General features: G+C 72.6%; 49 protein-coding genes (2 of these 49 only partly in view). 25 read left to right on the plus strand and 24 right to left on the minus strand.

The genetic code is table 11. The features are described from left to right. Both ACIPPS_RS23300 and ACIPPS_RS23305 read right to left on the minus strand, forming a co-directional pair. On the minus strand, window positions 1-158 hold the beginning of the coding sequence (locus tag ACIPPS_RS23300; protein ID WP_401435235.1) for an arylamine N-acetyltransferase. It extends 640 nt beyond the left edge of the window; the window shows 158 of its 798 coding nt (coding positions 1-158); its start codon is at window positions 156-158; its stop codon lies off the left edge, out of view. After that, on the minus strand, window positions 158-640 hold the full coding sequence (locus tag ACIPPS_RS23305) for a cupin domain-containing protein (protein WP_401435237.1): 483 nt from the start codon (window positions 638-640) through the stop codon (window positions 158-160). Before ACIPPS_RS23305 ends, ACIPPS_RS23300 begins: the two co-directional genes overlap by 1 nt. 215 nt (window positions 641-855) lie before the next feature. Here ACIPPS_RS23305 and ACIPPS_RS23310 point away from each other — a divergent pair, with 215 nt between their 5' ends. After that, a complete protein-coding gene (locus ACIPPS_RS23310; RefSeq protein ID WP_401435815.1) occupies window positions 856-1617 on the plus strand; it encodes an SDR family NAD(P)-dependent oxidoreductase in 762 nt (253 codons plus the stop codon). An 89-nt stretch (window positions 1618-1706) separates the two neighbouring features. Here the strand turns inward: ACIPPS_RS23310 and ACIPPS_RS23315 are convergent, their stop codons facing one another. Beyond that, window positions 1707-2942, minus strand: a complete 1236-nt coding sequence (locus ACIPPS_RS23315; protein WP_401435239.1) for a Cmx/CmrA family chloramphenicol efflux MFS transporter — start codon at window positions 2940-2942, stop codon at window positions 1707-1709. Between the two features lie 141 nt (window positions 2943-3083). Further along, window positions 3084-4601 carry a helix-turn-helix domain-containing protein gene (locus ACIPPS_RS23320; RefSeq protein WP_401435242.1) on the minus strand — a complete coding sequence of 506 codons (1518 nt, stop codon included), beginning with the start codon at window positions 4599-4601 and terminating at the stop codon, window positions 3084-3086. Window positions 4602-4747: 146 nt separating this feature from the next. Between ACIPPS_RS23320 and ACIPPS_RS23325 the strand changes: the two genes are divergently transcribed. The 12 genes from ACIPPS_RS23325 to ACIPPS_RS23380 all read left to right on the plus strand — a co-directional run bounded on the left by ACIPPS_RS23325 (window position 4748) and on the right by ACIPPS_RS23380 (window position 16640). Next, window positions 4748-5719 carry an alpha/beta hydrolase gene (locus ACIPPS_RS23325; protein WP_401435245.1) on the plus strand — a complete coding sequence of 324 codons (972 nt, stop codon included), beginning with the start codon at window positions 4748-4750 and terminating at the stop codon, window positions 5717-5719. A gap of 67 nt (window positions 5720-5786) precedes the next feature. Beyond that, window positions 5787-6227, plus strand: coding sequence for a RidA family protein (locus ACIPPS_RS23330; RefSeq protein ID WP_401435248.1), 441 nt, complete (start codon window positions 5787-5789; stop codon window positions 6225-6227). A 59-nt stretch (window positions 6228-6286) separates the two neighbouring features. Further along, window positions 6287-6865 carry a TetR/AcrR family transcriptional regulator gene (locus tag ACIPPS_RS23335; RefSeq protein WP_401435251.1) on the plus strand — a complete coding sequence of 193 codons (579 nt, stop codon included), beginning with the start codon at window positions 6287-6289 and terminating at the stop codon, window positions 6863-6865. A gap of 99 nt (window positions 6866-6964) precedes the next feature. After that, complete coding sequence (locus ACIPPS_RS23340; RefSeq protein ID WP_401435254.1) at window positions 6965-7267, plus strand: response regulator transcription factor; 303 nt, start codon at window positions 6965-6967, stop codon at window positions 7265-7267. Window positions 7268-7528: 261 nt separating this feature from the next. After that, window positions 7529-8701 carry a 3-deoxy-7-phosphoheptulonate synthase gene (locus ACIPPS_RS23345; RefSeq protein WP_401435256.1) on the plus strand — a complete coding sequence of 391 codons (1173 nt, stop codon included), beginning with the start codon at window positions 7529-7531 and terminating at the stop codon, window positions 8699-8701. 53 nt (window positions 8702-8754) lie between these two features. Then, window positions 8755-9525 carry a 2,3-dihydro-2,3-dihydroxybenzoate dehydrogenase gene (locus tag ACIPPS_RS23350; protein WP_401435258.1) on the plus strand — a complete coding sequence of 257 codons (771 nt, stop codon included), beginning with the start codon at window positions 8755-8757 and terminating at the stop codon, window positions 9523-9525. Between the two features lie 22 nt (window positions 9526-9547). Continuing rightward, entirely contained in the window at window positions 9548-10204 is a 657-nt protein-coding gene (locus tag ACIPPS_RS23355) for an isochorismatase family protein (RefSeq protein ID WP_401435260.1), read from the plus strand. A gap of 28 nt (window positions 10205-10232) precedes the next feature. Next, window positions 10233-12125, plus strand: coding sequence for an anthranilate synthase family protein (locus ACIPPS_RS23360; protein WP_401435263.1), 1893 nt, complete (start codon window positions 10233-10235; stop codon window positions 12123-12125). Continuing rightward, window positions 12113-12445: a hypothetical protein gene (locus ACIPPS_RS23365; protein WP_401435266.1), complete on the plus strand. Its 333-nt coding sequence runs from the start codon at window positions 12113-12115 to the stop codon at window positions 12443-12445. Before ACIPPS_RS23360 ends, ACIPPS_RS23365 begins: the two co-directional genes overlap by 13 nt. Window positions 12446-12690: 245 nt before the next feature. Then, window positions 12691-13968, plus strand: coding sequence for a 3-phosphoshikimate 1-carboxyvinyltransferase (gene aroA, locus ACIPPS_RS23370; protein ID WP_401435269.1), 1278 nt, complete (start codon window positions 12691-12693; stop codon window positions 13966-13968). Window positions 13969-13976: 8 nt separating this feature from the next. Then, window positions 13977-15161, plus strand: a complete 1185-nt coding sequence (locus tag ACIPPS_RS23375; RefSeq protein WP_401435271.1) for a 3-hydroxybenzoate 6-monooxygenase — start codon at window positions 13977-13979, stop codon at window positions 15159-15161. Window positions 15162-15494: 333 nt separating this feature from the next. Further along, entirely contained in the window at window positions 15495-16640 is a 1146-nt protein-coding gene (locus ACIPPS_RS23380) for an IS701 family transposase (RefSeq protein WP_401435273.1), read from the plus strand. Here the strand turns inward: ACIPPS_RS23380 and ACIPPS_RS23385 are convergent. The 6 genes from ACIPPS_RS23385 to ACIPPS_RS23410 all read right to left on the minus strand — a co-directional run bounded on the left by ACIPPS_RS23385 (window position 16601) and on the right by ACIPPS_RS23410 (window position 22707). Beyond that, window positions 16601-18574: a helix-turn-helix domain-containing protein gene (locus ACIPPS_RS23385; RefSeq protein WP_401435276.1), complete on the minus strand. Its 1974-nt coding sequence runs from the start codon at window positions 18572-18574 to the stop codon at window positions 16601-16603. The genes ACIPPS_RS23380 and ACIPPS_RS23385 overlap by 40 nt on opposite strands. 77 nt (window positions 18575-18651) lie before the next feature. Then, window positions 18652-19443, minus strand: coding sequence for a BTAD domain-containing putative transcriptional regulator (locus ACIPPS_RS23390; RefSeq protein WP_401435279.1), 792 nt, complete (start codon window positions 19441-19443; stop codon window positions 18652-18654). A 131-nt stretch (window positions 19444-19574) separates the two neighbouring features. Further along, a complete protein-coding gene (crcB, locus tag ACIPPS_RS23395; protein WP_401435281.1) occupies window positions 19575-19928 on the minus strand; it encodes a fluoride efflux transporter CrcB in 354 nt (117 codons plus the stop codon). Beyond that, entirely contained in the window at window positions 19925-20356 is a 432-nt protein-coding gene (locus tag ACIPPS_RS23400; protein ID WP_401435284.1) for a CrcB family protein, read from the minus strand. Before ACIPPS_RS23400 ends, crcB begins: the two co-directional genes overlap by 4 nt. A 185-nt stretch (window positions 20357-20541) precedes the next feature. Continuing rightward, window positions 20542-21009, minus strand: coding sequence for a DUF1772 domain-containing protein (locus tag ACIPPS_RS23405; RefSeq protein WP_401435286.1), 468 nt, complete (start codon window positions 21007-21009; stop codon window positions 20542-20544). A gap of 87 nt (window positions 21010-21096) precedes the next feature. Further along, entirely contained in the window at window positions 21097-22707 is a 1611-nt protein-coding gene (locus ACIPPS_RS23410; protein ID WP_401435818.1) for a von Willebrand factor type A domain-containing protein, read from the minus strand. A gap of 276 nt (window positions 22708-22983) precedes the next feature. Here ACIPPS_RS23410 and ACIPPS_RS23415 point away from each other — a divergent pair, with 276 nt between their 5' ends. Then, window positions 22984-23670 (plus strand): DNA-binding response regulator, encoded by a 687-nt coding sequence (locus ACIPPS_RS23415; RefSeq protein ID WP_401435289.1) that lies wholly within the window; start codon window positions 22984-22986, stop codon window positions 23668-23670. Between the two features lie 63 nt (window positions 23671-23733). Here ACIPPS_RS23415 and ACIPPS_RS23420 read toward each other — a convergent pair whose 3' ends face one another. Next, window positions 23734-24615, minus strand: a complete 882-nt coding sequence (locus ACIPPS_RS23420; RefSeq protein WP_401435291.1) for an ABC transporter permease — start codon at window positions 24613-24615, stop codon at window positions 23734-23736. Beyond that, window positions 24612-27443, minus strand: a complete 2832-nt coding sequence (locus tag ACIPPS_RS23425; protein WP_401435293.1) for an alpha/beta fold hydrolase — start codon at window positions 27441-27443, stop codon at window positions 24612-24614. The genes ACIPPS_RS23420 and ACIPPS_RS23425 overlap by 4 nt, the downstream gene beginning before the upstream one ends. Before the next feature lie 132 nt (window positions 27444-27575). Between ACIPPS_RS23425 and ACIPPS_RS23430 the strand changes: the two genes are divergently transcribed. The 4 genes from ACIPPS_RS23430 to ACIPPS_RS23445 all read left to right on the plus strand — a co-directional run bounded on the left by ACIPPS_RS23430 (window position 27576) and on the right by ACIPPS_RS23445 (window position 30546). Then, on the plus strand, window positions 27576-28001 hold the full coding sequence (locus ACIPPS_RS23430; protein ID WP_401435296.1) for a GNAT family N-acetyltransferase: 426 nt from the start codon (window positions 27576-27578) through the stop codon (window positions 27999-28001). 109 nt (window positions 28002-28110) lie between these two features. Continuing rightward, window positions 28111-29307: a S8 family peptidase gene (locus ACIPPS_RS23435; protein WP_401435298.1), complete on the plus strand. Its 1197-nt coding sequence runs from the start codon at window positions 28111-28113 to the stop codon at window positions 29305-29307. Between the two features lie 94 nt (window positions 29308-29401). Beyond that, window positions 29402-30253, plus strand: a complete 852-nt coding sequence (locus ACIPPS_RS23440; protein WP_401435301.1) for a hypothetical protein — start codon at window positions 29402-29404, stop codon at window positions 30251-30253. Window positions 30254-30264: 11 nt separating this feature from the next. Then, window positions 30265-30546 carry a hypothetical protein gene (locus tag ACIPPS_RS23445; RefSeq protein WP_401435303.1) on the plus strand — a complete coding sequence of 94 codons (282 nt, stop codon included), beginning with the start codon at window positions 30265-30267 and terminating at the stop codon, window positions 30544-30546. A gap of 12 nt (window positions 30547-30558) precedes the next feature. Here ACIPPS_RS23445 and ACIPPS_RS23450 read toward each other — a convergent pair whose 3' ends face one another. Further along, window positions 30559-31158 (minus strand): DUF4291 domain-containing protein, encoded by a 600-nt coding sequence (locus tag ACIPPS_RS23450; protein ID WP_401435305.1) that lies wholly within the window; start codon window positions 31156-31158, stop codon window positions 30559-30561. A 75-nt stretch (window positions 31159-31233) separates the two neighbouring features. Beyond that, entirely contained in the window at window positions 31234-33999 is a 2766-nt protein-coding gene (locus ACIPPS_RS23455; RefSeq protein WP_401435308.1) for an ATP-binding protein, read from the minus strand. A 1098-nt stretch (window positions 34000-35097) separates the two neighbouring features. Here ACIPPS_RS23455 and ACIPPS_RS23460 point away from each other — a divergent pair. Together ACIPPS_RS23460 and ACIPPS_RS23465 are read left to right on the plus strand one after the other, a co-directional pair. Then, window positions 35098-36216 carry a M48 family metalloprotease gene (locus ACIPPS_RS23460; protein WP_401435310.1) on the plus strand — a complete coding sequence of 373 codons (1119 nt, stop codon included), beginning with the start codon at window positions 35098-35100 and terminating at the stop codon, window positions 36214-36216. Further along, window positions 36213-38153, plus strand: a complete 1941-nt coding sequence (locus ACIPPS_RS23465) for a hypothetical protein (RefSeq protein ID WP_401435313.1) — start codon at window positions 36213-36215, stop codon at window positions 38151-38153. Before ACIPPS_RS23460 ends, ACIPPS_RS23465 begins: the two co-directional genes overlap by 4 nt. A 90-nt stretch (window positions 38154-38243) precedes the next feature. On the opposite strand, the gene mmsA is transcribed toward ACIPPS_RS23465, so the two are convergent. The 5 genes from mmsA to iolC form a co-directional block, all read right to left on the minus strand. Continuing rightward, on the minus strand, window positions 38244-39746 hold the full coding sequence (gene mmsA, locus ACIPPS_RS23470; protein ID WP_401435316.1) for a CoA-acylating methylmalonate-semialdehyde dehydrogenase: 1503 nt from the start codon (window positions 39744-39746) through the stop codon (window positions 38244-38246). Between the two features lie 11 nt (window positions 39747-39757). Beyond that, a complete protein-coding gene (gene iolD / locus ACIPPS_RS23475) occupies window positions 39758-41623 on the minus strand; it encodes a 3D-(3,5/4)-trihydroxycyclohexane-1,2-dione acylhydrolase (decyclizing) (RefSeq protein ID WP_401435820.1) in 1866 nt (621 codons plus the stop codon). 13 nt (window positions 41624-41636) lie between these two features. Continuing rightward, the gene (gene iolB, locus ACIPPS_RS23480; RefSeq protein ID WP_401435318.1) at window positions 41637-42455 is read right to left on the minus strand and encodes a 5-deoxy-glucuronate isomerase; all 819 of its coding nucleotides are present in this window, start codon (window positions 42453-42455) and stop codon (window positions 41637-41639) included. Continuing rightward, window positions 42452-43342, minus strand: a complete 891-nt coding sequence (locus tag ACIPPS_RS23485) for a deoxyribose-phosphate aldolase (protein ID WP_401435321.1) — start codon at window positions 43340-43342, stop codon at window positions 42452-42454. Before ACIPPS_RS23485 ends, iolB begins: the two co-directional genes overlap by 4 nt. Before the next feature lie 305 nt (window positions 43343-43647). Beyond that, a complete protein-coding gene (gene iolC / locus ACIPPS_RS23490; RefSeq protein WP_401435324.1) occupies window positions 43648-44631 on the minus strand; it encodes a 5-dehydro-2-deoxygluconokinase in 984 nt (327 codons plus the stop codon). 128 nt (window positions 44632-44759) lie between these two features. Between iolC and ACIPPS_RS23495 the strand changes: the two genes are divergently transcribed. Beyond that, window positions 44760-45668 carry a sugar phosphate isomerase/epimerase family protein gene (locus tag ACIPPS_RS23495; protein WP_401435326.1) on the plus strand — a complete coding sequence of 303 codons (909 nt, stop codon included), beginning with the start codon at window positions 44760-44762 and terminating at the stop codon, window positions 45666-45668. 132 nt (window positions 45669-45800) lie between these two features. Here ACIPPS_RS23495 and ACIPPS_RS23500 read toward each other — a convergent pair whose 3' ends face one another. Continuing rightward, entirely contained in the window at window positions 45801-46205 is a 405-nt protein-coding gene (locus ACIPPS_RS23500) for a type II toxin-antitoxin system PemK/MazF family toxin (RefSeq protein WP_401435328.1), read from the minus strand. Window positions 46206-46616: 411 nt separating this feature from the next. Between ACIPPS_RS23500 and ACIPPS_RS23505 the strand changes: the two genes are divergently transcribed. Further along, window positions 46617-46814: a helix-turn-helix transcriptional regulator gene (locus ACIPPS_RS23505; RefSeq protein ID WP_401435331.1), complete on the plus strand. Its 198-nt coding sequence runs from the start codon at window positions 46617-46619 to the stop codon at window positions 46812-46814. A gap of 67 nt (window positions 46815-46881) precedes the next feature. Here ACIPPS_RS23505 and ACIPPS_RS23510 read toward each other — a convergent pair whose 3' ends face one another. Next, on the minus strand, window positions 46882-49194 hold the full coding sequence (locus ACIPPS_RS23510) for an MMPL family transporter (RefSeq protein ID WP_401435334.1): 2313 nt from the start codon (window positions 49192-49194) through the stop codon (window positions 46882-46884). Between the two features lie 162 nt (window positions 49195-49356). On the opposite strand from ACIPPS_RS23510, the gene ACIPPS_RS23515 reads away from it, so the two are divergent. Further along, window positions 49357-50037, plus strand: a complete 681-nt coding sequence (locus tag ACIPPS_RS23515; protein ID WP_401435336.1) for a TetR/AcrR family transcriptional regulator — start codon at window positions 49357-49359, stop codon at window positions 50035-50037. Between the two features lie 66 nt (window positions 50038-50103). On the opposite strand, the gene ACIPPS_RS23520 is transcribed toward ACIPPS_RS23515, so the two are convergent. Beyond that, window positions 50104-51318, minus strand: coding sequence for a cation:proton antiporter (locus ACIPPS_RS23520; RefSeq protein ID WP_401435339.1), 1215 nt, complete (start codon window positions 51316-51318; stop codon window positions 50104-50106). Between the two features lie 157 nt (window positions 51319-51475). On the opposite strand from ACIPPS_RS23520, the gene ACIPPS_RS23525 reads away from it, so the two are divergent. Together ACIPPS_RS23525 and ACIPPS_RS23530 are read left to right on the plus strand one after the other, a co-directional pair. Then, the gene (locus tag ACIPPS_RS23525) at window positions 51476-51709 is read left to right on the plus strand and encodes a heavy-metal-associated domain-containing protein (RefSeq protein ID WP_401435342.1); all 234 of its coding nucleotides are present in this window, start codon (window positions 51476-51478) and stop codon (window positions 51707-51709) included. A 190-nt stretch (window positions 51710-51899) separates the two neighbouring features. Then, on the plus strand, window positions 51900-54116 hold the full coding sequence (locus ACIPPS_RS23530) for a heavy metal translocating P-type ATPase (protein ID WP_401435345.1): 2217 nt from the start codon (window positions 51900-51902) through the stop codon (window positions 54114-54116). A 477-nt stretch (window positions 54117-54593) separates the two neighbouring features. Here ACIPPS_RS23530 and ACIPPS_RS23535 read toward each other — a convergent pair whose 3' ends face one another. After that, a complete protein-coding gene (locus ACIPPS_RS23535) occupies window positions 54594-55883 on the minus strand; it encodes a citrate synthase (protein WP_401435347.1) in 1290 nt (429 codons plus the stop codon). 179 nt (window positions 55884-56062) lie between these two features. Next, a protein-coding gene (locus tag ACIPPS_RS23540) for an ATP-dependent RecD-like DNA helicase (protein WP_401435349.1) crosses the window boundary here: on the minus strand, window positions 56063-57086 show its 3' end. Its footprint extends 1202 nt past the window's final position; 1024 of the gene's 2226 nt are visible here — the last part of the coding sequence; the start codon falls outside the window, past its right edge — the gene reads right to left on this strand; it ends in the stop codon at window positions 56063-56065.

The following is a 57086-nucleotide window of genomic DNA, read 5'->3' on the forward strand; positions in this document are numbered from 1 at the left end:
GGGAGGCTCGGGCGGCCGAAGGCGAAGTCGACGTTCTCGAACGGGACGCTGAGCACGTGCCGTTCGTGCAGATGGGCCAGGGCCTTGCCGTCGAGGCGTTCGGGCCGCTTCGCGCCGATCCGCCGGAGGTAGGCGTCCACGGTCGTCGGATCGAGCATCAGACGTACTCCGCGTGGTACTTGGCGACGATGCTCTGGGCCTTCTCGACGTCGGCCGCGTACTGCTCGGCCTCGGGGGCGGGCATGCCCTCCTCGGCGGCCACCCCGAGTTCGCTGAAGAAGTGCTCGAACCCCGCGGGGGTGAAGATGATGAGCATCTTGCAGGGCTTGTCGCTCACGTTCCTGAAGGCGTGGGTCTTGCCCTTGGGCACGAAGACGAACGCGCCCGCGCCGACGATCTCGCCGCGCTTCTCGTTGGAGATCTCCAGCTCGCCCTCGATGAGGTAGAACGCCTCGTCGCTGTCGTGGTGGATGTGCAGCGGCGGCCCTCCGCCCGGCGGCACCATGGCCTCGATCAGGCCGAGGGAGCCGTGCGTGTTCTCCTTGTCCGCCTTGAGCGTGTAGTGGTCACCGAAGACCCAGCGTGCCGGTCCAGCCTTCGGCGGGATGTAGACGATGCCCTCGGATTCCTCGAAGCTCAACGGCCTTCCCTTCTCTGCGGGTGTGCGCGTGCTCGCTCCACTCCACACGGCGGCTCGCGCCGCGGGCATCCCGTGTTCACGTGGTTTTCGCAGGTCACTCCCGTGAATACGTGATGGCCCGCGCGCCGGTTGTGGCCATCGTGGTGCGTGCGCGCCGCGCGTACGTGCGCGAGCGTGCACGGCTTGTGCGTAGTACCGACGATGGGATGAGAGACATGACTGGTCGCTTCACCGACAAGGTGGTGCTCGTCACCGGGGGCGGGTCCGGGATCGGCCGCGCCACCGCCGTGGCCTTCGGCCGCGAGGGCGCCACCGTGGTGGTCGCCGGGCGTACCCCCGAGAGCCTGGTCGAGACGGTCCGGCTGATCGAGAAGGACGGCGGCGCGGCCGGTCACGTGACGGCCGACATCGCCGTCGAGGCGGAGGTGGAGGCGCTCGTACGGACGGTCGTCGAGCGCCACGGCCGTCTGGACGTGGCGGTCAACAACGCGGGGTACCTGCCCGACCCGGCCGGCCTCGCCGACCTTGCGGAGGAGGACTTCACCCGCACCCTGGAGGTCAACCTGCTGGGCACCTGGCGGTCGTTGAAGTACGAGATCCGGCAGATGCGGGAGCAGGGCGGGGGCGCCATCGTCAACGTGGGTTCGGTGGTCGGCGCGCACCTGACGATTCCGGGGGCCGGCGCCTACGGGGCGAGCAAGGCGGCGATCGCCGCGCTCGGGCGCAGCGCGGCGCGGGAGTACGCGGCCGACGGCATCCGGGTGAACACGCTCAGCCCGTCCTCGATGGACACGCCGATGTCCCTGCTGGAGAACGAGACGCCGGAGGAGCGGGTGGAGCGCGCCCGGTCCATGTTCCCGCTGGGCCGGATCGGCACGGTGGAGGAGGGCGCGGCTGCGGTGCTGTACCTGGCGTCGGACGAGTCGGGCTTCGCGCTCGGCCACGACCTCGTGATCGACGGCGGCATCACGGCCTGAGCCAACAGACTCCGGGCAGTACCGTGCCCCGGTCCGCAGGGGGGAGGCAGCGGACCGGGGCACGGCGTTCGGGGGTGCCTGGGGTCAGGTCACACGCGGGTGGTGCCGCTCAGTTCCTCGTCCTTGCGCAGGGCGCCTCCGCCGGTCGCGACCGGGCCGGCCGGGGCGGCGGCCCGGCCGCGGTACTGGAGGTGGCCCGCCCACAGGGTGCCGAGCAGACCGGCGGAGGCGAGCGCGGCGCCGACCCAGGCCACCGACTCGAAGCCGAGTCCGGCGCTGATGGTCATGCCGCCGAGGGCCGGGGCGAGGGTGTTGCCGACGTTGAAGGCGGAGGTGTTGGTGGCGCCCACCAGGGTCGGCGCGCCGGGCGCCACGACGAACACCCGGGACTGAAGGATCGGGTTGGTGACGTAGCCGGCGAGGCCGAGGACGAAGATCAGGGCGACGGTGACGACCGTGTTCTCGGCGAGGACGGCGAGCAGCGCGGAGGCGACGGCGAGGACGCCGGTGCCGAGTGCGAGCGTACGGATCGGGTACGCCTCGGCGGTCTTGCCTCCGATCACCATGCCCAGCAGTCCGCCGACTCCGAAGAGCGCCAGGAGGGCGGGGACCCAGCCCTCGGCGAGGCCGGTCACATCGGTGAGCAGCGAGGCGAGGTAGCTGAAGGTGACGATGACCGCGCCGAAGGAGAAGGCGGTCACGGCGTACGAGAGCCACAGCTGCGGCCGTGCCATGGCGCGCAGTTCGGCGCGGACGGTACGGGTCTCCTCGCCGGTGCCCTTGCCGCCGGGGATGGCGAGGAGCGAGCAGGCGAGGCTGACGAGGGTGAGCACGGCCACGCCCCAGAACGCGGCGCGCCAGCCGGCGAACTGACTCAGCACCGTGCCGGCGGGCACGCCCACGATGGTGGCGAGGGTCAGTCCGCTGGCGACCACCGCGACGGCCTTGCCCTTGGCGTTGGCGGGGACGAGCGCGACGGCGGTGGCGACGGCGACGCCCCAGAAGCCGGCGTAGGCGAGGGCGCTGACGACCCGGGTGGCGAACAGGACGCCGTACCCGGGGGCCAGGGCGCCGACGATGTGCGCGGCGATGAAGACGGCCTGGAGCGCGACCAGGGCGGTGCGGCGGGGCCACTTCAGGGTGGCGACGGCGAGCAGCGGCGCGCCGACGACCATGCCGATGGCGAAGGCGGAGATCAGCAGTCCGGCGTCGGGGATGGAGACACCCAGGTCGTCGGCCAGGTTGGGGAGCAGCCCGGAGAGCATGAACTCCGATGTGCCTTGGGTGAAGATTCCCAAGCCGAGGATGTAGACGGCGAGGGGCATGGAGTGCCTCCAAATGCAGGGGTGTGGTGCGGTGTTGGGCTCCGGCCGCGAGCGGGACGGCCGGTCACGAGGGCGACGCTAGCACATTTTGGAGCACCCGCTCCAAAACAAGGCACGGCGTGCCCGCGCCGAATCCGCGGCTCAGTTCCGCCAGTTGTCGGGAGCGTTCAGCCGCCACAGGAGTACCGCCGTGTGGGCCCGCTGCCGCTCCGAGGGGTCGCTCAGCGACATCGCGAGGGCCCGCTCGGCGCGGGCGACCCGGTGGGCGACCGAACTGTGGTGCAGGGAGAGGAGTTTGGCCGCCTCGCGGAGCGAGCGGGTACGGCAGACGGCCTCCAGGGTCGCCAGCATCTGCGGCCCGTCCGGCTCGGCCTCCAGGCGGGCGACCGCGGCCACGTCCGGATGGGCGAGCGCCGCGTCCTCGGGGATGTCCGCGAGGAGGACCTGCGCGCCCAGTTCGGCGGCGTCCACGAGCCGGGGCCAGGTGGGCCCCAGGCCCGCGAACCGGACCGCGCGGCGGGCCTGGGCCCAGGACTCCGCCAGCCGCTCCGGCGCGACCGCGGGGCCGAGGCCGACGGCGACGCCCCGGCCCACCGCGAGGGGCCCGCGCGCGGGGACGGCGCCCCGCCCGGGTCGCGCACCGCTCGTGCCGGGCCCCGGAAGGAGGAGCGCGCCGACCCGGGGCCACAGGGCGGCGTACGGCGCCGTACCGCCCGTACGCGTGGACGGCGGCCCGTACAGCTCCGCCGCGCACACCCGCAACGCCCCCTGGAGGGAGCCCGGTTCGGCGACGACGACGGCCGCCGCCCGCATCGGACCGGCGGGCGGAAGACCGAGCAGGTGCAGCGCGCGGGAGCGCTGCGTCTCGGGCATCGACGGGGACAGGACCGCCTGCACCAGCGCCGGGTCCCCGAGCCCGGCGGGCCACCAGACCCGCTGCTGCCCGGAGGAGGGGACCGGGTCCGGCGGCGCGAGGCCGTCCGACGCCACCGCGTACGGATCCGAGGGCGAGCGCCCGCCCGAGGCCGCGAGGCGGTCCGGCGCCGCCGCGTACGGGTCCGAGGAGGAGCGCCCGTCCGAGGGGAAGTGCCCGCCCGAGGCCGCGTACGGGTCCGAGGCCGCGAGCCGGTGCCGGTCTCCCTCCGGTTCCCCGGCGGAGAACTCCTCGGCGGTGGTCGGTCCCTCCGGCGGTGGGAGCACGCCCCGCCCCGAGGCCGGGCCGCCGGTGCGTCGGGCGAGGCGCGGGCCGCGCCCGGTCCCGCCCGTGTCCGCGCCCGCCGTGGCCACTCCCCCGCCCCGCGCCACCAGCGCGGCGGCCGCGAGGGCCAGGCGTTCCGTGAGCAGGGTGTCGAAGGGCAGGGGCTCCCCCGGGCGCTCGACCCACACCTCCCCCACCGCGTGCCCGTCGACGGTGACCAGCCTCCGTGTCGACGGCGTCACCTCCCCGGCCGCCTCCGGCAGGCCGCCGGCCGGACATCGCCGCAGCACCCGGCCGTGGTGCGCCATCCCGGCGGTACAGTCCGCCACCCGCGCGGCGGCGCGGACCAGTTCGTCGGCGTCCGCGACGCTCCCGAAGAGGGCGTCGAGACGGGCGAGGAGAGCCGGCGCGCTCTCCGCCTCTGAGGGCGGGTGCGCGGGGCTCGACGTCAGTCCGTACATCCGCGCAGGCTAGTTCGGGGGCCCCGGCCCTCACCCGTGGGGCGGCGACACTCCGTCAGGTCGGCGCACCAATCGGTGGTCCCCGGGCGCCAACGTGCGACGGGCGTCGGCGGCGCGCGACCACCCCCGCACGGGACGATGACCGCATGAGTGACGCCACCCACCGATCCGCCACGCCCGCGCCCACCCGCATGCGGCTCCGCCCCGATCTGGCCCCGCTCGTCGACGACATTCCGTACCTCGACGTCGCCGAGCCGAGTGTCGCCCGCCGCACCCTCAAGGACCTCGAAGCCCAGTGGGAGCCAGCCGACACCAGCGCCATCACCGTCACCGAGCGGCTCATACCCGGGCCGGCGGGCGCCCCCGACGTCGCCGTCCGCATCTACACCCCTCGTACCGAAGGCCCGCACGGCGGTCTGCTGTGGATCCACGGCGGCGGCTTCGTGATGGGCAGCCTGGAGACCGAGCACAACCAGTGCGTCTGGTTCTCCTCCCGGGCGAACGTCGTCGTGGTCAGCGTCGAGTACCGGCTGGCGCCCGAGAACCCCTTCCCGGCGGGCGCGGAGGACTGCTACGCCGCCCTGGAGTGGTTCGCGGCGCACACCGAGGAGCTCGGGGTCGACCCGGCGCGCCTGGGCGTCGCGGGCTGCAGCGCGGGCGGCGCGCTCTCCGCGTCCGTCGCGCTGATGGCGCGCGACCGGCAGGGCCCCGGACTCGCCCTCCAGGTGCTGACGTTCCCCGTGACCGACGACCGGATGGACACCCCGTCCGCGCGTGCCTTCCACGACACCCCCGTGTGGTCGACGCCGCAGTCCGTCTCGATGTGGCGCCACTACCTCGGCGAGGGCCACGAGCAGCGGGAGACCTCGCCCTACGCGGCGCCCAACCGCGCCGACGACCTGAGCGGGCTGCCGGCGACCCACATCGTCACCGCGGAGTACGACCCGCTGCGCGACGAGGGCCTGCGCTACGGGCAGCGGCTCCTGGAGGCGGGCGTGCCGGTCACGCTCCACCAGTGGGCCGGGGCCTTCCACATCTTCGACTCGTTCGGCACGGAGAGCGGACAGCGTTCGATCGACGAGCTGGTGCTCGCCGTCCACGAAGCGCTCGGCGACTGACACTCCCTAGACTCGCCCTCGCCGTTCGTCCCGTTCATCCGCTTTCCTCACCCGAGGAGGACCCCCCATGACCGACGCCACCGACGCGACCGCCGTCCCCACCGACGCCTCGGGCGCGCCCCGGCGCGTCCGCGTCACCGCGGATCCCGACTGGTACGCGCCCGCCGGCATCGCGCTGGGCATGCGCGTGGGGAACCTCGTCTTCACCTCGGGTCAGGCCCCGATCGACGAGCACGGCGCCACGGTCGGCGCGGGCGACTTCGAGGCCCAGGCGCGACAGGCCCTGGCCCAGCTCGCCCTCGTCCTGAAGAACGCCGGCTCCGGCCTCGACCAGGTCGTGAAGGCGACCGTGTTCGTCACCGACATCGCCCGGCACCAGGAGACGTTCGCGCGGGTCAGGGCCGAGCACTTCGCCCCGCACTCGTTCGCCGAGTCCTTCGTCGAGGTCTCCTCCCTCGCCGACCCGGACTGGCTGATCGAGATCGAGGCGATCGCGGTGACGTCGTGATCCGTACCGTCCGCCCCCGAATTTCAGTGCGATCGCTCCAAAAACTCTAGAATACGGGTATGGCCAGGCCCAGGAAGTTCGACGAGACGCACGCCCTCACCGCCGCCATGACCACGTTCTGGCGACAGGGCTACGAAGCCACCTCGACCAGGGACCTGGCCGACTCGACGGGCATGGGCCAGTCGAGCCTGTACAACGCCTTCGGCGACAAGCGCGAGCTGTATCTGCGGGCCCTGCGTCGCTACTACGAGACGCACACCGCCGAGCAGACCGCCCTCCTCGACCAGCCGGGGCCGGCCAAGGACCGGCTCCGGGACCTGATGGTCCACGCGATCGACGGCGATCTGTCGGATCCGGAGGCCTCCGGATGCTTCGCGATCAACGCCTCGGTCGAGAAGGCCGACTCGGACGACGCGGTCCGCGAGGAGGTCCTGCGGCACTTCTCCACCGTGGAGGAGGCGCTCGCCGCCACCATCGCGCGGGGACAGCGTTCCGGGGAGATCCCGGCCGACCGGGACACCGGGACGCTCGCCCGCCAAGTTCTCAGCACGTACTACGGATTGCGCGTTCTCGCCCGGGTCCAGAAGGACCGGAACGCCCTGCTCAGCGTCGTCGAAAGCGCACTCTCCGCGCTCTAGCGGCGGCCGCCCGCCGGGCTCCTGGAACCTGACGGACGACATGACAGAGTGGACCGGGCCCCGTTGCGACCGTCTGGGCGTGCCGCCAGGGTCTGCCGCGTGAATACAGCCAACGCTTCGTACCGGAAACATCCGTCCGGACAGGTCCTCGGCTGGGCGAGCCTCACCCCGGCCGAACTGCGGGTGGCCCGCCTGGTGTCCGAGGGGCTGACCAATCGCGCCGTGGCCACCCACCTGGTCGTCTCACCGCACACGGTGGACAGCCATCTGCGCCACATCTTCATCAAGTTGGGCATCTCCAGCAGGGTCGCGCTCGCCCGCCTGACGGTCTTCCACGACCACACGAGTCTGCACGAGCAGCCCGTGGAGAGCGCCGGCTCATCCCGTATCCGCGCCACCTGACGGACTCGGCGGGCCATCGTTGCGGCCCGGTGGGGGCCCTGGTGATAGTGGATTCCGTACGAATGGGCGCGCCTTACAGAGGCCCGCGCCCCTCACACTCGTCGACGCTCCGGCATGCCGATGCTGCCAGCCGAGCCGCCGCCGCAGGTCGGAAGACGCCGGGCGGGACATCACGTCGACGCGCACGCGTCCGTGCCATCCGCCCGCCCCCACCCCCGCCATCAGCCGGAGTCCATCCGGCACGCCCGCCGAGGGAAACCGATGACCGACATCCTGTCCCACCTCCGCTCCCTACCCGCACTCCAGCAGCCCGACTGGGAAGGCCACCCGCGTCTGACCGAGGTCCGCACGGACCTCGGCCGGATGCCCGCCCTCGTGGACGCGGAGGCCGTGCGCCGGCTCCGCTCCCTCCTGGCGGAGGCCGCCGCCGGCCACGTCCAGGTGATCCAGACCGGTGACTGCGCCGAGGACCCGGCCGAGGCCAACCCCGGGGACGTCCACCGCAAGACCGCGCTCCTCGACGTCCTGGCCGGGACGATGAAGCTCGCCTCCGGCCGTCCCGTGCTGCGGGTCGGCCGGATCGCCGGCCAGTACGCCAAGCCGCGTTCGAAGCCCACCGAGACCGTCTCCGGGTCCGAACTTCCCGTCTACCGGGGCCACATGGTCAACCGCCCCGAACCCGACCCCGAGCAGCGCCGGGCCGACCCGGCCCACCTGCTCACCGGCTACCGGGCCGCCAGCGACACCATGCACTACCTGGGCTGGCGCGGCACGGGCGTCCGGCCGGAACTCGACGTCCCGGTGTGGACCAGCCACGAGACCCTGCTGCTCGACTACGAGCTGCCCATGCTGCGCCGCGAGCCCGACGGGTCGCTGCTGCTCACCTCGACGCACTGGCCGTGGGTCGGCGAGCGCACCCGGCAGCTGGACGGTGCCCACATCGCCCTGCTCGCCGCGGTCTCCAACCCGGTCTCGGTCAAGGTCGGCCCGTCGATGACCCCCGACGACCTGCTCGCCCTGTGCGACCGGCTGGACGCCCAGCGCCGTCCCGGCCGGCTCACCCTGATCGCCCGGATGGGCGCCGAGAACGCGGCGACGAAGCTGCCGGCGCTCGTCGAGGCCGTCGACCGCGCCGGTCACCCGGTGCTGTGGCTGTCGGACCCGATGCACGGCAACACCGTCAACGGTCCCGGCGGGCTCAAGACCCGGCTCCTGACGACCGTCGTGAAGGAGATCGAGGCCTTCCAGGACGCGGTCGGCGCGGGCGGCGGCGTGGCCGCCGGCCTGCACCTGGAGACCACGCCGGAGAGCGTCACCGAGTGCGTGGCCGACGCCGACGGGCTCGGGAGCCTCGGCGACAAGTACCTGAGCTTCTGCGACCCGCGCCTCAACCCGCAGCAGGCCATCGCGGCCGTCGCGGCCTGGCGCGGATGAACCCGCGCGCGGCGCGGACCGACCCGACAGACGTGAACACGGAGGTGACCCACGTGGCAGGAACAGTCGCCCTGGTGACGGGCGCGGCCGGCGGCATCGGCGAGGCCGTCGTCCGGCTGCTCGCCGGGCGCGGCGCGACCGTCGCCGCCGTCGACCTGGTGCCCGACCGGCTCGCGGAGACGGTGGCCGGCCTGCGCGCCGAGGGCCTGGACGTGACCGGCTTCCCGGCCGACGTCTCGTCGAGCGCGGACGTCGAGGCGGTGGTCGCCCGCGTGGAGGCCGAACTCGGCCCGGTGGAGCAGCTGGTGAACGCGGCCGGCGTGCTCCGCCTGGCCGGGGCGCACGCCCTGAGCGACGAGGACTGGACGACCACCTTCGCGGTCAACGCGGGCGGCGTGTTCCACGTGTCCCGGGCCGTGGTGAACCGCATGATGGCGCGCCGGCGCGGCGCGATCGTCACGGTCGCGTCGAACGCGGCGGGCACGGCCCGCGCGCAGATGGCGGCGTACGCCGCGTCCAAGGCGGCCGCGACGGCGTTCACCAAGTGCCTGGGCCTGGAGGTGGCGGAGTACGGCATCCGCTGCAACGTGGTCGCGCCCGGCTCCACCGACACCCCGATGCTGCGCGGCATGCACACCGCGGACACGGCCGCCAAGGCCTCGATCGCGGGCGCCCCGGAGGCCTACCGGGTCGGCATCCCGCTGGGGAAGGTCGCCCGGCCCGAGGACGTCGCGCGGGCCGTCGCCTTCCTGCTGTCCGACGACGCGGGCCACGTCACCCTGCACGAACTGACCGTGGACGGCGGTGCCACGCTCGGTGTCTAGCGAAGAGAGGAACGGCCGGCCCATGCCCGGTATCCCCCCGATCGAGTCGTACCCCATGCCCGCGGAGGGCGAGCTGCCGGAGAACACCGTCGGCTGGCCCGTGGATCCCCGCCGGGCCGTCCTGCTCCTGCACGACATGCAGGAGTTCTTCCTCAGGCCCTTCCCGCGCTCCGAGTCACCCGGCGAGGCCCTGGTCGGCAACGCCGCGCTGCTGCGCGAGCGGTGCGCCGAGCTCGGTGTCCCCGTCGCGTACACCGCGCAGCCGGGCGACATGACGCCCGAGCAGCGCGGGCTCCTGAAGGACTTCTGGGGGCCGGGCATGAAGGCCACGCCCGAGCACCGCAAGGTGGTCGAGCCGCTCGAACCGGCGCCCGGCGACTGGACGTTCACGAAGTGGCGGTACAGCGCCTTCTTCAAGTCCGACCTGCTGGAGCGGATGCGGTCCCACGGACGCGACCAGTTGATCGTCTGCGGTGTGTACGCGCACGTGGGCGTGTTGATGACCGCGGTGGAGGCCTTCACCAACGACATCGAGACGTTCGTGGTGGCGGACGCCGTCGCCGACTTCTCCGCCGCCTACCACCGGCTCGCCCTCGACTACGCGGCACAGCGCGCGGCCCGCGTCGTGTCCGCCAAGACCGTGCTGAGCGAACTCGACGCGGGCGGCTCGGCGCGCTGAGCGCGCCCTCCGCCGAAAGGAAACCCCCATGGCAAGGCAGGACAGCGCGCACGACCTCCTCGCACGCATCCTCGACGGCTCGGCCGGCGCGTTCGCACTGATGCACAGGCCCGAGACGGTGGACCCGGACACCCTGGAACTGCTGGTCGGCGACGTGGCGGAGATCCCGTCCCTCGCGGACCTCGACCTGCCCGCGCACGACGGGCCGGGCGCACGGTCGGAGATCCTCACCCTCATCCCGTACCGTCAGCTGGCCGAGCGGGGCTTCGCCGCCCCCGACGACGGCGCGCCGCTGCTGGCGATGACGGTCCGCGAGCAGGCGGCGGTCCCGCTGCGCGCGACGCTCCCGCTGCTGCCGGACGAGCCGGTGAAGCTGACCGACGGCCACTTCGACGTCGACGACGAGGCCTACGCGGAGATCGTGCGGCGGGTCGTCGCCGACGAGATCGGCACCGGCGAGGGCGCCAACTTCGTGATGCGGCGCTCCTTCACCGCCCAGCTGCCCGGCTTCGGCCTGCCCACGGCGCTGTCGTTCTTCCGGCGCCTGGTGCAGCGGGAGGCCGGGGCGTACTGGACCTTCCTCGTGCACACCGGCGACCGGACGTTCGTGGGCGCGACGCCGGAGCGGCACATCAGCGTCCACGACGGTAGGGCGGTGATGAACCCGATCTCCGGGACGTACCGCTATCCGGCCGGCGGCCCGGAGCTCGACGGGGTCATGGACTTCCTCGCCGACCCCAAGGAGGCCGACGAGCTGTACATGGTGGTCGACGAGGAGCTGAAGATGATGGCCCGGATCTGCCCCGCGGGCGGCCGGGTGGTGGGCCCCTATCTCAAGGAGATGGCCCGCCTCGCGCACACCGAGTACTTCATCGAGGGCCGCACGGACCGCGATGTGCGCGACATCCTGCGCGAGACGCTCTTCGCGCCGACGGTGACCGGATCGCCGCTGGAGAGCGCGGCCCGGGTGATCAGCCGGTACGAGCCGCAGGGCCGGGGCTACTACAGCGGGGTGGCGGCGCTGATCGGCCGCGACGCCGCCGGGGGCCGCACCCTGGACTCGTCGATCCTGATCCGTACCGCCGACATCGACCGCGAGGGGCTGATGCGGATCGGGGTCGGGGCGACGCTCGTACGCCACTCCGATCCGCACTCCGAGGTGCACGAGACCCGGGCCAAGGCGGCCGGACTGCTCGCCGCGCTCGGCGACCCGGAGCCGATCCGGTTCGGCGCGCATCCGGCGGTCCGCGAGGCGCTGGACGGACGCAACGACAAGATCGCCGACTTCTGGCTCAGGGACCAGGAGGCGCGCCTGGGCGCGGCCGGTCCGCTGAGCGGTCAGCGGGTCCTGGTGATCGACGCCGAGGACACCTTCACGGAGATGATCGCCCAGCAGATCCGGTCGCTCGGCGGGGAGGTGAGCGTACGGCGCTTCGACGAGCGCTACAGCTTCGACGAGCACGACCTGGTCGTGATGGGGCCCGGGCCCGGCGACCCGCGGGCGACGGCGGACCCCAAGATCGCGCACCTGCGGGCCGCGGTGTCCCAACTCCTGGAGGAGCGGCGGCCGTTCATGGCGGTGTGCCTCAGCCACCAGGTGCTCAGCACGCTGCTCGGGCTCGACCTGGCGCGCCGGCCGGTGCCCAACCAGGGGGCGCAGCACGAGATCGACCTCTTCGGCAGGCGCGAGCGGGTGGGCTTCTACAACACCTTCGCCGCCCGCTCCGAGGGCGACTCCTTCGAGCACCCGCTGCACGGCAGGGTCGAGGTGAGCCGCGACCCGGCGACGGGCGAGGTGCACGGGCTGCGGGCGGCCGGTTTCGTCTCCATGCAGTTCCACGCCGAGTCCGTGCTGACGGTGGACGGGCCCCGGATCATCGGCGGCTTGCTGGCGGAGGTGGCCGGCTCGTGCGTGCGGTGATCGTCTGGTGGGACCTCGGCGGGTCGGCGCAGACCATCGAGTCGCTGCGGGGCTTCCTGCGGGACGAGGCGGTGGACCGTTTCTCCGAGGTCGCCGGGCTACGGCTGAAGTTCTGGATCTCCGACGCGGCGACGAACCGGTGGGGCGCCGTCCTGCTGTGGGAGTCGGCCGAGGCCGCCATCCCGCAGCGGGCGGCCGAACTGATCGGCTACCCGCCGACCGAGCGACACGCCTTCGACGTGGAGGCGACGGTCGAGGGTGTCTTCGCGGTCGCCGCCCTGGCGGGCCGCGGCGCGGCCCTCGAACCCGCCGCGGGCTGACCGCGCGGGCGGGGCGGACGCTTCCGTTCCGCGTGGGCGTTCGTTCCCGGCCGGGCCGGGGCGGCACGCCGGGCCGGGGCGGCACGCCCGGCCGCTCCGGCCGGGGCGGTCGCTCCGGCCGGCCCGGTCGCTCCGGCCGCTTCCCGGCCGCCCCACGGCCGCCCCGGCGCGGGGCGGCCGGCTCCGTGTGTGGTGCCCCTCCCGGACCGCCGCGCGCGCGGCGGACGTACTCGCAAAGGACTGCCATGACCATCGCCGTACCGGCGACCCCCGCCCTGCACGCCCGGATACCGGGATCGAAGTCGCTCACCAACCGGGCGCTGCTCCTCGCGGCCGCCGCGGACGGGACGACCGCCCTCGCCGCCCCCCTGGTCAGCGACGACACCACGGCGTTCCGCGAGGCCCTGCGCGGCCTCGGGGTGCGGATCGAGACCGCCGCCGACGACGGTGTCTGGACGGTGACCGGCCTGGGCCGCGGCCCGGTCGGCACCGGGACCGTCTGGTGCGCCGACGCCGGCACGGCGGCCCGGTTCCTGCCGCCGTTCGCCGCGACCGGCCACGGCGACTTCGGCTTCGAGGGCTCCGACCAGCTCACCGCCCGCCCCGTCGCCCCGCTCGCCGACGCCCTGCGCCGGCTGGGGGCCGAGGTCACCACCGGGCCCGGCGGGCGGCTGCCGCTGCGGGTCCGTTCGCGGGGGCTCGACGGCGGGGAGCTGACCGTGGACTCCTCGCTCAGCAGCCAGTTCCTGACCGGCCTGCTGATGGCCGGCCCGCTGATGCGCGGGCCGCTGGCGCTGCGCGTGCCGCACCTCGTCAGCAGGCCGTACATCGACATGACCCTCGCCCTGATGCGGCACTTCGGCGGCCGGGTCGACGAGGAGACGCCCGGCGCGTTCACCGTCCGGCCCACCGGTTACCGCGGCGCCGACCTGCCCATCGAGCCTGACGCCTCCACCGCCTCGTACGTCTTCGCGGCGGCGGCCGTCACGGGGACGAGCGTGCGCGTGCCCGGTCTCGGGGTCGGCAGCCTCCAGGGCGACCTGCGCTTCACCGAGGTCCTCGCCCGCACCGGCGCCCGGGTGGAGACCACCCGGGAGGCGACCACGGTCACCGGCACCGGCACCCTGCGGGGCGGGTTCTCCGTGGACATGGGCGAGATCTCGGACACCTTCATGACGCTCGCCGCCATCGCGCCGCTGGCCGACGCGCCGATCACGATCACCGGCATCGCGCACGCCCGGCTGAAGGAGTCCGACCGGGTCGCCGCCGTCGAGGCCAATCTGCGCGCCCTCTCCCTCCGCACCGAGACCGGCCCCGACCGGATCACCATCCATCCCGGCACGCCCGCGCCGGCCCGGATCGCCTGCCACCGCGACCACCGGATCGCGATGGCCTTCTCGGTGCTCGGACTGCGCGCCGACGGCATCACCCTCGACGACCCGGGCTGCGTCGCCAAGACCTTCCCCGGCTTCCACGAGGAGCTGCACCGGCTCTTCCCCCGCCACTCCGTACCGACAATCTGAGGAACGACATGGCTCACATACTCATCGCCGGTGGTGGCATCGGAGGGCTCGCCACGGCGCTCGCGCTGACCCGGCGCGGCCACCGGACCACCGTCCTCGAACGCAGCCACACCTTCGCCGAGATCGGCGCGGGCATCCAGCTCGGCCCGAACGCCTTCCACGCCCTGGACCGGCTCGGTGTCGGCGAGGGGGTGCGGGCGCGGGCCGTCTTCATCGACGAGCTCCGGTTCATGGACGGCACGACGGGCGAGAAGGTCGCCGCCATGGCGCTGACCGGCGCGTACCGCCGGCGGTTCGGGAACCCGTACGCCGTCGTGCACCGGGGCGACCTCTACCAGCCGCTGCTCGCCGCCTGCCAGGAGCTCGAGGGCGTGACGCTCGTCCCCGACGCCTCCGTGGAACGCTACGCGCAGGACGCGGGCAGCGTCACCGTCCACACCGCCGACGGCCGGAACTTCACCGGCGCCGCCCTGATCGGCGCGGACGGCATCCGCTCCGCGGTGCGCGCCCAGATGCTCGGCGACGGCGAACCGCGCGTGTCGGGCCACACCATCTACCGCTCGGTGATCCCGATCGAGAAGGTGCCCGAGGAACTGCGCTGGAACACCGTCACCCTGTGGGCGGGGCCCAAGTGGCACTTCGTCCACTACATGATCGGCGGGGGCGAGTTCCTCAACCTCGCGGTCACCCGCGACGACGGCGCGACGGTCCCCGTGACCGGCCGGGCCACGGCGCGGGAGTACGTCCTGGAGCAGTTCCCGGGAATCGGCGCGACCGCCAGGCGGCTGCTCGAACTCGGCGACGAATGGCGTGAATGGGTGCTCTGCGACCGGGACCCGGTCGACGGCTGGACCGACGGTCGCGTCGGTCTGATCGGCGACGCTGCGCACCCGATGCTGCAGTACGCGGCCCAGGGAGCCTGCCAGGCGCTGGAGGACGCGGTCGTCCTCGCGGAGCTGCTGGACGACGTGGACGGCGGAGCGGTGGTGCAGAGCCTGGAGAAGTTCAACGCCACGCGCCGCGAACGGACCGGCCGCACCCAGGAGGTCGCCCGGCTGATGGGCTCGGAGCTGTACCACCCGGCGGGCGACCTGGCCGTGGAGCGCAACCGGATGCTGTCGGCCTTCTCGCAGGACGAGCTGCACGACCAGGTGGCCTGGCTGCACGGGGACCGCGACTTCACCGGTGCCTGACCGCGCACCGGTTGGGCTCCTGTGGTGGTCCGGCCACACCCGGCCGCCGACGGCCGGAAGTGTGCGGGGCACCGGGGCCCTCGTCGTACCGGACACCCGCGACACCAGTGGTCCAGGACGCACGAGAGACGGCAGGTGGGTGCCGTGGACACCTCGTCCGCGGCACCCCCGCGGAGCGATCGTGGAGGCGCATCGAAGCAGGCCACCCCCCATGGTTGGAGTGTCGTGAACACAGCTGTCATCAGACAACGGGAATCGGCCCGACCGCTCACCGTGCCGCGCCAGGGCCGACGCGCCACCGCGCCGGCCGTGTCCCGCCGGACCGGGCCCACCGTGTCCGACGACACCGTCTCCGAGCTCTGCGCCACCCTCTTCTCCTCGTTCCCCAGGAAGGACCAGCGGCAGCGCGGCGAGCAGTACCTGCGCGGGCTGCTCACCACCGAAGGACGCAAGACCGCACGGAACATCGCCGCTCATCTGGGCGCGCCCGCAACGGAACAGACGCTGCATCACTTCATCGCCGACTCCACCTGGGGCTGGCGTCCCCTGCGGGCCGCGCTCGCCGCCCATCTGGAGCGGATGGCGGCCCCTCAGGCCTGGGTCGTACGGCAGATGTCGGTGCCGAAGACCGGTGACCACTCGGTCGGCGTCGACCGGGGGTTCGCCCCGCACGTGCGGCAGTCGTTCCGGGGCCAGCAGTCCGCCGGTGTGTGGCTCGCCTCGCAGGAGCTGAGCGCGCCCGTCGACTGGCGTCTGGTCCTGCCCGACCAGTGGGTGCACGACCACGCGCTGCGCGACCGGGCGGGCGTGCCCCGGGAGGCGGGGGCCGAGACCCCGGAGGAGTGCGCGGTGGCGGTCGCCCTGGAGGCGGGCCGGCACTGGGGGCCGCGCCGGCCGGTTCTGATCGATCTGCGCGGGGGTGACGCGCCGGCGGCCGTGGCCCCGCTGGCCGGCGCCCGCGTGCCGTTCCTCGTCCGGATCGACGGCTCCCAGCGGCTGTCGGTCGCGGACCGCGCGATGCCGGGATTCCGGAGCGGTCCGCTGCCGGCGCAGCAGATACTCCAGCTGGTCAAGGGCGTGCGGCGGCCGGTGCCGTGGCAGGACGCGGCCGCCGGGCTCGCGCCCCGGATGTCGCTGGCCGCGATGGTGCCGGTGGTGCTGGCGGACCGTTCCTCCGCGCCGCGCGGGCTGCAGCTGCTCGGGGAGTGGAGCGACCCGTCGCGCCCGCCGTCCGCGCTGTGGCTCACCGGCATGACGCAGCCGGGCCCCGGTCCGCTGCTGCGGCTGACCAAGCTGACCCGCCGGGTGGACGCGGACTTCGCCCGGGTCGGCGAGGAGACCGGCCTGCGGGACTACGTGGGCCGCTCCTTCCCCGGCTGGCACCGGCACATGACCCTCGCCTCCGCCGCCCACGCGGCCGTGGTGCTCTCCCGCGTCGGCTACGACACGGACCGGCCGGCGGAACTCGCCTCGGCGTGAGGGGGCGGGCCCGTCCTGCGTTGCCGGCGCAGGACCTCGCGGGAGCGGTGCAGCCGCAGGGCGAGCTGCACCTCCAGCGTCCTGCCCGGCTGCTGCCAGGCGTCGCCGAGCAGGTCGGTGACCCGGTCGAGGCGGCGCGAGACGGTGTTGGGGTGGACCTTCAGGAGGTCGGCCGCGTGGGCCTGGCTGCCACCGGAGGCGAAGTACGACTCCAGGGTGCCGATGAGGTCCGTGAGCCGGTCGCGGTCGTAGTCGAGGACCGGGCCGATCGCGGACGTGATGTAGCCGTCGACGTCGTGGTCGTCGGAGAGCAGCAGGCCGAGGAAGCCGAGGTCCTTGGCCGAGGCGGTGCTGCCCGCGCCGTCGAGCGCGGTCAGCGCGTCCAGGCAGCGCATGGCCTCCCGGTGCATCCGGCCGATGTCGGCGGCGCCCCTGCCGGGTCCGGCCGCGCCCACCGAGACGGGGTGGCCGAGCAGCGGTGACAGCTGGTCGGCGACGGCGCGGGCCGCGGCCGAGGCGTCGGTGCCCGGCAGGAGCAGCACGATATGGCCGCTGTGGACGGTCTTCAGACCGGTCATCCGGTGGGCGTAGGAGGAGGCCCACACCACGGCGCGCCCCTGCTCGCCGCCCTCGGGGTGGGCGACGAGCAGGACGTGGGGGGCCTCCAGGTCGATGCCGAGGCCGCGTGCCCGCTGCACCAGGTAGTGCGTCTGGTGGCCGCTGCGGGCGTGGGCCGCGAGGAGTTCGTCGAAGAGGTCGTCGCGCACGGGTCCTTCGGCGACGGCCGTGCTGCGTCTGAGCAGGAGCTGGATCGCGAACGTCTGCGCGGTCAGCTGGAGCAGTCCCTCGTCCTCGCCGACCAGCGCGGTGCTCGGGCGGAGCACCAGGACGCCCAGGTCCTCGGCGCCGGCGGTGACCGGGGCGACCCAGGTGCCCTGGGCGGTGACCACGGGGCGCAGATGGGCGTGGGCGTCCAGCGCCGCCTCGGCGACGGCCTGCTCGTCCAGGTCGCCGAGGTCGCCGCTGGTGGCGAGCTGCCGGCCGGCCGGGTCGCGCAGTTGCAGCGCCGAGTCGAGCGCGTCGCCGGCCGCCTTCGCGACGGTGGTCAGGTCGGCCCCGGCGAGGACCAGGCCGAGGGTGTGGCTGTGCGCCTCGCCGAGCTGCTGCAGCCGGACCAGGCTGGTCCGCGTGCGGAAGCCGTCTCGTTCCAGCCGGCCGACCTCGCCGCGGGCGTCCTCGAACCGGCCGGCGCGCTCGACGGCGACGGCGGCGAGCGTGGCAAGCGAGGAGACCAGGCCTATCTCGTCCGGGCTGAAGTGGCGTACGGAGCGGTTGGCTCCGTAGAGCACGCCGATGGTCTCGTCGCCGTTGCACATCGGCACGGCCATCAGCGCGTGCAGCCCTTCGGCCCGTACGACGTCGTCGGCGCTCGGGTCGTGGTCCATCGCGTCGTCGCCGAGGTAGTCGGCCGTCCACAGCGGCGCGCGGGACATCAGGCTGCGGTGGCCCAGGCCGTATCCGGCGGGGACGCAGTGGCCGGTGACGAGCGCGGTCGTCGAGCCGTTGGAGACGACCACCCGCAGGCCGCCGTCCGGGTCCAGGACGGCGAGGGAGGTCATGTCGAAGTTGAGCAGCCGCTTGACGCGCCGGGTGACGACCTGGAGCAGGGAGTCGACGTCGTGGGGGGACGTCAGGTCCCGTGCGGTGTCGACCAGATCGGCGAGGCCGTCCTCGCGCTGACGCCGCTGCCCCTGCCAGGCCTGCACACCCCGGGCCAGGTGCACGGCCCGTTCCAGGCGGACCAGGTCGTGGCTCGGGGTGCCGTCGCGCCGGGCTCGCTGGAGCAGCGCCTCGAACCGGCCCGCCGGTGCCTGCTCGGCGAGCAGTTCCAGGACGGCCATCAGGCCGGAGTCATGGGTCTGTGGATCCGTCATGGTGTGCGAGCCCCCAGCCCGTCGTACACGTTTCGCCCCGTTATCGGTCCGAAACTAGTTCGACGGTGATCTTGCGGTCAACCGGCTACGGGGACTGCGTGACGGGTGGGGCGTGAGTGACGGAAGGGGTGCGTGGCGGGCCCGATCCGGAACGCCGGAGCCTGCTCGTAGGAGCGCCCCGCGGGCATCTGCGCCGCGCCCCGTTCCAACTCCGCGACCAGCGCGGCGTACTGCGGCGGCGAGCTGCGGAAGCGGGACAGGAACATGGAGAGACCGGAATAGAGCTCGTGCCGTCGACCGAGCCGCCGCTGCGCCTCGACCCACAGGTCGAGCGCGCGCAGCCGGGACAGTTCGAGGCGGGCGGCCTGAGTCCGCAGGTGCGGTCCGGTCACCACGCCGGTGTACGCGTCGGCGGTCCACAACTCCAGCGCCTCACCGAGCCGTTCGGCCGCCGTACGGTAGTCCTCCAGCTCCATGGCCCGGTAGCCGGCGCCGACAGCGCGCTGGAACATCCGGACGTCGGAGCTGCCGCCCCCGGTGCCGAGCCGGTAACCGCCGGACAGGGAGACCAGGACGTCGTGCGCCGACCGCGGCCCGGGCGCGGCGGGCGCGCCCGCCGCCTCCTCACGGCCGACGTCCAGCGCGTCGTCGATGAGTTCTCTCAGCCGCCGGACGTGGGTCTCGATCATGTCCTGGGCGTGCCGCGGCGCGCCGTCGGGCCAGAGTTCCTGGGTCAGCACGGCCGTCGGCACGATGCGGTCGGCGTGCGCCGCGAGCAGTGCGAGCAGCTGACGGGCCGGTGCCGCCGTCGGAACGATCGGCGTCCCCCTCTCCTGGACAGCGAGCAAGCCCAGCACCTTCAGATCCATAGCGCCCCCTCCATGGTTCACGTACTGCCACCATAAGATAATAATGACCACTTCGTTTTTGGAGGAGTGCATATCTTGACGGCAAGGAAACATTCGTCGGCCAGGAGTGCTCAAAACCTGTCAAACCACCCTCACCAGGCGGCGGTGATCTCCACACCCAGCCATACGGCGCCGAGTCCGGCGGCCAGGCTCCCCGTCACGTTCGCCGCCGCGTACCCCTTCGCCCCGTCCTCGTAGAGCTTCCATGTCTCGTACGAGAACGTGGAGTACGTCGTCAGCGCCCCGCACAGGCCCACGCCGAGAAGGAGGTGGGCCTCGGCCGAGGAGACCCCGGCGAGGAGCCCGAGCGCGAAGGAGCCGACGACGTTGACGACGAAGGTGCCCCACGGGAAGGCGGAGGGGTGCCGGGCCCTGATCGCGCGGTCGGTGAGGTGACGCAGCGGCGCGCCCACGGCGGCGCCGACGATGACGAGCAGCCAGTTCACGCGCGCCCCTCCCCGCCGAGGGGGCGGAGCCGGCGCACGACCCGTCGGGTGGCGGCGGTCGCGACGACGACGGCGGCCAGGGCCGCCACCACCGTCGCGCCCAGGTACGCCACGCCCCGACCGGCGTCCCCCGCGCTCAACAGCCGCTGGGTGTCGAGGGCGTAGGTGGAGAAGGTGGTGAAGCCGCCGAGGATTCCCGTGCCGAGGAAGGGCCGCAGGAGTGGTGGGGGCGCGGTGGCGACCTCGGCGACCAGGACCATCAGGATCCCGATCGCGGCGCAGCCCGTGGCGTTCACGGTGAGCGTGGTCCAGGGGAACGCGCCGTCCGGGGTGGGCCAGGCGAGCGAGGCGCCGTAACGGGCCGTCGCACCGAGAGCCCCGCCGGCGGCCACGACACCCAGGACCGGCAGCTGTCCGCGTACGTGCATGAGGGACAGATTAGTGAGCGAGACGGACAGGCACGGCCCCTGGCCTGGGGCATTTAACCAGGAGCCGGCCCGGCCGCCTCGTCCTGAGATGGTCGGCCCGGGCTCCGGACCGGTCAAACCACGGGCGCGGAGTCCGTCAGGTCGGTCGACGACCGGCGCGGCGCCGGTGCGCCGGTGGTGGAGCGTCAGGCGAGCGCCGCCGCGACGAGCAGGCCGAACGCGGCGAGGATCAGCACCGTACGGATGGCGTGGAAGCCGTTCCACCGCTTCTCGAAGGCCGCCCGGACGGCGGACGCGGGCTCACCCGTCCGCTCCGAGGCGGCCAGCGCGTTGTTGAGCGGGATGTTCCCGGCGATCGTCACCAGGTGGTTGAGGACGGCGGCGACCGCGCCGGCCAGGACCAGCCACTTCTGCGTGTCGGAGCGCCCGTCGACGGGCACGAGGAACGCGGCGACGGGGAAGGCCACGACCCCCAGGAACACCACCACGAACACCGCCTTCGGCACGTACTCGTTGATCCGCCGCATCGCGTCGACGAACGCGCCGTCGTCGAGCCGCGCCAGGGCGGGCATGATCCCGGTCAGGAAGATCAGCATGAAGCCGGCGTACAGACCGGTGGCGGCGACGGCGAGAGCGAGCAGCGTGGTGGCCATGGGCCCATCATGACGGGCCAGGAGCCCGTACGCAGCGCCTGTGGACAACCGCGTACGGATCACCTGCGCCTGGGGGCGAACTCCGGTTCAGCCGCTGTACGGATCTCCCGGTTCCGCCCCCGTGCCCCGGTCGTCCTCGGGGCCTCGGAGCTCGGCTGCCCGGCGGATCGCCTCCGTCAGCTCCCGGACCACCTTCGAACCCGAGCGGTCGGCGATCGCCCCCGCGTGCTCCGCCAGTTCCGCGAGGCGCGGCGCGCCCGGCAGGGCGCCGCCCCGCAGCCGGTCGGCGAAGTAGGCGGTGACGGCGCTCAGTTGCAGACTGTCGTGCCCGGGCGCCCAGAGCGCGGGGGCGAGCGCCCCGGTCGCCACCCGGCCGGAGGCCTCGCGGGGCGCGCGGTTCTTCGGGTCGAGCCAGCGGACGGTGGCGGTGGCCAGCGGCCCGCTCCGGCCCGGCCGGGTCCGCACGGCGTACAGCGCGGTGACGGTGTGGCCCGCGCCCACCTCGCCGCCGTCGACCCGGTCGTCGCGGAAGTCCTCGTCCGCGACCTCCCGGTTCTCGTAGCCGATCAGCTGGAACCGCTCCACGGTGTTCGGGTCGAAGGCGACCTGCGCCTTGGCGTCACGCGCGCGCAGCTCGACGTGGGTGGGCAGCTGCTCCACGAAGACCTTGCGGGCCTGGTCGGGGGTGGAGACGTACGTGGTGTGGCCGTCGCCCTTGTCGGCGAGCTGCTCCATGAACGCGTCGCCGTAGTCGCTGCCGACGCCGACCCCGAAGAGGGTGATGCCGTACTCCCTGCGCTCCTCCTCGATCCGGTTCAGGATCGACTGCGCGTCGGTGTCACCGGTGTTGGCGAGGGCGTCGGAGAGCAGCACGACCCGGTTGGTCGCGCCCTTGCGGTGACCCTCGACGGCGACGTCGTAGCCGGTGCGCACACCCGCCTCCACATTCGTGGAGGACGTGGTCGCCAGCTCGTCGACGATGCCGTGGATGCGCTCGCGCTGTCCCTTGACCCGGGTCATGGGGAGCCGGGTCTCGGCCTCGTCGCTGAAGGTGACCAGGGCGACGGAGTCGTCGTCGCGGAGCTCGTCGGTCAGGATGCCGAGGGACTGCTTGACCAGGTCGAGGCGGCCGGTCTCGGCCATCGAACCGGAGATGTCGACGACGAACGTGAGCGCGGCGGGAGGGCGTTCGCCCCGCCGGTCCGCCGCGGCCGTCGCGAGCCCGACCCGGACCAGCGACCAGCCGTCCTCGCCGGTCCTGGCGCCGTCGACGGTGACACCGAAGCCGTCGCCCTTCGGACGCGGGTAGTCGGGGCGGAAGCTGTTGACGAACTCCTCGGGCCGCACGGACCCCGGGTCCGGCAGCCGCCCCTCGTCGAGGGTGCGCAGCGCGTAGCCGTACGAAGCGGTGTCCACGTCCAGGGCGAAGGTGGAGAGGTAGTCGGCGGGCGGGCGGCTGTCCCGCTGCTCGCCCTCGGGGGCGTACTCCCGGGCCGCGCCGCCCCCCGAACCGCTGCCGATCCCGCTACTGCCGGTCCCGCTACTGCCGGTCGAACCCGTGCCGCCCGTGCCGCCCGTGCCGCTGCCGCCCGCGTCCGGGCGGGGCGCGCCCGGCGCCGGCTTGCCGCCCCGGTCCGCCGACGTGCGCTGGGCGTCCCCGCCGCCGCACCCCGTGAGCAGCAGCCCCGCGGCCAGCATCCCGACGGCGAACCGCCCGGCGTGTCGTCGCTTCACGTCATCTCCCCCTCAAGGTCCGTCACTTGTGAATGTGACGCGCGCGAGGCCCGGGCGGACCGGACGAAGGAGTTGCGGAAGGGTCTCAATGCGGCAACGGCGGCCAGGGCGGGCTCCCGTGGCATGGACTCGCCACCTTTGTCACCAGGGGTTGTCACCGTGCGCAGTCGCGTGCGTACATGGAGTGGCACACCGATCGGGCGGGGGTGGTCAGCGGTGGGTGAGACTGCGGGATCCGTGATGCTCGCGCGATCGGCGATGAACCGGGCCGTGCCGGAGGCCCAGCGACCTCCGGGCCGTCCCGTGCGCGGCACGCGCCGGATCAGCGCCGCGCTGGCCGGCCTCGCCTCCTCCACCCGGCACGAGTTGCTGACCTTCGACGACCCGGCCGCCTCCGTGGGCCGCGCGATCCCCGAGCCGTTCCTGGAGTTGGCGGGAGCGTGCATGCGGGCCGCGGCGGAGCGGGCTCCGGAGGTCAGACGGATCGTGCCCCGCCACGCCCTCCCCCAGGTGGCGGGCGCGGTCCACATGCCGGGGCGGGCCCGGCTCGCGGACTCCATCCCGTTCAAGATGATCGTCGTCGACCGTACGGTCGCGGCGGTCCCGCTCGATCTGGAGCTGCTCTACAACGGGTTGCTGCTGATCCGCGATCCGGTCGTCGTGCAGGCCCTCGTCCGCGCCCACCACGCCAGCTGGGACGCGAGCGAGGAGCTGACCGGCGCGACGACCCCGAGGACCGGGCTCCCCCCACAGCTCCGCCCGGTCCTCGAAGCCCTGCTCGCCGGACTCACCGACGAGACGGCGGCCGCCCGCCTCGGCATGTCGGGGCGGACGTACAGCCGCCGGGTCGGCGAGCTGATGCACGCCCTGGGCACGACGAGCCGCTTCCGCGCGGGCGCGGAAGCGGCTCGAAGGGGGTGGCTGTGAGACGGCCGCCCCCAGGGGTGACTGGGCGTCGGCCGCCCCTCAGGGGGTCTCTGGGAGGCCGCCCTAGGACACGACGTCCTTGCGGGCGAAGCCGCGGAAGGCCAGCGCGAAAAGGATCACCGCGAAGGTCACCGAGATCGCCGTGCCCTTCACCATCCCGCCCCACTCCAACTGCGGCTGGAGCGCGTCCACCCAGGCGTACTGCCAGTGCGCCGGAACGAAGTCGCGCCAGTCGCCGAGCGCCGTGACGGCGTCCAGGACGTTGCCGATGATCGTCAGACCGACCGCCCCACCCACGGCGCCCAACGGGGCGTCGGTCCGGGTGGACAGCCAGAAGGCGAGCCCCGCCGTGACCAGTTGGGAGACGAAGATGAACGCGACGGCAAGCGCCAGCCGGGGCAGGGCCTCGTCGGCGGGCAGAGCGCCGCCGGTGGGAAGCTTCAGCGGCCCCCAGCCGTAGGCCACCGTGCCCGCGATCAGCGCGACCAGCGGCAGCAGCACCATCGCCGCCGCGCTGAATCCGAGCGCCACCGCCAGCTTCGACCAGAGCAGCCGGGCCCGGGGCACGGGCGCCGCGAGCAGATAGCGCAGCGACGACCAGCTCGCCTCCGAGGCGACGGTGTCCCCGCAGAACAGCGCCACCGCCACCACGAGGAGGAAGCCGGCCGAGACGAAGAGACAGGTCGCGGCGAAGTTCGCCGCCGACGCCGTCGCCGTGTCCATCAGCGTGATCCGGCCGTTGCCACCGTCGCCGTCCTGGTCCCCGCCGATCGCGAAGGCGATGATCAGGATGAACGGCAGGGCGGCGAGCACCGCGCCCATGACCAGGGTGCGGCGACGCTTCAGCTGCCGTACGGCCTCGACGCGCAGCGGCAGGGTGTGCCGCGCCCGGTAGCCGGGGGCGGTCTCCTGGAGCTCCGCCGGTTCAGCGGTCTTCGTGCTCATGCGGCTCCTCCTCCGATCAGGGTCAGGAACGCGTCCTCGAGGCGCCGGTGCGGTCCCACACCGGTCACGGGCACGTCCAGGCGGACGAGTTCGCCGATCAGGGCCGTCGTGTCGGCGCCGTCGAGCCGGACGAGGAGCCCGCCCTCGGTCCGTACGGCCGAAGCGATGCCGGGCAGCGCGCCGACCTTGTCGACGAGCGGGTCGGGGACGCTCTCCCCGAGCGTCACCAGCAGGGTGTCGCCCGCGCCGGTGATCTCGCCGACCGGGCCCGCCTGGACGAGCTGACCCCGGTGCATGACCACGAGATGGGTGCAGGACTGCTCGACCTCCGAGAGGAGGTGGCTGGAGACGATGACGGTCCGGCCCCCCGCCGCGTACCGGATCATCACGTCCCGCATCTCGCGGATCTGTGGCGGGTCGAGGCCGTTGGTCGGCTCGTCGAGGATCAGCAGGTCCGGCATGCCGAGCATGGCCTGGGCGATGGCGAGCCGCTGCCGCATGCCCTGCGAGTACGTCCGTACGGCCCGGGCCAGGGCGTCGCCGAGACCGGCGATCGCCAGCGCCTCCTCGATGTGCGCGTCCTCGGCCGGACGGCCGGTGGCCTTCCAGTACAGCTCCAGGTTGTCCCGCCCGGAGAGGTGCGGCAGGAAGCCCGCGCCCTCCACGAACGCGCCGACCCGGGAGAGCACCGGGGCGCCCGGGCGGACGGCCTGCCCGAAGACCCGGATCTCCCCGTCGTCGGGGGTGATCAGGCCCATGAGCATGCGCAGCGTCGTCGTCTTCCCCGCGCCGTTCGGCCCGAGCAGACCGAGGACCTGCCCCTGCTCGACCCGGAAGGAGAGGTCGCGTACGGCATACCGGTCCGAGGACTTGGCGTACTTCTTCGTCAGACCCGTGATCTGCAGCGGTACGACGGCGAGCTCGGGGTCCGGGGCGGGGGCCGAGGTCCGGCGCCGGCCGGTCAGCAGCAGCGCGGCCGCGATCACCACACCCACCAGCGGCAGCCCCCACACCCACCACGGGAGCGCGGTCGCCTGGGTGTCCACGGCGGGCGCCGTCGGCACGGTCAGCGGGGACTCGACGGCGACGGTGTACGTGGCCGGCACGGCCGGTGAGGCGTAGCCGAGGTCGGTGGCCGCGAGCACCAGCCGCAGCCGGTGACCTGCCTCGACCTCGTGGTCGATCGCGGGCAGCGTCAGCTCCACGCTGCGGCCCTTGCCGGCGTCCTCGACTCGGACCGGCGCGACGAGCTGTGCGGGCAGCACCTGCTGGCGTCCGTCCGGCCCGACGTCGTAGACCTTGCCGAAGAGGACGGCCGAGCCGTCCGGGCTGTCCGAGGTGACCTTGACGCGGACGGTCGGCGTGCCCGTGATCCGTACCGAATCGGCCTGCGGCCTCGCGTCGAACCGCGCGTGCTGGCCGGGGAAGTCGACGGAGAGGCCGACGCCGAGCGAGGAGAGCCGGGCCAGGCCGCCGCCGACGCCGGGGACTGCGGAGATGGCGGGCGGGTTGGCCCCGGCGGGGTTGGCGAAGGACTGCGGACGGCCGCCGTCCCCGAGCGCCAGGGAGAGCGGCTTGGCGCCCTCGCCGCCGGTGAGCCCGGGATAGCGGTCGGCGGACGCGCCGCGCAGCTGCGCCTGGCCGTCGGTGGAGTCGACTCCCCCGGTGCGGCTGACGCGGAAGGCGGGCCCGGTGTCGGCGCCCGTGTCCCCCTTCAGATGGCGGTCGAACCAGTGACCGATCCGGGCCTCGACCCGCTCGGTCTCGCGGTCGCCGCCGTCGTGGCCGCCGGAGATCCAGTCGACGGCGACGGGCGCGCCGTTGGCGCCGACCGTCTTCGCCATGGCGTCGGCGTGGGTGAGCGGGAAGAGGGAGTCGCTCTGCCCCTGGACGATCAGGGTCGGCACCTTGATCCGGTCGCCGACGGCGGAGGGGCTGCGTGCTTCCAGGAGCGTACGGGCGGCGGCGTCGGGCTGTCCCGACACGGCGACGCGCTCGTACATCCCGCACAGCTCGGCGGTGAAGCGCCCGCACGCGTCGGCGCTCGTGTCGGCCCCGACCGCCTGAGCACCGGCCCCCGAGTCCGCACCGGCGCCGGCCCCCGAGCCCGCACCGGACCCCATCCCCTCACCGGCACCCGCGCCCCCACCCGGGCCCGCTTCCGCTCCCGTGCCCGTGCCCGAGCCCGCGCCCGCGCCCGTGGCCGAGCCCGCGCCCGCGCCCGAGCCCGCGCCTGCCGAGAAGAAGATCCCGGCCCAGAGCTTCTTGAAGACGCCGTCCGGGAAGAGGGCGTCGGCGAGGTTCCAGTACGTGATCTGCGGGGCGATGGCGTCGACGCGGGTGTCGTACCCGGCGGCGAGCAGCGAGACCGCCCCGCCGTAGGAGGCGCCGGTCACCCCCACGCGCGGGTCCCCGGCCTTGTCGAGCTGGACCTCGGACCGCTGGGCGAGCCAGTCCACGAGCCGCTGGACGTCCTTGACCTCGTGGGCGGGGTCGTTGAGGCCGATCTGCCCGGTGGAGGCGCCGAAACCGCGCGCCGACCAGGTCAGGACGGCGTAGCCGTCGCGGGCGAGCTGCTCGGCCTGCGCACCGACATCGTCCTTGGAGCCGCCGAAACCGTGCCCGAGCAGCACGGCAGGCCTGCGCTCGGAGCCGGGGCCCGAGGTGAAGTACGAGGTGTCGATCCGCGCCCCGGGCATGTCGAGCAGCTGGTCCGCGCGGTGCACGGGCGGTGGTTCGTCGGAGGCGACGGCGGTCCAGGTACCGGCACCCGCGAGCACGGCGAGGGCGGCCGTGACCGTGGCCCACCGGGGAAGTCGGAATGGCATGGTGTCGAGCCTAGGCGGACCACCCGTGCGACTCGGCTGCCCCCGGGCGGAAATCGGCGGCCTCCTGGAGTCGTACGCCGTACCGTCCCGTACACCAGGCGCGGTATGCGCGGCACGAGGCGAGGAGCGCGGATGGAGATCAGGCGGGCGACGACGTCGGCCGAGCTGCTGGCGGCGGGGCACCTCTACGACGGCCCGCCGAAGGAGCGCTGGGCGGAGGCGTTCCTGGCCGCACCGGGGCACCTGATGCTGATCGCGTACGCCGAGGACGGGTTCCCGGCGGGGTTCGTGTCCGGGATCGAGATGCTCCACCCGGACAAGGGGGTGGAGCTGTGCCTGTACGAGCTGTCGGTGGACGAGGCGTACCGGCGGCGTGGGGTGGGGCGGGCGCTGACGGAGGCGCTGGTGGCGGAGGCGCGGGCGCGCGGATGTTACGACGTGTGGGTGGGGGTGGAGACGGACAACGAGGCCGCACTGCGGACGTACCGGTCGGCGGGGGCCGGGGACGACGGTGGATTCTCCATGCTGACCTGGGAGTTCGAGGTGAAGGACCGGTGAGGGGAGGCGGTGGGGCCTTGTACGGCACCTGACGGCACGAGACTCTGAGGCGCACCCCCGCCCGTACTTCCGGTAACCCGGACAACGAGAGGTTCAGGTGCCCCACCACATGACCCGGATATCCCGCCGAGCCCTGGCGCTCGCGCCGGCCCTGACGCTGGCCGCCGGCCTGCAGTTCGTGGCCTCCCCGACGGCGCAGAGCGCCACCGCCCGCAGCGTCCCCGCCCTCGGGGACCTGCGGCTCGCCCCGGCCTCGCTCGCCGTCGAGAACAGCTGGATCGTCGTCCTCAAGGACGGTACGACGCGCGCCACGGACCTGGGCGTGACGCCGAAGCACCGGTACACCGAGGTCCTCAAGGGCTTCTCGACGAGCATGTCCCGCGCGAAGGCGGCCGAACTGTCGGCCGACCCGCGCGTGGCGTACGTGGAACAGAACGCGACGGTGCGGATGGCGGAGACACAGCCGGGCGCGCCGTGGGGCCTGGACCGGGTGGACCAGCGCGACCTGCCGCTCTCCACGACGTACACGTACGACACGCAGGCGTCGAACGTCACCGCGTACATCATCGACACCGGCATCCGCACCTCGCACAGCGAGTTCGGCGGGCGGGCGACCGTGGGCACGGACACGGTCGGCGGCGGCCAGAACGGGCAGGACTGCCAGGGCCACGGCACGCACGTCGCGGGCACGGTCGGCGGCGCGCGGTACGGCGTGGCGAAGGGCGCGAAGCTGGTGGCGGTAAGGGTCCTGGACTGCGAAGGGTCCGGTACGACGGCCGGCGTCATCGCGGGCGTCGACTGGGTGACGGCGCACGCGGTCAAGCCGGCGGTCGCCAACATGAGCCTGGGCGGGGGCGTGAACGCCTCGCTGGACGACGCGGTGAAGCGCTCGATCGCCTCGGGCGTGACGTACACGGTCGCGGCGGGCAACGGCACCCTGCTGGGTCTGCCGGCCCGGGCCTGCAACTACTCCCCGGCGCGGGTCCCCGAGGCGATCACGGTCGGCGCGACGGACGCGGCCGACAAGCGGGCCTCGTTCTCCAACTACGGCACGTGCGTGGACCTCTTCGCGCCGGGCGTCTCGATCACGTCGGCGTGGAAGGACGACGACGCGGCGACGCACACGATCTCGGGCACGTCGATGGCGACCCCGCACACGACGGGTGCGGCGGCCCTCTACCTCGCGACGCACCCCACGGCGACCCCGGCCCAGGTGAGCAAGGCCCTGCTGGACAACGCCACCCCGAACAAGGTCCAGAACCCCCTGTCAGGCTCCCCGAACAGGCTCCTGCACACCCGCTTCTAACCCCCCACCCGCCCAAGGAGACCCCCACCCGCCGGGTAGGGGGTTTTTCCTGGCGAGCACGTGGCGTGGGTGACGTACGCTCAACCACACGACGGTGACGCCTGCCCGTCGACACCGGAGCGGATCGTCGGCTGCACGGACGGGGTGGAGCACCGCAACCAGCGACTCGCCAAGCCACCTGTCGCGCCTCGAGCGTCGTCCGCGGGCCAAGGACCGACATGCACCGTGGGGGCGGTCCCGGCCGCCCGAGCCCGAGATACCCGATCCGCCCGTCGCGGAGGCGGAGACTGCTCGGGAGCCGGACGAGCCGGAGGAGCCGGACGACGGCCTGGAGTCCGAGGAAGTCGCGGCGGCCGACGAACGCGACGATGAACGGACGCCGGCTGCCGAGACCTTGGACCCGGAGACCGTCCAGCAACGGATCGACGAGCTGGACGACCGGAAGGGCGGCGAAGGGCACGCCCCGGGACGCCACTTGGACGTGACCGAAGACCAATTGAAGGATCGCCTCGGCAAACCGATCCTGGAGAACGGTTCACCCAAGCTGTACGGCTCCGCCTCCCAGTACGTGGGCCATATGAAGTTGGAAGAACAGAAGGATCCGCTCACGAACAGCACCGTCGACGGCGTGCATGGCGGAGTGCACCGTTGCGGAGCATACGCGACCAAGTTCGAGAATCCGGAGGACTTGGTAACGGCCGACGAGTACTGCCGTGCATACATAGAAGACAATGGGATTCCGCCTGACAAGGTCCCCATCGAGGACGTTCTGGGCGAGGACGGCCATGAACGCTGCCAGGGCTTCTACCTCGATCCGTCCGACCCGGACACGGCCCTCGAGGTCGACTTCGAAGGCGGATTCATCAAGCCCGTCTACCACTTCCGTGACGGAGCCTGGCAACTCCATACCATGTACCCGAATCCCGCCCACATGAGACACCCTTAGGAGAGCTGACAGTGAATGAAGAACTCCAGCGTTTCATCAGCGTCTACCTTCAACAGGAGGTGGCGTACGACGACATGTCGGCGACCCGCGAGACACTGGAACACTTCAAGCCGGAATGGAAGGACGCGGTTCGGCAGGGACTGCTGTCCGTCCTGAACGAGAGGCGACTCACGGCGGAGGAGTACGAAACCCTCACGTCCATCGAATTCGACACCGAGGACGCCCTCTACTCCTACCTGCAGGATGTGTACGACTTCCTTTTCGGAGGAGGCGAGAAGCAGCCTGTCCCGTGAGTCGAGGCAGCCTCAACGCACCACCCGCCCGAGGAGACCCCCACCCACCGGGTAGGGGGTCTCCTCGGGCAGTTCGGCGGTGGCCGCGTCGGTGTTTCCCGCGCGCACGAGCGCGTGGATCCGGTGTGCGAGGGGCGTGACATCCCGTACGGAGACGATCCACTCGTCCCCGTATCGCCGCGCCGCCTCCCCCGAGAGCCCGAGCTGCAGGGATCGGTGCGGCAGTGCCTGGAGCCGCAGATCCCGTTCCGGATCCCACTGCACCCGCGTCGGCGCCTGCCGCAACTCCCGTTCCCAGGACGCCTGGTCGGCATGGAATCCGCGTACGTAGTGCGACAGACAGGCGTTCCGCAACGCCCATTCGAACCCGTCGCGCCGGATCTCCACGGCGAGCACGGTCTGCTGTCCTTCCTTCAGACCCCACCCGCAGCGGTACATCATCCACAGGAACGACGGCTTGATCCACGTCATCCGATCCCGCTTCCACGCCTCCGGAAACCGCCCGTCCCGAGCGGCCGGCACCCCGATGGCGGGCTGGTACGCCTGATAGACGGTGACCGTGGAGGCGGTGTGCAGGGCGCGGATCTGATACTTCGGCAGTACGACGGACATGGCCCCAGCGTGCGCGACGACGCGCCCCGGGAGCCAACGGTTTACGGAGAGCCCTTCGACCGGATGGTCAGCCGTCTACTCCTGCCCCTCGCCCCTGCCCCCCGTGGACGGCTCGGGCCTGGCCGGCTTGCGCGGTCTGCGCTCGAAGCACGTGAGCGCCTGGGCGAAGCGCCGGGACCAGTCCTCCGACGGGTCGGCACAGCCGACGACACGCTCCACCACGGACGGCGCGGCGCGCCCGTGGTAGTACTGCCGTGTCTTCGTCCCCTTACGCGCCTTCCATCGCGGTTCCGCGATCGGGCAGGGGTCGCGCCCGTCGAGCTGGGCCCGCATCATCGCGGCGACGTGCGCGGCGAGGGCGCCGGGCGAGCCGGGTGCTCCCACCCGGCTGTGCACGGCGCGGTCGACGGCCTGGCCGATGGCGCACTCCACCCCGCGGCGGTCTCCGGCCCAGTGCGGCGCGAGCGCGGCGCGCATCGCCTCACCCGGCAGGGGCGTGACCCAGCCCAACAGGTGCGCCGCGACGGACATCTCGGCCCAGAGGGTGATCCGAAGACCGTCCTCCTCCGCCAGGCGCTCCGAGGTGCGCAACTGCCTGAGCGTGCACGGGGCCGTCGAGCAGCCTTCGCCGCACGCCGCGCTGCGCCGCTCCACCATCGGGGCGGGGGACGCCGGCCGGATGTCCGCCGCGTCCTCCCGGGAGGTTCCGTCCTCCATGCGGACCAGCAGGGGATAGTCCATGCCGTCGGTGAAGACCGCGGCCTCCCCGGGCCTGAGGGTGACCAGATACTCCGACTGTGCCTCGGTGATGTTCATGGTCGCGCCGACGGCCTCACGGTCGTCCTGCGCCGGGAGGCGGTGGACGACCTTGGCGGCGGTGTTCTTGATGACGTCGGGGACGAGTTTGGCGGGGATCTGGTCGGCGATCACCAGCCCTTCCCCGTAGGCGCGGATCTCCGCGAGCAGGCCCGCGAACATCTCCACCGCATGGGCGCTCGCTCCGCCCTCCTCCGAGCGCCGCAGCAGACGGTGGGCCTCCTCGAAGACGGTCAGGTGTCGGAGAGGGAAGGCGATTCTGCGGGTCGTGCGCTGTTCCATGCGCAGGTACTCCACGAGGCGGATGAGGATGGTCCCCATCAGGAACGCCTTGTCCTTGTCGTCCCCGACATCCTCGATCTCGAACACGACGTTGCGCTTGAGGAGTTCACCGAAGTCGATGGGGTGGCCGCCTTCGAGGAACCGGCCTGTCGTGCCGAGCCGGAGGGTGGCGAGCCGGATCTTGATGAAGCCCTTGACGTTGTCCGTGATCTCCTTGCCGTAGCCGATCTCCGCGACGATCCGCAGCGCGGTGTCTTCCAGGTCCTCCAGCGTCGGGTAGCGCGGTTCGGTCCCGGAGTACCGCGCTTCGCCGAGCGTCAGGTCCCAGCCGAGGTCCTCGTAGCAACGCGTCAGCGCGGCGCTCAGCACCTGCGGGAAAGGTTCCTGCGGGTCGAAGGAGGCGAGGAAGAGTGCGCGGACCATGTCGAGGTGCGTCTGCAGCGGGAAGCGTTCCCCGTTCGCGAACACCGACGGCTCCAGCGGGTTCAGGCCCGCCGGCAGGGTGTCCCGGTCGCCGGGCTTGATGACGATGACCTCGTGCTCGTCCCCCAGACGCGCGGACATGAAGCGGTACTCCGCCTTGGCCGGCTCGACGACCAGCCAGGGCAGCCGCTCGCGCGAGGCGGTCTCCAACAGACCGCGCACGGTCTGGGACTTGCCACCTCCCGTCGCCCCGCAGACGAAGGTGTGCCGGTTCAGGGTGGAGCGGGGCAGCTCCAGGTCGCCCACGGGGCCCCGATTGCGGTCCAGGACGGTACCGAGCCGGATCGGACCCGCACCCGCACCCGCCTGAGCGGGCGTGGCCGCCCTGCTCTCCGGAGTCACGTCGAAGTCGGGGCGCAGGACGAACCGCACGCCCGGCACCTCCTGAGCCGGTGGCCTGACCAGCGCGGTCAACAGCTCCGAGCTGCCGTGGAACGGGAAGCGCCCGGCCTCCGACGAGTCGTCGGTGCCGGCGGTCAGCATCGTGGGGAGGTCACCGGCCCACCCGGTCGGCTTGAGCGCGTACGGGAGTCCCGCAAGGTCCGCGGAGGCGCAGACGAGCGCGGCGACCCGCTGCGCGTCCTCGGGCGTGCGGCCGCCGGCGAGCAGACGTATGCGCCACAGGCCGGTGGCCGAGGCCTTGGCCAGTTCCTCGTGCCGACGCTCCAGGCGGGCGGCCTGCAGACCGTACTCGGGAGAGTCGGCCGCCTTGGACTGCGCGCGTCGCCGCAGGTCCGCGACGTCGCCGGTCAGCTCGTCCAGTTCGTCCGGCGGCACCGGATCGGCCAACACCAGCCAGGCGAAGGCCTCCTGCCACACGGAGAGCAGGCAGTCCTCCAGGGTGGGGCGCGGTCCGGTCGTCGCCTGGTCCCTGGCCTCGCCGTCGACCAGAAGTCCGTCGGAGAGCCCGGAGACGGAGGTCCACCAGGGGAAGGGGGACAGGGTTGCCGCGATCACGCCCGGGGCCTGTCGCCGCGCCCGTGCCCCCGCGGGCAGACGCAGGAGAGTCGTGTCCGGGTCGACGGCGTCCATGCCTCCGGCGAGCGCGGAGCCGCCCAGGAAGACGTCGAGGGGCTGGGTCGCCGACGGTCTGGCCCAGCCGAGGAGGACGCTGCCCTGGCCCGGATCGTGCGGGCCGCCGGCGTGGAAGGCGGAGACCAGCGCGGCGAACCGGTGCCCGCGCAGATCGTCTTCGGGACCCTGGGGCTTGGAGGCGTCCGGCCTACGGCGCGGCACCTCGGTCAGCGCGTACGTGGGCATGCTCAGGAGACGGTGCCACGCTTCGGGGCTCGGTCGGCTGGACATCATGCTCGGCGAGACACCGCCCCCGTCTGTGAGCGGACAACGAACCGTGTTCGTCGCACCCTCCGAGACGGAGCGACGCCTACGACCCCGCCCTCGTCGTAGGTGCGGGGCGTGATCGCCATGGTCCCCCCAGCAGATCGACCTTGTGACGGCATCCTAGAGTTGATCAAGCCGGCGTCCAACCTGTCCGAGTCGTGTGGTCGGCTCAGCGACAACTGGACTCCGGAGAACCAGTGATGGAGCATTACGCTCCTACAGGCCGATGAACGACTCTCCGCTTCGGCGGAACGGGGGCGAGTCGAATCGCTGCAATGCCTCTCGACCGCCTGCCGGTTGGCCGTCGGCCCAACCATGTTGCTTGCAGCGCCTTTTGAGCGCCATACACCAACGGGGCGAACTACGATGGCTCAGCCTGTCGATCCTCCACAGCCGCAAGGCCCGTCGTGGAACGGCGAATTCGCCGCACCAGACCCGCGCGAGGCCCCTGCCCCCCACCCGCAGGGACAGCCTCAGCCCTTTCACGGGCAGGCACCCGTCCACCCGCCGCAGGGACATCCCTCCCCGCCCGCCGGACCTCCGCCGAGCATGCCCACGGCTCCCCCCGCGCAGGCGCCCGGTTACCCGGCTGCGCCGCCGGCGCAGCCGTACGCACCACCGGCCCAGCCGTACGCACCGCCGCCCCAGTCCTACGCGCCCCCGACCCAGCCGCACGTGCCACCGACCCAGCCGTACGCACCGCCGACCCAGTCCTACGCGCCCCCGGCCCAGCCCTACGCACCACCAGCACAGCCCTACGCACCCCCGCCGCAGCCGTACGCACCACCTGCCCAGCCGCACGCGCCCCAAGGTCAGCCTCCCGCGTCCGGGCACTTCGGCGGGGCGCCGTCCACCGCGGGCTTCCAGGCGAGCGGGTACCCCCCGGCGCCGGTGCAGGGACAGCCGCCCGCCCCGGCTCCTGCCACCGCCCCCGGAGTCCCCGTATCGCAGCCCCCCGCCCACCCGCAGCAGGTCCAGGCCGAGCACCCGCAGATACCGGGCGGGACTCCCGCGCCCGTGTACGACCCGACCGCGCCGCCGCCGGTTCGCCGACGCGCGGACGCGTCGTCCATCACGACCCTCCTGCTCTACCTTCCCCTCTTCCTCAGCAGCCTGCTCGTCATCTGGCTGCTGTCCCTGCTGATGCCGCCGGTGCTGGACGTCGTCTTCGTCGTCGCCTGGCTCGCCTCCGGTGCGCTGATGTTCTACCGGCCGACCGAAGACGTACTGGCCCGATTCCTCTTCAAGGCGCGCCGGCCCACCGCCGCCGAGATGGCAAGGCTTCGTCCGCTCTGGGACCACGTGACCCGGCAGGCCGGCGTCGACGGTTCGCGCTACACCCTGTGGATCGAGGACAGCAAAAAGATCAACGCCTTCGCCGCGGCGGGCCACATCGTCACCGTCACACGCGCCTCCCTCCAGGACCTCCCGCCGGAGCAGCTCACCGCGGTGCTCGCGCACGAGCTGGGGCACCACGTGGGAGGCCACGCCTGGTCACGGCTGCTGGGTTTCTGGTACGCGCTCCCGGCACGGATCGTCATGCGTGTCGTCAAGGCCGTCGTCAAGTTCGTGTTCCTCGTGACGGCGCAGGTCGCCTGCCTCGGCGCGCTCTTCTTCGCGCTGATCGTCGGCATCGTGGCCGTCGCCGTGGCCCTGGCCTTCCCGCCCGCGCTGGCCCTCTTCGCCGTACCGCTCCTCCTCGCCTGGGCGGGGCGACGCGGAGAGCTGCGTGCCGACCGGTTCGCCGCGGAGATCGGCTACGGTCCCATGGCGCTCTCCGCGCTCACCGGATGGCAGCAACGCGGCGACGACGACGGTCGAGCGCCCCTGGTCGCACGGCTGATGGCCACGCACCCGCCGTTGCATGAGCGGATCCGCGCGCTGGAGGCGTTGGTGGGCTTCGCCGAGTCTCCCGCTCCTCCGGCCCCGTACGGCGCCGGCATCCCTGCCCCCCACGGCACCCCCGCCCCCTCCGGCACCCCCGCGCCGCACGGCTACGGCACCCCCGCCCCGCACAGCGCCCCCGCGCCGCACGGCTACGGCACCCCCGCCCCGCACAGCGCCCCCGCGCCGCACGGCTACGGCACCCCCGCCCCGCACGGTCCCCACAACCCCACCGGAAACTCTGCCTCGTGACCTTCCAGACGACGAACACCGGAGCCGAGCCCACGGCAGTAGCGGCCCAGCACGTCGGGCGCCTGTTCGCCGGAGGGCAGCGGCTGGGCTGGACCTACCGCGACCCCGAGTCGCTGCGCGTCCACTTCTCCGAGCCGGAACCACAGCGCCAACCCGTCCCCGTCGCCTACGAGAACCGCGCGCACTCCGCCCGACTGGCCCATGAGGCCCGCAAGGCCGCCGTGCCCAAGGCCGGTGGCGCGATCGTGCTGGTGCTCCTGCTGCTGACCGCCGTGGCCGGCGTCACGTTCGCGGTACTCGCCCTCGTGGCCGCCGCGGTCTGCCTGGCCCTCGTCCTCCACGCGGGACGGTCGGCGACCACGGCGGCCACGCACCTGGAGGCCAAGCGCGCGGAGCTGGAGCACCACTTCCAGTACGCCTGGAACGACTGGTACCAGCGCGGCGCGCGGCACACGGCAGCGCAGGACGGATGGGTCAGCGGTCAGCCCGCGTGGGGCGCGCTCCCGACCCGTCCCGGCACGCGGCGCCTGGACGTCTTCGGCGGCAGCCAGCGCAGCCGGGAGGGCTTCCTGACGGTCTTCGGCACCTCGACGCTCCAACAGCAGCCCCTGATCGTGGTCGACCTGACGCAGGCCCACATCTGCCAGGAGCTCGCCGAGCTCGCCGGACTGGCCGGTGTCCCCGTCGACGTGCAACTGCTGCCGAGCCGCATCGCCGACAGCGGCATCGTGAGCGGTCTCACGGCCGACGGGCTGGTCGACGCCCTCGTGGAGGCGATGTACGCCGACGACTCCACGGCGCACCGGGCCGCGAGGTCCCTCGACACCAGGATCCTCCACCAGCTGTGCGGGGTCCTGGGCGGGGATGTCACCCCGGCCCGTCTCGGCGCGGGTCTGCGCGCCCTGGCGGGTGAGTTCGACGACACCGACGCCCTCACGCGAGCGGAGCGCAACCGCATCGCGGACGACCTTTTGGGCGCCAAGAACAAGGACCAGCTACGCGACAGCCTGCTGCGCCTCGTGTCCTTCATCCAGCCCCTGGAACGCCTGGGAGTGGAGCGCGGCGACCGCGGGCCCGGCTATCTCACCTGCATCGCGCTGGACTTCGCCACCGGGTCGGCCAGTACCGAGATGCTGGCCGACCTGGCCGTGCAGAGCGTCACCCGGCGTCTGGCCGGTTTCGCGGAGGCGGTGCCGGCGGTGGTCGTCGCGCTCGGCGAGCAGGGCATCCAGCGGCGGTGCATGGAGCAGTTGGCCAGCGTCTGTGAGCGGCGCGGGGCTCAGCTCACCGTGCTCCACCCGCATCTGCGCGACGGCGCGCAGGAGGTGATCGGCGGCGGCACGGTCGGATTCATGCGGCTGGGCAACCACCAGGAGGCGGGAATCGCCGCCGACTTCATGGGCCGCCACCACTCGTTCGTCATGCACTCGCTGACGGACACCGAGGGAACGACGGTGAGCACCTCGGTGGCCAAGACCGTCGGTTCGTCCCTGAGCACCGGCACCACGCTCAGTGAGTCGGTGACGCGGGGCTCGAACTGGGGCAACAGCAGCACCTATCAGCCCGGGTCCGTGCTCTTCCCGTCGAGCACCTCCACCAACTCCGGTGGCAGCTACAGCGAGACGAGCGGCACGTCGACCAGTACGACGCACACGACCAACGAGTCCACCTCGTACACGACGAGCGACGGAACCAACACGAGTGTCGCGCGGGGTCGGCAGCGGGTCTACGAGTACGCGGTCGAGCCGACCCAGCTCCAGGCGCTCGCCGATTTCAGTCTGCTGCTGGTGGAGCGGGGGCCGGACGGTTCCGTGAGGGTCCACCCCGCCGACTGCAACCCGAACATCGTCCTGCTGGACGGGGTGAGCACCGAGCCGCTCCCGCACGCCGCGCCTCCTGCGGCGGTCACGGCTCCCGGCTGGGCCGGGAGAGCGTAGACGGGCGTGAGCGGGCCCGGCGCCCCGCCACGGAACGACCTCGACCCCCGTCGGCCGGAGCCTGCGGGGGTCGAGGGGGGACGGGGGGCGTCAGTGGTTGCGGGGGAAGCCCAGGTCGACGCCGGCGGGGGCGTCCGAGGGGTCCGGCCACCGGGTCGTGACGACCTTGCCGCGGGTGTAGAAGTGGACGCCGTCGTTGCCGTAGATGTGGTGGTCGCCGAAGAGCGAGTCCTTCCAGCCGCCGAAGGAGTGGTAGCCCACCGGCACCGGGATCGGGACGTTCACGCCGACCATGCCCGCCTGGATCTCCAGCTGGAAGCGGCGGGCCGCGCCACCGTCGCGGGTGAAGATCGCGGTGCCGTTGCCGAACGGCGAGGCGTTGATGAGGGCCACGCCCTCCTCGTACGTCTCCGCGCGCAGCACGCACAGCACCGGGCCGAAGATCTCGTCCTGGTACGCCTTCGCCGTCGTCGGGACCCGGTCCAGGAGCGAGAGGCCGATCCAGTGGCCGTCCTCGTGGCCGTCCACCGTGTAGCCCGTGCCGTCCAGGACGACCTCGCAGCCCTCGTCGGCCGCGCCCTTCACGTACGAGGCGACCTTGTCGCGGTGGACCGCGGTGATGAGCGGGCCCATCTCCGACGTCGGGTCGTTGCCGGGGCCGATCTTGATCTTCTCGGCCCGCTCGCGGATCTTCTCCACCAGCTCGTCGCCGATCGCGCCGACCGCGACGACCGCCGAGATCGCCATGCAGCGCTCACCGGCCGAGCCGTACGCCGCCGAGACCGCCGCGTCCGCCGCCGCGTCCAGGTCCGCGTCCGGCAGCACCAGCATGTGGTTCTTCGCGCCGCCGAGCGCCTGGACGCGCTTGCCCGACGCGGAGGCGGTGGTGTGGATGTGGCGCGCGATCGGGGTCGAGCCGACGAAGGAGATCGCCGAGACGTCCGGGTGCTCCAGGAGCCGGTCCACGGCCACCTTGTCGCCGTGGAGGACGTTGAAGACGCCTTCCGGCAGACCCGCCTCGGCGAGCAGCTCCGCGATCTTCAGCGACGGCGAGGGGTCCTTCTCGCTCGGCTTGAGGATGAAGGTGTTGCCGCACGCGATGGCGATCGGGAACATCCACATCGGCACCATGGCGGGGAAGTTGAACGGCGTGATGCCGGCCACGACGCCCACCGGCTGGCGGATCGAGGCCACGTCGACGCGGTTCGACACCTGCGTCGACAGTTCGCCCTTGAGCTGCGTGGTGATCCCGCACGCCAGGTCCACGATCTCCAGACCGCGGGCGACCTCGCCCAGCGCGTCCGAGTGCACCTTGCCGTGCTCGGCGACGATCAGCTCGGCGATCGCGTCCCGGTTGGCGTCGAGCAGCGCGCGGAACTTGAACAGGATCGTGGTGCGCTGCGCCAGCGACGCCGTGCCCCAGGTCTCGAAGGCGGTCTTCGCCGCGGCCACCGCCGCGTCGACCTCCTCGACCGAGGCGAGCGCCACGCGCGTGGTCACGGCGCCGGTGGCGGGGTCGGTGACCGGGCCCCAGTTGCCCGACGTGCCCTCGACGGACTTGCCACCGATCCAGTGGTTGACGGTCTTCGTCATTTCGTGCTCCTTCAGAGATGGCGGCGTCGGGCGGTGACGTGCCGGTCGTACTCCTCCCGGGCCTTGATCGCAGACGGGCGGGTCGCGGTCTCGGCCACGGGCACATCCCACCATGCCTGCGCGGGGGGCGCGCCCGACACAGTGTCTGCCGTTTCGGTCTCCACATAGACACATGTGGGAACGGTCGCCGCCCGCGCGTCGGCGAGGGCTTCCCGCAGGTCACGTACGGTACGGGGGGTCAGCACCCGCATCCCGAGGGAGGCGGCGTTGGCCGCCAGGTCGACCGGGAGCGGCGCGCCGGTGAAGCCGCCGTCCCGGGCCCGGAAGCGGTACGCGGTGCCGAATCCCTCGCCTCCGACGGCCTGCGAGAGGCCCCCGATCGAGGCGTAGCCGTGGTTCTGCAGGATCACGACCTTGATGGGCAGCGCCAGCTGCACGGCCGTGACGATTTCGGTGGGATTCATGAGGTAGGTACCGTCGCCCACGAGCGCCCAGACCGGACGGTCGGGCGCGGCGAGCGCCACTCCGACGGCCGCCGGGATCTCGTAGCCCATGCACGAGTACCCGTATTCGACGTGGTACTGGTCCGAGGAGCGGGCCCGCCAGAGCTTGTGGAGGTCGCCGGGGAGCGAGCCGGCCGCGTTGATCAGGATGTCGGTGCCGTCGACCAGAGTGTCGAGTGCGCCCAGGACCTGCGGTTGGGTGGGCCGGGCGCCCTCGTCGGCGGGCGTGTACGCGGCGGTGACCCGCTGCTCCCAGCGTGTCCGCTCCTCGCGGTACGCCGCCGCGTAGGCCGGGGCGACCGTGTGGCCGTCCAGCTCGGCGTGGAGGAGTTCGAGGCCCTCGCGGGCGTCCCCGACCAGCGGCTCGGCGGCCAGCTTGTGGGCGTCGAAGGAGGCGACGTTGAGGTTGACGAAGCGGACGGCGGGGTGCGCGAAGAGCGTCGAGGACGCGGTGGTGAAGTCGGAGTAGCGGGTGCCGATCCCGAGGACGAGGTCGGCGGTGCGGGCGAGTCCGTTCGCGGTCGCGGTGCCGGTGTGGCCCAGCGCGCCGACGTCGGCCGGGTGGCCGTGCGGCAGGACGCCCTTGCCGGCCTGGGTGACGGCGACGGGGATGCCGGTGGCGGCGGCGAAGGCCCCCAGGGCGGTCTCGGCTGCGCTGTACCTGACCCCGCCGCCCGCGACGATCAGCGGGCGCTCGGCGGCCCTGACCGCCCGTACCGCCGCGTCGAGTTCGCCCTCGTCCGGCTGCTGCCTGCGCACCCGCCAGACCCGTTCGGCGAAGAACTCCTCGGGCCAGTCGCACGCCTCCGCCTGGACGTCCTGCGGCAGGGCGAGCGTGACGGCGCCGGTCCGGACGGGGTCGGTGAGGACCCGCACGGCGGCGAGCGCGGCCGGGATCAGCGCCTCGGGGCGGGTGATCCGGTCGAAGTACGCGGAGACCGGCCGCAGGCAGTCGTTGACCGACACATCGCCGGCGTAGGGGACTTCGAGCTGCTGGAGGACCGGGTCGGCGGGGCGGGTGGCGAAGGTGTCGCCGGGCAGGAGCAGGACCGGGAGGCGGTTGATCGTGGCGAGCGCGGCGCCGGTGACGAGGTTGGTGGCGCCTGGGCCGATGGAGGTGGTCACGGCGTGCGCGGAGAGCCGGTTCGACTGCCGGGCGTAGCCGACGGCGGCGTGCACCATGGCCTGTTCGTTACGGCCCTGGTGGTACGGCATGTCGTCGGCGTACTCGACCAGGGCCTGGCCGATCCCGGCGACGTTCCCGTGGCCGAAGATCCCCCAGGTCGAGGCGATCAGCCGGCGGCGCACGCCGTCGCGTTCGGTGTGCTGCGCGGCGAGGAACCGCACCAGCGCCTGCGCGACCGTCAGAGTCATGGTCACCTTGCCCTCACCTGTATCCCTCCGTGTGGTCCGGGTGGAAGCAGATCTTCCACTCCCGGTCGGGGCCTGGTCCTGCCATCACGTTCAGGTAGTACATGTCGTGCGCCGGCTGCGCGATCGACGGGCCGTGCCAGCCGTCGGGCACGAGGACGGCGTCGCCGGTGCGGACCTCGGCGAGGAGGTCGGCGCCGCCGGGCCGGGAGGGGGAGATCCGCTGGTAGCCGACTCCGCCGCCGGCGATCTCGTAGTAGTAGATCTCCTCCAGCTCGGACTCGACGCCGGGGCGGTGCTCGTCGTGCTTGTGCGGCGGGTAGGAGGACCAGTTCCCGCCGGGGGTGATCACCTCGACGGCGATCAGGCGGTCCGCCTCGAAGACGCCGGCGGCGGCGAAGTTCCGTACCTGCCGGGCCTGGTTGCCGCTGCCGCGGTCTTCGACGGGTACCTCCGGCGCGGGGCCGTAGCGGGCGGGGAGTCGTCGCTCGCACTTCGCTCCTGCCAAAGCGAAGCGGCCTCCCGCACCGGAGGCGATCTGGACCCGTGCGTCGCGGGGCACGTAGGCGAAGTCGGTCACTCCGCCGAACACGCTCTCGCGGCCCAGGAGTTGAAGCGTCTGGCCGTCGATGTGCACCGTACAGCCGCCGGCGAGCGGAAGGACGATCCACTCGCTGTCCCCGGTGTCCAGGAGGTGGGTGGCTCCCGGGCCGAGTTCGAGGACGCGCAGTGCGGAGTGCCCCCAGCCTGCCCGGTCGGGGTCGACGTGGAGCGTGTACGGCCCGTGGGAGGCGGTCCCGGCGGGCAGATGGAGCTCGTGGCGGTGATCGTTCACGTGTGCAGGGTCCTTCCTACCGTCTCGCGCAGCAGGCGCGCAGCGGTATCGACCGCTCCGGCCACATCGCCGTCCTCGGGGTAGAGCAGGCCGCGGCCGACGACCAGGCCCCGGACGGTGGGCAGCCGCAGCGCATGGCGCCATTTCTCGTACAGGACGTCCTGGGCGTCCGGCCCGGGGCCGGGGTCTCCGCCGAGGAGGACGGTGGGGAGGGTGGTGGCCTCCAGGACGCGGGCCATGTCCTCGGGGCGGTCGGTGACGGGGACCTTGAGCCAGGTGTAGGCGGAGGTGCCGCCGAGGCCGGAGGCGATGGTGAGGGAGGTGATGACGGCCTCGGCGGAGAGGTCGTTGCGGAGCCGGCCGTCGTGGTCGCGGTGGCAGAGGAAGGGTTCGACGAAGACGGGCAGGCGCAGGGCGGCCATCTCGTCGACGGCGCGGGCGGCGGCGTGCAGGGTGGTGAGCGAACCGGGGTCGTCCGGGTCGATCCGCAGCAGGAGCTTGCCCGCGTCGAAGCCGAGCCGGGCGAGGTCCTGGGGGCGGTGGCCGGTGAACCGGTCGTCCAGCTCGAAGGCGGCGCCGGCGAGACCGCCGCGGTTCATCGAGCCGACGGCGAGGCGGTCGTCGAGGGCGCCGAGCAGGAGGAGGTCGTCGAGGATGTCGGCGGAGGCGAGGACGCCGTCGACACCGGGCCGGGAGAGCGCGAGCCGGAGCCGGCCCAGCAGGTCGGCGCGGTCGGCCATCGCGTACGGCCGCCCGCCGACGCCGAGCGCGCCCCGGGCGGGGTGGTCGGCGGCGACGATCAGCAGCCGATCCCGCTCCTCGAAGAGCCCCCGCGTCCGCCGTCGCGCGGCAGCCTCGGCCACCGCCTCCGGCCGCCGCGCCCGCACCCCGACGAGCCACTCGACGTCGACGGGGTCGGGGGCGCCTTGGAGGACGGGGGCGGGGGCGAGGACGGGGGCTGGGGCTGGGGCTGGGGCTGAGGCTGAGGCTGGGGCTGGGGCTGGGGCTGGGGCTGAGGAGCCTTCGGGGACTGGGGCTGGGGAGCCATCGAGGACGGGGGCGGGGGCGGGATCGGGAGCTGCGGAGCCTTCGAGGGCGGGGGCCGGGGCGGGATCGGGAGCTGCGGAGCCTTCGAGGGCGGGGGCCGGGGCCGGGGCTGGGGCTGGAGTGTCCGACGGGCCGGGGTCGTGGGTCATGGGGTGCGCTCCGGGAGTGTGCCGGTGCCGGTGGTGAGGGCCAGGTCGATCTCGTCGGCGTACGGCATCGCCGGGGAGCAGGCGAGCCGGCCGGCCACGATGGCGCCCGCCGCGTTGGCCCGGCGCAGGGTGCGGTCCAGGTCCCCGCCGGCAAGCAGCCCGTCGCAGAGCGCCCCGCCGAACGCGTCGCCCGCGCCGAGGCCGTTGACCACCTCGACCGGCAGCGGGGCGACCTCCGCGCTCTCCCCGTCGGCGGTCATGGCGAGGACGCCCTTGGGGCCCTGCTTGACGACAGCGAGCCGCACCCCCGCGGCGAGCAGCGCGCGAGCCGCCGCGTACGGCTCGCGCTCGCCCGTCGCGACCTCGCACTCCTCCAGGTTCCCGACGGCGACCGTGGCCGTGCGCAGGGCCTCCCGGTAGAGCGGGCCCGCCTCGGCCGGGTCGGGCCAGAGCGCCGGACGCCAGTCCAGGTCGAGGACGGTGAGATCGGCACCGTCCCGCTCCCGCAGCGCGCCCAGCGTCGCCGCCCTGCTCGGCTCGACGCTCAGGCCGGTGCCCGTGACCCAGAACGCGCGCGCCGCGCGGATCGCCGCGAGGTCCAGCTCCTCCGGGCGGATCTCCAGGTCCGGGGCCTTGGGTCGGCGGTAGAAGTGGATCGGGAAGTCGTCGGGCGGGAAGATCTCGCAGAACGTGACCGGTGTCGGGTACGCCGCCACCGGCGTCACCCACCGGTCGTCGACGCCGAAGCCGCGCAGTTCCTCGTGCAGGTAATCCCCGAACGGGTCCGCCCCGGTCCTGCTCACCAGCGCCGTCCGCCGGCCGAGCCGGGCCGCCGCGACGGCCACGTTCGCGGGCGAGCCCCCGAGGTACTTCCCGAACGTCTCCACCCGGGCGAGCGGGACGCCGACCTGGAGCGGATAGAGGTCCACCCCGAGGCGTCCCACCGTGATCAGCTCGTACGGCTCCGGCTCCGCATCCACGCGCGCCACCTCTCACCTCGGCCCCGCACCCAGGTCTAGCCGTCCGCCCCGAACCCTGTCAACGCTATGTCCTTACATTCGGACGAGTGCCTTGACGCGTCGTTCCGGGCACGGTCAAGGTGGCTCACATGACGAAGCCGTCGCCGCTGTCCCGTATCCGTATCGGCTCCGCCCCGGACTCCTGGGGCGTCTGGTTCCCCGACGATCCCCGGCAGGTCCCCTGGCAGCGCTTCCTCGACGAGGTCGCGGACGCCGGGTACGCGTGGATCGAACTCGGCCCGTACGGCTATCTGCCCACCGATCCCGCGGTCCTGGCCGAGGAGACGGGCCGCCGGGGCCTGCGGGTCTCGGCGGGCACGGTCTTCACCGGGCTGCACCACGGGCCGGCCGTCTGGGAGAAGACCTGGGCCCACGTGGCCGACAACGCGGCGCTCGCACAGGCGATGGGCGCCGAGCATCTGGTCGTCATCCCGTCCTTCTGGCGGGACGACAAGACGGGCGAGGTCCTGGAGGACCGCACGCTCACACCCGAACAGTGGCGTGATCTGACCGGTCTGACCGAGCGTCTGGGCCGCGAGGTCCGGGATCGCTTCGGGCTGAGGATCGTCGTCCACCCGCACGCGGACACCCATGTGGACACCGAGGAGAACGTGACCCGGTTCCTGGACGCCACCGATCCGGAGCTGGTCTCCCTCTGCCTGGACACCGGGCACTACACCTACTGCGGCGGCGACAGCGTGAAGCTGATCGAGACGTACGGCGAGCGGATCGGCTACCTCCACCTCAAGCAGGTCGACCCGGAGGTCCTCGCCGGGGTCGTCGCCGACGAGGTGCCGTTCGGCCCGGCGGTGGCCCGGGGCGTCATGTGCGAGCCGCCCTCGGGTGTGCCCGCCCTGGAGCCGGTCCTGGCGGCGGCCCAGGCGCTCGACGTGGAGCTCTTCGCCATCGTCGAGCAGGACATGTACCCGTGCGAGCCCGACCGGCCGTATCCGATCGCGGTCCGCACCCGCCGCTTCCTGCGCTCCTGCGGCGCCTAGTACTCCAGCCGCGGTTCGTGATCTCGACCGTGGGGGCTCCGAGGAGGCAGCCGGCAGCGTCGATCATCTGGACGAGGCCGACCACGCCGTCGCGGGCGACCGGTTCTTCTCCGCCTACCCGACTCCACCGAGCTACCCGAGTCCACCGAGACGGAGGGCGTTCCTCATCTCGCTGAGCTTCGCGGTCGTCGCCGGGGTCCACTCCTCCGTCTGCTCAGCGAGACGGAGGGCGTTCTCCATCTCTCCGAGTTTCGCGGAGGACAGAACGCCCGCTCGCTCGATCAGGTCGTCCCGGGACACGGTGGTCAGCCACGTGCAAGGGGTAAAGCCCGGACGTGGCAACGCGAACCGCAGCACGCCTTCAAAGGGCAGCCCTTCCACGGCGCCTACCGCCACTTCGACGCCCAGACCGGTGATGTCGACGCCCGCCGGAGCGACGACCTGCATCACCCGGATCCCGGACGCGTCGTCTCCCGACAGCAGCACGACCGGCCGCCGCTCGTCGAACTCCATCCACCAGACTTCGCCACGTCGCACATGTCCTCCTGACACAGGAACGGCGGGCGGACGCTGCGCGAACCCGACGCGCTGGGGAGACGGGCGCGGCCACCCCCTGATCATCGGCGTGCGAAGACAGACGATCACGCGCTGGCCGCAGGTCACAGCGTAGACCTGCCCGCTGGCAGGAGGCGTTCGAGGGCCTGATGAGCCGGATCGTGGGACGGCTCACGCGGGGACCGTGCGCCACTTACGTCACATCCGTCCCGCTGTCGTCACACATATCTCCATTACGCGGCCTTTACGTCACAGCCGTTCGACAGCCGCTCTCCTCCCGTTGGAAGAGGTCGTTGCAGGGGGCACAGGCTCAGTGATCGCCAGCGCCCGTCCCGCAGCTCCCCCGAACGGCACCCCCGCCGCCGCTGCGTGGCGGACAGGGAGGTACCACGCATGACGGACCGAAGGCTCTGGTCGTACAAGGACATCGCCGCGCACATCAGGGTGCAGCCGGACACCGTCCGCTCCTACCGGAAGCACGGCCTCCTGCCGCCGCCCGACCATGTCGAGTCGGGCAAGCCCTACTGGTACGCGGACACGATCCGTCGCTGGGTGGCCAACCGCCCCGGCAACCGGAGCCGCCGGGACTGAGCCGTACCGCCCCGCGCAGGCCCCGGCGCCGGCCGACGCGGGGCCTGCGGGCCGTTCCCTACGGCGGTCAGCCCCCGACGGCCTCCTTGTCCCGCGCGGCCTCCTCGTCCCGCTCGGCCGCCTCGGTCGCCTTGGCTGCCTCGGCCGACGCGGGCTTCGACGCGGTGCCGCCCTCGCTTATCCCGAACCGGTCGTGGAAGCGGCGCAACGGGCCCGGTGCCCACCAGGTCAGACGGCCGGTCAGCTTCATCACGGCGGGCACCAGCAGGCTGCGGACCACCATCGCGTCCATCAGCACGGCCAGCGCGACCCCGAGCCCCAGCATCTTGGTGTTGGTCACCCGGGAGGTGCCGATGGCCACCATGACGACGGCGAGGATGACGGCGGCGGCGGTGATGAGGCCACCGGTGTGCCGCAGGCCGAAGCGGACCGCGTGGTCGTGGTCGCCCGTCGCGTCGTACTCCTCCTTGATCCGGGAGAGCAGGAACACGCCATAGTCCATGGAGAGTCCGAAGGCGACGCAGAACATGAGCACCGGCAGGTTCGTCTCTATGTCACCGGTCGGGGTGAAGCCGAGCAGCCCCGAGAGGTGGCCGTCCTGGAAGACCCAGACGACCGCGCCGAACATCGCCGTCAGGCTGAGGGCGTTGAGGACGACGGCCTGGACCGGGATCACCACACTGCCGGTCAGCAGGAAGACCAGGAGCAGGGTGACGACGACGATGATCGCCAGCGCCCAGGGCAGCCGGTCGCCTATGGCGTCCTTGGAGTCGACCAGGACGGCGGCCGCGCCGGTCACCGAGGTGTCGAACGGGGCGTCCGTGGCGCGCAGTTCGCCCACCACCCGCTGGGCGGTCTCCCCGACGCCCTCCCCCTCCGGCACCACGGTGAAGTACGCGTGGCCTCCGGCGTCCGCCCCGGAGGCGCCCGCCCCGGAGGTCACCGGCCCGTCCACCCGGACCACCCCGTCGAGACCTTGGATCCGCTCGCGGTAGCCGCTGAGCGCCTCCGGGCCGGCCGCGCCCTCGGCGAGGACGGTGAGTCCGCCGCCGGGGCCGCCGGGGAAGCCGGCGCGCAGCTCGTCCTGGACCATCCGGGACTCGGCGGTGGCGGGCAGCTGGCGGTCGTCGACCGTGCCGAAGTTCACGCCGAGGAAGGGCAGCCCCAGGAGGACCAGACCGGTCGCCGTGGCCACGGCGAAGACCGGCGCCCGACGCATCACGAGCCCCGCCGCCCGGCCCCAACCGGCCCCGGCGTCGGAGGCCTCGGGCGCGGGTCCCTCGGGCGCACCGGCCTCCGCCCTGCGACGGCCGCGGCGGAACAACCGGCGCAGGTCGAGCGCGTTGACCCGGTCCCCGAGCAGCATCAGCGCGGCGGGCAGCAGGATCAGCGCGGCCGCCGCCGCGAGGAGCACGACCGCGATGCCCGCGTAGGCGAAGGAGCGCAGGAAGTACTGCGGGAAGACCAGCATCGCGGCGAGCGAGACGGCCACGGTCAGCGCCGAGAAGAGCACGGTCCGCCCGGCGGTGCGCAGGGTCGTGCCGATCGCGGTCCGGCTGTCGGCTCCGCCGGCGAGCTCCTCGCGGAAGCGGCGGACCACGAACAGGGCGTAGTCGATGGCGAGTCCGAGCCCGAGGGCGGTGGTGAGGTTCTGGGCGAAGACCGAGACGTCGGTGAACTCCGTGATGCCGCGCAGCACCGCGTTCGTCCCCAGGATGGCCACGATGCCAATTCCCAGTGGGAGCAGCGCGGCGATCGCGCTGCCGAAGACCATGACGAGCAGGACGAGCGTCACCGGCAGGGCGATGAGCTCGGCGCGCAGCAGGTCCTCCTGGATCACCGTCTCCATCTCGTGCTGGACGGCCAGCGGCCCGCCGACCGAGACCTCGACCGGCCCGTGCGCCCCCCGGTACACAGGGGCGATCCGCTCCAGGATCTCGCCGGCCGCCTTCTCGTCGCCCTCGATCCGGGCGGCGATCACGGCCTGCCGGCCGTCCTCGGAGCGCAGGGCCGGGGCGCCGGTCCCCCAGTACGAGCCGACGCCGCTCACGCCCGGCTCGGCTTCCAGCCGCTCCGTGAGCCTTCGGGCCTCGGCGGCCACGGCGGGATCGTCGACCGCGCCCTTCCGGGCGTCCACGAGCAGGAGCACGTTCGGCTGGGAGGCGGGGAACTCCCGCTCCAGGGCCCGCGTCGCGTACGTGGATTCGGCGGCCGGGTCCTCCCAGCCGCCGCTGCCCATCCGATCGGCGACGCCGCCGCCCGCGAGGACGGCGAGCGCGGTGATCACGAGCGCGACCAGCAGCGTCAGGCGCGGCCTGACGGTCACGAACCGGGTCCACCCCCCGCCCCGGGCGGGCCCTGACTTCTTGACTTCGGCCATGACGCGGTGTCCCCTTCACCTGACCCATGCGCTCGCTTCCCGGCAGGCCGCATGGGTCGACCCTTGCCATAAACTGGCAAACACGAGCGACCACTCGCGTTCCCCAAGAATGCGAGCGACCTCTCGTGTTTGTCAATCGCGTCGAGGAGGCTGTGGACAGCCATGTCCGAGGAACCGAAGCCGCGCCGCCGCCAGGCCCGCGGCGAGCGCCGGATCGCGCAGCTGCTCCAGGCCGCCACGAGCGTCTTCTGCACCTCCGGGTACACCGCGGCCAGCACCAACGCGATCGCCCGCGAGGCGCACGTCTCGCCGGGCACGCTCTACCAGTACTTCCCGAACAAGGAGGCCATCGCCATCGAGCTCGGCGACCGCCTCCTGCACGAGATGCGCGAGGCGCACGGCCAGGCGTTCTCGGCGGAGAACCTCGCGCTGCCGCTGCCCGAGCTGCTGGACGCCGTCGTCGACCCGATGATCGAGTTCAACTGCCAGAACCCGGTCTTCCTCGCCCTCATGCACGGCTCCGACATCCCCGGCCGGATCGCCGAGGAGCACGACGCCCTGCACGCCTCCCTGCTGGCCCGCATCAGCGATCTGTTGGGGCTCTACCTCCCGGAGCTGCCCCGGACCCAGCGCACCCTCATCGCCGACATGACCTTCGCCGTCTTCAAGGGCGGCCTCGCCCTGGTGCTCGCCGCGCCCGAGGGGCCGGAGCGGGACGCCACCTCCGCCGAGTTGAAGCAGGTCCTCTTCCGCTACCTCGACCCGATCATCGGCTCGGCACTCGACGACCGCGAAGCCACCCCCGCCGCCACGGCCGCGACTACGACCAGACCCGCGCCCTGAGCGCCACCGCCCACCCCGCACCCGCACACCCCGCGCCGGCCCCGCGCCGGCCCCGCACCGGCCCGATCACCACGACTCCGAGCCGCCGACCGTCTCCTTCGGCAGCCGCTTCTCCCCCGCCCCCGCGCGGATCTTCAGCGCGACCAGCGGGAAGACGAGGACCGAGACCATCGCGGCCCCCACCAGCGCCGCCGCCTCGCCCGCCGACAGGGCCTTGTCGTCCACGCCGATGGTGGTGATCGCGACGACGAGCGGCAGGGCCGTGGACTCGTAGAGCACCAGCGCGCCGCGTTCCCCGCGCGTCAGGTCGCCGGGGGCCAGGAACCAGACCGGGCCGCCGCGCAGCACCAGGAAGAGCAGCAGGAAGAGCGGCAGCAGGAGCAGCGTCCGGCCGCCGTCGAGCAGCGAGTCCAGGTCGAACTCGATGCCGGTGACGACGAAGAAGACCGGCACCAGGAAGCCGAAGCCGACCGCCTCGACCTTCTCCAGGATCGCCGGGCCCGCCTCCGGCGCGGCGCCGGTCAGGACGAGCCGGGTGATCATTCCGGCGGCGAACGCGCCGAGCAGCACGTCGAGTCCGAGGGCCTGCGAGGCGCCCAGCATCACCGCGAGCACCAGGAAGACGAAGCGGACCGCGAACTGACCGCTGGTGTGCAGGGTCTTGGCGATGACCGTGGAGAACCACGGCGGCCTCGGCCGCAGCGCCCAGAACACCGCCCCGGCCGTCAGGGCCGCGAAGACGGCGAGCAGCGCGGTGGACTCGGCCGCGCCACGGCCGCTCAGGAGCAGCGCCATCGCGATGATCGGCCCGAACTCGCCCACCGCGCCGAAGGCCATCACCACCGAGCCGAACCGGCCGTGCAGTTCGCCCGCGTCGCGCAGCACCGGCAGGACGGTGCCGAGCGCGGTACTGGTGAGCGCCACACCGATGAAGACGCCGTTGTGGAAGCCGTCGCCCAGCAGCACCCCGGTTCCGAGGCCGAGCGCCAGGGTGATCACCCACGCCCCCACCGAGCGCTTGAGGGTGTCACCACGCACCTTGCCGAACTCGATCTCGTACCCGGCGAGGAAGATCAGCATGGCGAGCCCGAGTTCGGAGAGTCCGTCGATCAGGGCGCCCGGGTGCGCCCAGCCGAGGATGTCGGGGCCGATGAGGATGCCGAGCAGGATCTCGAAGATGACGAGGGGTACGGGCAGACGGCGCCCCACCCCGTAGGCGAGCAGCGGCGCCAGGACGGCGATCGCCATGATCAGGATCAGCGTGGTCCCCGAATGCGACATATCGGGTATTTAACACAGGGTCCACCCCGGCCACCGCGCCCCCCGCGCGGCACGATCGGCCCGCGACTGGAATTCATACCCCCTAGGGGTATAATCTGTGTTTCAGTACCAGCCTGTACCAGCACGTACCAGCACGCCCCTCGAAGAGGAGACCGTCATGACCGCCGAGACGACGACCGAACTCACCACCGTGTACCAGGTCAAGGGAATGACCTGCGGGCACTGCGAGGGCGCGGTCTCCAGCGAGATCTCCGAGATCGCCGGGGTCTCCTCCGTCAAGGCCGTGGCCTCCACCGGCCAGGTCACCGTGGTCTCCGCGACCGCCCTCGACGAGGAGGCCGTCCGCGCCGCCGTCGACGAGGCCGGATACGAGCTCGTCGGCCAGGCCTGACCGAAGCCCGGAGCCCCGGCCACCCCGACCAGGCCTGACCGAAGCCCGAAGCCCCGGCCACCCCGCCAAGCCCGACCGAAGCCCCGAGGTCACCGGCCGCGTCCCAGCGCGTCCCCGGGCGGACTCCCGCCCCGCCCCCGCAGGGCCGTACCGTTGCGCGGTACGGCCCTGCTCCCCTTTGGAACCGCCCATGACTCCGAGTCCCGCGCCCGCCGCCCAGACGACCGAGCTCGTCATCGGCGGGATGACCTGCGCCTCCTGCGCCGCCCGCGTCGAGAAGAAGCTCAACCGGATGGAAGGCGTCACGGCGACCGTCAACTACGCGACGGAGAAGGCACGGATCGAGCACCCGCCCGAGACGGCGGTCACCGATCTGATCGCGACGGTCGTCAGGACCGGCTACACCGCCGAGGAGCCCGCGCCGCCGGACCCCGGACCGTCGGACACCCATGACGAGACGGACCCCGAACTCGGCGCGCTGCGCCGCCGGCTGACCGTCTCGGCGGTGCTCTCCGCGCCGGTCGTCCTGCTCGCCATGGTCCCGGCCCTCCAGTTCGACAACTGGCAGTGGCTCTCCCTGACCCTCGCCTCCCCGGTCGTCGTCTGGGGCGGACTGCCGTTCCACCTCGCCGCGTGGACCAACCTGCGGCACGGCGCGGCGACCATGGACACCCTCGTCTCCGTCGGCACGCTGGCCGCCTTCGGCTGGTCGCTGTGGGCGCTGTTCCTCGGCGACGCGGGCATGCCGGGCATGCGCCACGGCTTCGACCTCACCGCCGGCCGCACCGACGGCGCCTCCGCCCTCTACCTGGAGGTCGCGGCCGGCGTCACCACCTTCCTCCTCCTCGGCCGCTATCTGGAGGCACGCGCCAAACGCAGGGCCGGCTCCGCGCTGCGCGCCCTGATGGAGCTCGGCGCCAAGGACGTGGCGGTGCTGCGGGAAGGTACGGAGGTACGGATCCCGGTGGGCGACCTGCGGACCGGCGAGCACTTCGTGGTCCGCCCCGGCGAGAAGGTCGCCACCGACGGGACGGTCGTCGAGGGCGCATCGGCCGTGGACGCCTCCCTGCTCACCGGCGAGTCCGTGCCCGCCGACGTGGCGGCCGGCGACCCGGTCACCGGCGGCTGTCTCAACACCTCCGGGCGGCTGGTCGTCGAGGCGACGCGGGTCGGCGCGGACACCCAGCTGGCCCGGATGGCCCAGCTGGTCGAGGACGCGCAGAACGGCAAGGCCGAGGTGCAGCGGCTCGCCGACCGGATCTCCGCCGTCTTCGTCCCCGTGGTCCTCTACATCGCACTGGGCACCCTGCTGACCTGGCTGTTCGTGGTCGAGGACACGACCGGCGCGTTCACCGCCGCCGTCGCCGTACTGATCATCGCCTGCCCCTGCGCCCTGGGCCTCGCGACCCCGACCGCGCTCATGGTGGGCACCGGTCGCGGCGCGCAGCTCGGCATCCTGATCAAGGGTCCGGAGGTCCTGGAGTCCACCCGCCGCGTCGACACCGTCGTCCTCGACAAGACCGGCACGGTCACGACCGGCCGGATGCGGCTGACGAAGGTGTCCGCGTACGAGGGGGTGGACGAGGCCGAGTTGCTGCGGCTCGCGGGCGCCCTGGAGCACGCCTCCGAGCACCCGGTGGCCCGGGCGGTCGCGGCGGGCGCCGCGGAGAAGCTGGGCGAGCTGCCCGTACCGACGTCCTTCGAGAACGTGCCCGGCCTCGGCGTGCGCGGCACGGTCGACGGCCGCGCCGTCCTGGTGGGCCGCCCGGCCCTGCTGGCGGCCGGGGGCGTCGAGCTGCCGGAGGTCCCGGAGCCGGGGGCGGTGCAGGTCGCCTGGGACGGGCGGGCGCGCGGGTCCCTGACCGTCGCCGACGCCGTCAAGGAGACGAGCGCGGAGGCGGTGACGCGGCTGCGGGCCCTCGGCCTGACGCCGGTCCTGCTGACCGGGGACGGGCGGGCGGTGGCCGAGACGGTGGCGGCGGAGGTCGGCATCGACGCGGGCCGGGTCTTCGCCGAGGTCCTGCCCGAGGAGAAGGTGGAGGTCGTCCGTCGGCTCCAGGCCGAGGGCCGGACGGTCGCCATGGTCGGGGACGGCGTGAACGACGCCGCCGCGCTCGCCACCGCCGACCTGGGCCTGGCCATGGGCACCGGCACGGACGCGGCGATCGAGGCGAGCGATCTGACGCTGGTCCGCGGCGACCTCCGGGTGGCCGCGGACGCCATCCGGCTCGCCCGCCGGACCCTGGCGACGATCAAGGGAAATCTGGGATGGGCCTTCGGCTACAACGTGGCGACGCTTCCGCTGGCCGCGTGCGGTCTCCTGAACCCGATGATCGCCGGACTGGCCATGGCATTTTCGTCCGTATTTGTCGTGACAAACAGCTTGCGACTTCGACGCTTCACGTGAATTGACCTACACGTGACGCACAGGACCTTCACAAAGAGACCTAGATCACAGATATTTGGGGGTAACCATTCGGGCCGTTCGCGAGTCTAAGTGGGCGATGCCAAGAACGTCTTGGGGGACGTTCATGGGATGTCTTGGGGGACGTCTCAGGCAAGCGTTGGCCGGGGCACGTGCACCGGGGAGCTTTGAGCGGCCCTCCCGTACGTACGTACCCCGGCAGACCGCGCAGACCCGCGTAGCTTCTGCTGAACCCGGCAGACGCCCGGCCCGGATCCCGTGGGGGGAATCCGCACCGGGGATATGGGAAGCGCCCCGCTCGTCGACCCGTGGGGGGATCGGCGGCGGGGCGCTTTTCGTTGCGCGCAAGGCTCCAGTTCCGAACCAGCCTCGGCTCAGCTCCGAACGAGCCTCGCTTCAGCTTCGGAACGAGCCTCGGCTCAGTTTTCGAACCAGCCTCGGCTCAGTCCCGAACGAGCCTCAGCGGCCCTCGACCGGGACGAAGTCGCGCAGGACCTCGCCGGTGTAGATCTGGCGCGGGCGGCCGATGCGGGAACCCGGCTCCTTGATCATCTCGTGCCACTGGGCGATCCAGCCCGGCAGGCGGCCGAGCGCGAAGAGGACGGTGAACATCTCCGTCGGGAAGCCCATCGCGCGGTAGATGAGGCCCGTGTAGAAGTCCACGTTCGGGTAGAGGTTGCGCGAGACGAAGTAGTCGTCGGAGAGCGCGTGCTCCTCCAGCTTGAGCGCGATGTCCAGCAGCTCGTCGGACTTGCCGAGCGCGGAGAGGACGTCGTGCGCCGCCGCCTTGATGATCTTGGCGCGCGGGTCGAAGGACTTGTACACCCGGTGGCCGAAGCCCATCAGGCGGACGCCGTCCTCCTTGTTCTTCACCTTGTTGATGAAGGAGTCGACATCGCCGCCGTTGGCCTGGATGCCCTCCAGCATCTCCAGGACCGACTGGTTGGCGCCACCGTGCAGCGGGCCCCAGAGGGCGGAGATGCCGGCGGAGATCGACGCGAACATGTTCGCCTGGCTCGAACCGACCAGACGGACGGTGGAGGTCGAACAGTTCTGCTCGTGGTCCGCGTGCAGGATCAGCAGCTTGTCGAGCGCGGAGACGACGACCGGGTCGAGCTCGTACTCCTGCGCCGGCACCGAGAAGGTCATCCGCAGGAAGTTCTCGACGTAGCCGAGGTCGTTGCGCGGGTAGACGAAGGGGTGGCCGATCGACTTCTTGTAGGCGTACGCCGCGATCGTCGGCAGCTTGGCGAGCAGCCGGATCGTGGAGAGGTGCCGCTGCTTCTCGTCGAAGGGGTTGTGGCTGTCCTGGTAGAAGGTGGACAGCGCGGAGACCACCGAGGAGAGCATCGCCATCGGGTGGGCGTCCCGGGGGAAGCCGTCGAAGAAGCGCTTGACGTCCTCGTGCAGCAGCGTGTGCTGGGTGACCTCGTTCTTGAAGGCCGCGAGCTCGTCGACCTTGGGAAGCTCACCGTTGATCAGCAGGTACGCCACCTCCAGGAAGGTGGAGCGCTCCGCCAGCTGCTCGATGGGGTAGCCGCGGTACCGCAGAATGCCCTGTTCGCCGTCCAGGTAGGTGATCGCGGATTTATAGGCGGCGGTGTTGCCGTATCCGCTGTCCAGGGTGACCAGACCGGTCTGGGCTCGGAGCTTCCCGATGTCGAAGCCCTTGTCACCGACGGTGCTGTCGACCACCGGGTAGGTGTATTCACCGTCCGCGTACCGCAGTACTACAGAGTTGTCGCTCACGTCATCCCTCACCGACGTAGTGCCTCTTCTTCGAGGTGCCCTGACTGTCTCTACCATCCCCCATTTGGCTCAGGAGAGTGCACTCGGGGTCGACCATTGGGCCAATTGGCGGCACTCAGTGCCGCCAACCTGCTCATCTTGCCCCCTTCGCCCCGTTCGGGGAAGTCCGGGGTGGTCTTTCACACGGGTGCCGAGAGCCGGTGGGCCAGGGCGGTGAAGCGTCTGCCTGCGGAAACCGTACGGACGGCCTGGGCGATCGCCTTGCGGGAGCCGACCAGGACCACGAGCTTCTTCGCCCGGGTGACCGCCGTGTAGAGCAGGTTCCGCTGGAGCATCATCCAGGCGCTGGTGGTGACGGGGATCACCACCGCCGGGTACTCGCTGCCCTGCGAGCGGTGGATCGTGACGGCGTAGGCGTGGGCCAGCTCGTCCAGCTCGTCGAAGTCGTACGGCACCTCCTCGTCCTCGTCGGTCCGTACGGTCAGGCGCTGTTCGACGGCGTCGAGGGAGGTCACGACGCCCACGGTGCCGTTGAAGACGCCGTTGGCGCCCTTGTCGTAGTTGTTGCGGATCTGGGTGACCTTGTCGCCGACGCGGAAGACCCGGCCGCCGAAGCGCTTCTCGGGGAGGTCGGGGCGGGCGGGCGTGATCGCCTGCTGGAGCAGTCCGTTGAGCGCGCCCGCGCCCGCCGGGCCCCGGTGCATGGGGGCCAGGACCTGCACGTCCGTGCGCGGGTCGAGGCCGAACTTGGCGGGAATGCGTCGGGCGGCGACCTCGACGGCGACCCGGGCCGCGTCCTCGGTCTCGTCCTCGGCGAAGAGGAAGAAGTCCGGCAGGCCGGTGGTGAGCGGCGGCTGACCGGCGTTGATCCGGTGGGCGTTGGTGACGACACCCGACTGCTGGGCCTGGCGGAAGATCCGGGTCAGCCGGACGGCCGGGACGGGGCTGCCCGGGGTGAGCAGATCGCCGAGCACCTCCCCCGCGCCGACCGAGGGCAGCTGGTCCACGTCCCCCACGAGGAGGAGGTGGGCACCGGGTGCCACGGCCTTGAGGAGCTTGTTGGCGAGGAGCAGGTCGAGCATGGACGCCTCGTCCACGACGACCAGGTCGGCGTCGAGCGGGCGGTCCCGGTCGTAGGCCGCGTCGCCGCCCGGCTTCAGCTCCAGGAGCCGGTGGACGGTCGACGCCTCGGTGCCGGTCAGC

It is taken from the genome of Streptomyces sp. NPDC090127, assembly GCF_044746945.1.
GTDB lineage: Bacteria > Actinomycetota > Actinomycetes > Streptomycetales > Streptomycetaceae > Streptomyces.

Bases quoted from the DNA above. Each gene is read 5' to 3' on its own strand.
- ACIPPS_RS23455 (WP_401435308.1), bottom strand. From the start codon at position 33,999: ATGCCCACGTACGCGCTGACCGAGGTGCCGCGCCGTAGGCCGGACGCC.
- ACIPPS_RS23450 (WP_401435305.1), bottom strand. From the start codon at position 31,158: ATGTCCGTCGTACTGCCGAAGTATCAGATCCGCGCCCTGCACACCGCC.
- ACIPPS_RS23435 (WP_401435298.1), top strand. From the start codon at position 28,111: ATGACCCGGATATCCCGCCGAGCCCTGGCGCTCGCGCCGGCCCTGACG.
- ACIPPS_RS23375 (WP_401435271.1), top strand. From the start codon at position 13,977: ATGGCTCACATACTCATCGCCGGTGGTGGCATCGGAGGGCTCGCCACG.
- ACIPPS_RS23515 (WP_401435336.1), top strand. From the start codon at position 49,357: ATGTCCGAGGAACCGAAGCCGCGCCGCCGCCAGGCCCGCGGCGAGCGC.
- ACIPPS_RS23530 (WP_401435345.1), top strand. From the start codon at position 51,900: ATGACTCCGAGTCCCGCGCCCGCCGCCCAGACGACCGAGCTCGTCATC.
- ACIPPS_RS23425 (WP_401435293.1), bottom strand. From the start codon at position 27,443: ATGCCATTCCGACTTCCCCGGTGGGCCACGGTCACGGCCGCCCTCGCC.
- ACIPPS_RS23400 (WP_401435284.1), bottom strand. From the start codon at position 20,356: ATGCACGTACGCGGACAGCTGCCGGTCCTGGGTGTCGTGGCCGCCGGC.
- mmsA (WP_401435316.1), bottom strand. From the start codon at position 39,746: ATGACGAAGACCGTCAACCACTGGATCGGTGGCAAGTCCGTCGAGGGC.
- ACIPPS_RS23520 (WP_401435339.1), bottom strand. From the start codon at position 51,318: ATGTCGCATTCGGGGACCACGCTGATCCTGATCATGGCGATCGCCGTC.
- ACIPPS_RS23355 (WP_401435260.1), top strand. From the start codon at position 9,548: ATGCCCGGTATCCCCCCGATCGAGTCGTACCCCATGCCCGCGGAGGGC.
- ACIPPS_RS23390 (WP_401435279.1), bottom strand. From the start codon at position 19,443: ATGGATCTGAAGGTGCTGGGCTTGCTCGCTGTCCAGGAGAGGGGGACG.
- ACIPPS_RS23315 (WP_401435239.1), bottom strand. From the start codon at position 2,942: ATGCCCCTCGCCGTCTACATCCTCGGCTTGGGAATCTTCACCCAAGGC.
- ACIPPS_RS23510 (WP_401435334.1), bottom strand. From the start codon at position 49,194: ATGGCCGAAGTCAAGAAGTCAGGGCCCGCCCGGGGCGGGGGGTGGACC.
- ACIPPS_RS23430 (WP_401435296.1), top strand. From the start codon at position 27,576: ATGGAGATCAGGCGGGCGACGACGTCGGCCGAGCTGCTGGCGGCGGGG.
- ACIPPS_RS23505 (WP_401435331.1), top strand. From the start codon at position 46,617: ATGACGGACCGAAGGCTCTGGTCGTACAAGGACATCGCCGCGCACATC.
- ACIPPS_RS23420 (WP_401435291.1), bottom strand. From the start codon at position 24,615: ATGAGCACGAAGACCGCTGAACCGGCGGAGCTCCAGGAGACCGCCCCC.
- ACIPPS_RS23405 (WP_401435286.1), bottom strand. From the start codon at position 21,009: ATGGCCACCACGCTGCTCGCTCTCGCCGTCGCCGCCACCGGTCTGTAC.
- iolD (WP_401435820.1), bottom strand. From the start codon at position 41,623: ATGACTCTGACGGTCGCGCAGGCGCTGGTGCGGTTCCTCGCCGCGCAG.
- ACIPPS_RS23495 (WP_401435326.1), top strand. From the start codon at position 44,760: ATGACGAAGCCGTCGCCGCTGTCCCGTATCCGTATCGGCTCCGCCCCG.
- ACIPPS_RS23415 (WP_401435289.1), top strand. From the start codon at position 22,984: ATGCTCGCGCGATCGGCGATGAACCGGGCCGTGCCGGAGGCCCAGCGA.
- ACIPPS_RS23385 (WP_401435276.1), bottom strand. From the start codon at position 18,574: ATGACGGATCCACAGACCCATGACTCCGGCCTGATGGCCGTCCTGGAA.
- ACIPPS_RS23310 (WP_401435815.1), top strand. From the start codon at position 856: ATGACTGGTCGCTTCACCGACAAGGTGGTGCTCGTCACCGGGGGCGGG.
- aroA (WP_401435269.1), top strand. From the start codon at position 12,691: ATGACCATCGCCGTACCGGCGACCCCCGCCCTGCACGCCCGGATACCG.
- ACIPPS_RS23325 (WP_401435245.1), top strand. From the start codon at position 4,748: ATGAGTGACGCCACCCACCGATCCGCCACGCCCGCGCCCACCCGCATG.
- ACIPPS_RS23320 (WP_401435242.1), bottom strand. From the start codon at position 4,601: ATGTACGGACTGACGTCGAGCCCCGCGCACCCGCCCTCAGAGGCGGAG.
- ACIPPS_RS23335 (WP_401435251.1), top strand. From the start codon at position 6,287: ATGGCCAGGCCCAGGAAGTTCGACGAGACGCACGCCCTCACCGCCGCC.
- ACIPPS_RS23525 (WP_401435342.1), top strand. From the start codon at position 51,476: ATGACCGCCGAGACGACGACCGAACTCACCACCGTGTACCAGGTCAAG.
- ACIPPS_RS23360 (WP_401435263.1), top strand. From the start codon at position 10,233: ATGGCAAGGCAGGACAGCGCGCACGACCTCCTCGCACGCATCCTCGAC.
- ACIPPS_RS23410 (WP_401435818.1), bottom strand. From the start codon at position 22,707: ATGCTGGCCGCGGGGCTGCTGCTCACGGGGTGCGGCGGCGGGGACGCC.
- ACIPPS_RS23345 (WP_401435256.1), top strand. From the start codon at position 7,529: ATGACCGACATCCTGTCCCACCTCCGCTCCCTACCCGCACTCCAGCAG.
- ACIPPS_RS23330 (WP_401435248.1), top strand. From the start codon at position 5,787: ATGACCGACGCCACCGACGCGACCGCCGTCCCCACCGACGCCTCGGGC.